At 28.0% G+C, this 42,063-nt stretch carries 44 protein-coding genes; 42 read left to right on the plus strand and 2 right to left on the minus strand.

Features of this window, described 5'->3' with window-relative positions; all coding sequences use genetic code 11:
* Positions 1 to 145: 145 nt before the first annotated feature.
* The 7 genes from EJJ37_RS15545 (at position 146) to EJJ37_RS15575 (ending at position 6,105) form a co-directional block, all read left to right on the plus strand.
* The gene (locus EJJ37_RS15545; protein WP_042398912.1) at positions 146 to 1,033 is read left to right on the plus strand and encodes a DNA methyltransferase; all 888 of its coding nucleotides are present in this window, start codon (positions 146 to 148) and stop codon (positions 1,031 to 1,033) included.
* Between the two features lie 239 nt (positions 1,034 to 1,272).
* The gene (locus EJJ37_RS15550) at positions 1,273 to 1,602 is read left to right on the plus strand and encodes a MobC family plasmid mobilization relaxosome protein (protein WP_042398908.1); all 330 of its coding nucleotides are present in this window, start codon (positions 1,273 to 1,275) and stop codon (positions 1,600 to 1,602) included.
* On the plus strand, positions 1,563 to 3,134 hold the full coding sequence (locus EJJ37_RS15555) for a relaxase/mobilization nuclease domain-containing protein (RefSeq protein ID WP_052330683.1): 1,572 nt from the start codon (positions 1,563 to 1,565) through the stop codon (positions 3,132 to 3,134). Before EJJ37_RS15550 ends, EJJ37_RS15555 begins: the two co-directional genes overlap by 40 nt.
* 313 nt (positions 3,135 to 3,447) lie before the next feature.
* Positions 3,448 to 4,017 carry a type III toxin-antitoxin system ToxN/AbiQ family toxin gene (locus EJJ37_RS15560; protein ID WP_052330682.1) on the plus strand — a complete coding sequence of 190 codons (570 nt, stop codon included), beginning with the start codon at positions 3,448 to 3,450 and terminating at the stop codon, positions 4,015 to 4,017.
* Positions 4,018 to 4,149: 132 nt separating this feature from the next.
* A complete protein-coding gene (locus EJJ37_RS15565) occupies positions 4,150 to 4,647 on the plus strand; it encodes a hypothetical protein (protein ID WP_042398903.1) in 498 nt (165 codons plus the stop codon).
* A 195-nt stretch (positions 4,648 to 4,842) separates the two neighbouring features.
* Positions 4,843 to 5,778, plus strand: coding sequence for a ParM/StbA family protein (locus tag EJJ37_RS15570; RefSeq protein ID WP_042398900.1), 936 nt, complete (start codon positions 4,843 to 4,845; stop codon positions 5,776 to 5,778).
* Positions 5,779 to 5,790: 12 nt separating this feature from the next.
* The gene (locus tag EJJ37_RS15575; protein ID WP_042398897.1) at positions 5,791 to 6,105 is read left to right on the plus strand and encodes a hypothetical protein; all 315 of its coding nucleotides are present in this window, start codon (positions 5,791 to 5,793) and stop codon (positions 6,103 to 6,105) included.
* A gap of 32 nt (positions 6,106 to 6,137) precedes the next feature.
* Here EJJ37_RS15575 and EJJ37_RS15580 read toward each other — a convergent pair whose 3' ends face one another.
* Together EJJ37_RS15580 and EJJ37_RS15585 are read right to left on the minus strand one after the other, a co-directional pair.
* Entirely contained in the window at positions 6,138 to 7,034 is an 897-nt protein-coding gene (locus tag EJJ37_RS15580) for a helix-turn-helix domain-containing protein (RefSeq protein WP_166484796.1), read from the minus strand.
* 345 nt (positions 7,035 to 7,379) lie between these two features.
* Positions 7,380 to 7,841 carry a helix-turn-helix transcriptional regulator gene (locus EJJ37_RS15585; protein ID WP_052330680.1) on the minus strand — a complete coding sequence of 154 codons (462 nt, stop codon included), beginning with the start codon at positions 7,839 to 7,841 and terminating at the stop codon, positions 7,380 to 7,382.
* A gap of 218 nt (positions 7,842 to 8,059) precedes the next feature.
* Here EJJ37_RS15585 and EJJ37_RS15590 point away from each other — a divergent pair, with 218 nt between their 5' ends.
* From EJJ37_RS15590 to EJJ37_RS15760, 35 genes are all read left to right on the plus strand, one after another.
* Positions 8,060 to 8,401, plus strand: coding sequence for a DNA-binding response regulator (locus EJJ37_RS15590; protein WP_133016440.1), 342 nt, complete (start codon positions 8,060 to 8,062; stop codon positions 8,399 to 8,401).
* Between the two features lie 126 nt (positions 8,402 to 8,527).
* The gene (locus tag EJJ37_RS15595; RefSeq protein ID WP_133016441.1) at positions 8,528 to 9,346 is read left to right on the plus strand and encodes a hypothetical protein; all 819 of its coding nucleotides are present in this window, start codon (positions 8,528 to 8,530) and stop codon (positions 9,344 to 9,346) included.
* An 88-nt stretch (positions 9,347 to 9,434) separates the two neighbouring features.
* Positions 9,435 to 9,617 carry a hypothetical protein gene (locus tag EJJ37_RS15600; RefSeq protein ID WP_074846604.1) on the plus strand — a complete coding sequence of 61 codons (183 nt, stop codon included), beginning with the start codon at positions 9,435 to 9,437 and terminating at the stop codon, positions 9,615 to 9,617.
* Positions 9,618 to 9,787: 170 nt separating this feature from the next.
* Positions 9,788 to 12,544 carry a SpaA isopeptide-forming pilin-related protein gene (locus EJJ37_RS15605; RefSeq protein WP_074846606.1) on the plus strand — a complete coding sequence of 919 codons (2,757 nt, stop codon included), beginning with the start codon at positions 9,788 to 9,790 and terminating at the stop codon, positions 12,542 to 12,544.
* A 19-nt stretch (positions 12,545 to 12,563) separates the two neighbouring features.
* Positions 12,564 to 14,414: an isopeptide-forming domain-containing fimbrial protein gene (locus EJJ37_RS15610; protein ID WP_074846609.1), complete on the plus strand. Its 1,851-nt coding sequence runs from the start codon at positions 12,564 to 12,566 to the stop codon at positions 14,412 to 14,414.
* Between the two features lie 42 nt (positions 14,415 to 14,456).
* Positions 14,457 to 15,299, plus strand: a complete 843-nt coding sequence (locus tag EJJ37_RS15615; RefSeq protein WP_042398885.1) for a class C sortase — start codon at positions 14,457 to 14,459, stop codon at positions 15,297 to 15,299.
* On the plus strand, positions 15,280 to 16,029 hold the full coding sequence (locus tag EJJ37_RS15620; protein ID WP_052330678.1) for an LPXTG cell wall anchor domain-containing protein: 750 nt from the start codon (positions 15,280 to 15,282) through the stop codon (positions 16,027 to 16,029). The genes EJJ37_RS15615 and EJJ37_RS15620 overlap by 20 nt, the downstream gene beginning before the upstream one ends.
* Entirely contained in the window at positions 16,017 to 16,751 is a 735-nt protein-coding gene (locus EJJ37_RS15625) for a class B sortase (protein WP_052330677.1), read from the plus strand. The genes EJJ37_RS15620 and EJJ37_RS15625 overlap by 13 nt, the downstream gene beginning before the upstream one ends.
* Before the next feature lie 375 nt (positions 16,752 to 17,126).
* Positions 17,127 to 17,501: a hypothetical protein gene (locus tag EJJ37_RS15630; RefSeq protein WP_042398880.1), complete on the plus strand. Its 375-nt coding sequence runs from the start codon at positions 17,127 to 17,129 to the stop codon at positions 17,499 to 17,501.
* A gap of 160 nt (positions 17,502 to 17,661) precedes the next feature.
* On the plus strand, positions 17,662 to 18,144 hold the full coding sequence (locus EJJ37_RS15635) for a PcfB family protein (RefSeq protein ID WP_042398877.1): 483 nt from the start codon (positions 17,662 to 17,664) through the stop codon (positions 18,142 to 18,144).
* Entirely contained in the window at positions 18,144 to 19,898 is a 1,755-nt protein-coding gene (locus EJJ37_RS15640) for a VirD4-like conjugal transfer protein, CD1115 family (RefSeq protein ID WP_042398874.1), read from the plus strand. The genes EJJ37_RS15635 and EJJ37_RS15640 overlap by 1 nt, the downstream gene beginning before the upstream one ends.
* Before the next feature lie 16 nt (positions 19,899 to 19,914).
* Positions 19,915 to 20,118: a hypothetical protein gene (locus EJJ37_RS15645; RefSeq protein WP_042398870.1), complete on the plus strand. Its 204-nt coding sequence runs from the start codon at positions 19,915 to 19,917 to the stop codon at positions 20,116 to 20,118.
* Positions 20,119 to 20,149: 31 nt separating this feature from the next.
* Positions 20,150 to 20,983, plus strand: a complete 834-nt coding sequence (locus EJJ37_RS15650) for a VirB6/TrbL-like conjugal transfer protein, CD1112 family (RefSeq protein ID WP_042398866.1) — start codon at positions 20,150 to 20,152, stop codon at positions 20,981 to 20,983.
* 12 nt (positions 20,984 to 20,995) lie between these two features.
* Positions 20,996 to 21,499 (plus strand): PrgI family protein, encoded by a 504-nt coding sequence (locus EJJ37_RS20715; RefSeq protein WP_052330676.1) that lies wholly within the window; start codon positions 20,996 to 20,998, stop codon positions 21,497 to 21,499.
* Complete coding sequence (locus EJJ37_RS15660) at positions 21,399 to 23,849, plus strand: VirB4-like conjugal transfer ATPase, CD1110 family (protein ID WP_083405221.1); 2,451 nt, start codon at positions 21,399 to 21,401, stop codon at positions 23,847 to 23,849. The genes EJJ37_RS20715 and EJJ37_RS15660 overlap by 101 nt, the downstream gene beginning before the upstream one ends.
* Positions 23,849 to 26,206 (plus strand): glucosaminidase domain-containing protein, encoded by a 2,358-nt coding sequence (locus EJJ37_RS20925; protein WP_242948634.1) that lies wholly within the window; start codon positions 23,849 to 23,851, stop codon positions 26,204 to 26,206. Before EJJ37_RS15660 ends, EJJ37_RS20925 begins: the two co-directional genes overlap by 1 nt.
* Before the next feature lie 47 nt (positions 26,207 to 26,253).
* Positions 26,254 to 26,454 carry a hypothetical protein gene (locus tag EJJ37_RS20365; RefSeq protein WP_042398862.1) on the plus strand — a complete coding sequence of 67 codons (201 nt, stop codon included), beginning with the start codon at positions 26,254 to 26,256 and terminating at the stop codon, positions 26,452 to 26,454.
* Between the two features lie 76 nt (positions 26,455 to 26,530).
* Positions 26,531 to 27,127: a hypothetical protein gene (locus EJJ37_RS15670; protein ID WP_074846612.1), complete on the plus strand. Its 597-nt coding sequence runs from the start codon at positions 26,531 to 26,533 to the stop codon at positions 27,125 to 27,127.
* Between the two features lie 14 nt (positions 27,128 to 27,141).
* Positions 27,142 to 27,525 (plus strand): hypothetical protein, encoded by a 384-nt coding sequence (locus EJJ37_RS15675; protein ID WP_074846615.1) that lies wholly within the window; start codon positions 27,142 to 27,144, stop codon positions 27,523 to 27,525.
* Positions 27,526 to 27,542: 17 nt separating this feature from the next.
* On the plus strand, positions 27,543 to 29,621 hold the full coding sequence (locus tag EJJ37_RS15680; protein WP_074846618.1) for a type IA DNA topoisomerase: 2,079 nt from the start codon (positions 27,543 to 27,545) through the stop codon (positions 29,619 to 29,621).
* 34 nt (positions 29,622 to 29,655) lie between these two features.
* Entirely contained in the window at positions 29,656 to 29,952 is a 297-nt protein-coding gene (locus EJJ37_RS15685) for a hypothetical protein (RefSeq protein WP_074846621.1), read from the plus strand.
* A gap of 59 nt (positions 29,953 to 30,011) precedes the next feature.
* Positions 30,012 to 31,991 (plus strand): ArdC-like ssDNA-binding domain-containing protein, encoded by a 1,980-nt coding sequence (locus EJJ37_RS15690; RefSeq protein WP_083405222.1) that lies wholly within the window; start codon positions 30,012 to 30,014, stop codon positions 31,989 to 31,991.
* A complete protein-coding gene (locus EJJ37_RS15695) occupies positions 31,981 to 32,958 on the plus strand; it encodes a hypothetical protein (protein ID WP_074846623.1) in 978 nt (325 codons plus the stop codon). The genes EJJ37_RS15690 and EJJ37_RS15695 overlap by 11 nt, the downstream gene beginning before the upstream one ends.
* Positions 32,942 to 33,166 carry a transposon-transfer assisting family protein gene (locus tag EJJ37_RS15700; protein WP_074846624.1) on the plus strand — a complete coding sequence of 75 codons (225 nt, stop codon included), beginning with the start codon at positions 32,942 to 32,944 and terminating at the stop codon, positions 33,164 to 33,166. The genes EJJ37_RS15695 and EJJ37_RS15700 overlap by 17 nt, the downstream gene beginning before the upstream one ends.
* 487 nt (positions 33,167 to 33,653) lie before the next feature.
* Complete coding sequence (locus EJJ37_RS15705; RefSeq protein WP_042398847.1) at positions 33,654 to 35,486, plus strand: hypothetical protein; 1,833 nt, start codon at positions 33,654 to 33,656, stop codon at positions 35,484 to 35,486.
* 478 nt (positions 35,487 to 35,964) lie between these two features.
* A complete protein-coding gene (locus EJJ37_RS15710) occupies positions 35,965 to 36,297 on the plus strand; it encodes a cyclic nucleotide-binding domain-containing protein (protein ID WP_074846625.1) in 333 nt (110 codons plus the stop codon).
* Positions 36,298 to 36,332: 35 nt separating this feature from the next.
* The gene (locus EJJ37_RS15715; RefSeq protein WP_074846626.1) at positions 36,333 to 36,785 is read left to right on the plus strand and encodes a hypothetical protein; all 453 of its coding nucleotides are present in this window, start codon (positions 36,333 to 36,335) and stop codon (positions 36,783 to 36,785) included.
* A 71-nt stretch (positions 36,786 to 36,856) separates the two neighbouring features.
* Positions 36,857 to 37,147 carry a hypothetical protein gene (locus EJJ37_RS15720; RefSeq protein WP_074846627.1) on the plus strand — a complete coding sequence of 97 codons (291 nt, stop codon included), beginning with the start codon at positions 36,857 to 36,859 and terminating at the stop codon, positions 37,145 to 37,147.
* Between the two features lie 9 nt (positions 37,148 to 37,156).
* Positions 37,157 to 37,324 (plus strand): hypothetical protein, encoded by a 168-nt coding sequence (locus tag EJJ37_RS20370; protein ID WP_166484798.1) that lies wholly within the window; start codon positions 37,157 to 37,159, stop codon positions 37,322 to 37,324.
* Between the two features lie 14 nt (positions 37,325 to 37,338).
* Entirely contained in the window at positions 37,339 to 37,602 is a 264-nt protein-coding gene (locus EJJ37_RS15725; protein WP_074846628.1) for a hypothetical protein, read from the plus strand.
* Between the two features lie 387 nt (positions 37,603 to 37,989).
* On the plus strand, positions 37,990 to 38,304 hold the full coding sequence (locus tag EJJ37_RS15735) for a YdcP family protein (RefSeq protein WP_000420682.1): 315 nt from the start codon (positions 37,990 to 37,992) through the stop codon (positions 38,302 to 38,304).
* 18 nt (positions 38,305 to 38,322) lie between these two features.
* Positions 38,323 to 38,706 carry a YdcP family protein gene (locus EJJ37_RS15740; RefSeq protein ID WP_001234286.1) on the plus strand — a complete coding sequence of 128 codons (384 nt, stop codon included), beginning with the start codon at positions 38,323 to 38,325 and terminating at the stop codon, positions 38,704 to 38,706.
* Between the two features lie 28 nt (positions 38,707 to 38,734).
* Positions 38,735 to 40,120 (plus strand): FtsK/SpoIIIE domain-containing protein, encoded by a 1,386-nt coding sequence (locus EJJ37_RS15745; RefSeq protein ID WP_000813488.1) that lies wholly within the window; start codon positions 38,735 to 38,737, stop codon positions 40,118 to 40,120.
* A gap of 192 nt (positions 40,121 to 40,312) precedes the next feature.
* A complete protein-coding gene (gene mobT, locus EJJ37_RS15755) occupies positions 40,313 to 41,503 on the plus strand; it encodes a MobT family relaxase (RefSeq protein WP_191619837.1) in 1,191 nt (396 codons plus the stop codon).
* A gap of 42 nt (positions 41,504 to 41,545) precedes the next feature.
* Complete coding sequence (locus EJJ37_RS15760) at positions 41,546 to 41,767, plus strand: hypothetical protein (protein WP_001009056.1); 222 nt, start codon at positions 41,546 to 41,548, stop codon at positions 41,765 to 41,767.
* Positions 41,768 to 42,063 lie beyond the last annotated feature (296 nt).

The following is a 42,063-nucleotide window of genomic DNA, read 5'->3' on the forward strand; positions in this document are numbered from 1 at the left end:
AGCTCAAAGAACAATTAGAAGTTCTTAGAGGTAAATTGTATGAAAAAATGTAGACTACATTGTTTATATGTAGTCTACGTATAAAATAAGTAAATTACGTCTGTGTACAAGCATGTACACGAGATATATAAAGGAGATTTTAAAAATGAATAGTATAGTTTCTTATCCAACTAGAGGGGAATATGGAGATAATAAATATAGGGGAAATGCAACAGGAAAATTATTAATTGACCTACATAAAATTTATAAATTTGATGAAATAAGTGATTATATGAGTGGAAGTTTTACAACTGCTGATGTAGGAAAAAAACTAGGAATAATAACTAATTGTTATGATTTAAATGGATTGAAAGGAGAAGAAACAAAATTTGATTTAATAGAAAATGATATTAAAGAAAGAAATAATTTTATATATTGGCATCCACCTTATTGGGATATTATTAAGTATAGTGGTCATATGTATGGAGATACACCTTTGAAAAATGATTTATCTCATATTAAAGATTATCAAGAGTTTATAAAAGCTATTAATTATTGCCTATCAAAACAATATGCGAGTTTGAAAGTTGGAGGAAGAATGGCAATATTGATGGCTGATGTAAAAAAGAATCATAAATTATATTCAATGCTTTTGGATATGAATAAATTAGGAACTGTAGAGCAAATAGTAATTAAAGAACAACATAATTGTATGAGCAATCATAGAAAATATTTTAATGAAAATTTTATAAAAATATCACATGAATATTGTTTAATACTTAGAAAAGATGAGCCTTTAATTTTAGATTACATGATTACAAAAAGGGGAAAAATGGATTTAAGAGATAGTTTAAAGGTTACTTGGAAAGACCTTGTTGCTTCAACAATTGAAAGTTTAGGGGGAAGGGTAAATTTAGAGAAGTTATATAAGAGTTTAGAAGGATATAAGAAGACATATAATAATCCAAATTGGAAAGCTAAGATAAGACAAACATTGCAGATATATCCTAATATTTTCGTAAATATAGAACGAGGAGTATGGCAATTAGTATAAATATAAAGATAAAGACTGGTAAAAAAATTACTAGTCTTTTTTGTTGAAATGCTTTTTCCTAAAAAGTATAATAAGAGATATAGAGAAGGGTAGCAAGCATAGTGAGTGGATAGCCACATCACTTTAATTTTAAAATATAAGGAAACCTTAATTTTAAAATTACTTGTTGAGGGATACCCCCAAACCCCCGAATAGAATAAATCATATATGATTTATTTTTTAGAAAGGAATTATAAATTATGGTTAATAGAAAAAGAGATATACAGAAATTTTTTCGAGTGAACGAAGAAGAAGATAAAATGATAAAAGAAAAAATGAAACAGTTAGGAACAGATAACTTTGGGGCATATGCAAGAAAGATGTTAATAGATGGTTATGTAGTTAAAACGGATTATACTACAATAAAAAATTTAATTAAAGAGATTAATAAAATTGGGGTTAATATAAATCAAATTGCTAAAAGAACAAATGAAACAAATAGAATTTATGAAGATGATATAAAAGAGTTAAAAGGAGAGCTTGAACAGGTATGGCAGTTACTAAAATCAAATCTATCAAGTCAACATTAAAAAAAGCATTAGATTATATAATGGATGAAAGCAAAACTGATGGAAAATTATTAGTAAGTGGGGGAAATTGTGCCCCTGAAACTGCATATTTAGAGTTTAAAATGACAGAAGAAACTTGTAAAGAAGTGATAGGAGATTATAGTAAAAAATCAAACAATTTAGCTTATCATATGATACAATCTTTTGATAGAAAAGATAAAATAACTCCTGAAGAAGCTCATAGAATTGGTGAAGAATTAGCAAAGAAATTAACAGATGAAAAATATGAGTATGTAGTTGCAACGCATATAGATAAAGGGCATATTCATAATCATATTATTTTTAATGCTTATAGTTATGCGACCTATAGAAAGTTTAATTGCAATAAAGATACTTTTAAAGAAATTAGAGAAATAAGTGATGAACTATGTAAAGAAAATGGATTAAGTATTGTAGAAAATCCTAAAGGAAAAGGTAAGCATTATAAAGAATGGTTGGAGAATAAAAAGGGTACAAGTTGGAAAGCTTACATTAAAGATACTCTTGATGAATTAATAGATAAAGTTAAGTCATTTGATGAATTAAAAACTGAAATGATTAATAGAGGTTTTGAAATAAAGGAAGGAAAATATATAGCATTTAAAGCACCTAATCAGCAAAGATTTTGCAGAGGAAAAACTATAGGTGAAGAATATACTAAAGAAGCTATAGAAAATAGAATTAATGAAAATCACAAGGCTAAAGAGATAATAATTAATAAAGATATTATTATTAATCAAAATGAAAATAATTATTTTGTTAGAGTGCCAGGAAGTGAAAACTATATATTTATAAATAAATCAGAATGTAATTGGATTAATGAGTTTGAATGTAAAGTAACATTATCAAAAAATGAATATAAATTTATAGATTCTTCAGGGGAAAAAGAAGAAATATTAACTGGTAAAGAAATAAATAATTACTTTACTAGTCAAGATAAAAAATCTAATGATATTAAAGTTGAAGATGTTAAAATTGATGAAAATGTATTTACTATCAGAAGAAATAAGATAAGAGATGTTAAAGAGCTTGCAAATGCAATAGTTCTATTAAGAAAAGAAAATATATCAAATAGAAATGAATTTGATGGTAAAGTACAAGAAGTATTAAATAAGAAAGATGAATTAATTAATATTATTAAAGAATTAGAAAATAAGAACGCTAAATTTAATCAAGTATCTAAATATTTGATAACATACAATAATTATAAAGAAATTTACGAGAAACATGGAAATAAGAAAACTATATTTGGGGGATATAAAAAACATGAAAATGAGATATTAATGTTCCTTCATGCTAAAGAAAAACTAGAAAACTTGGGTATAAATACAAACGTTAGTATAGATAAGTTAAAAGAAAAAATAATTGAACAAAAAGAAGAAATTTCATTATTAGGTAATGAATTTAAAAATATAGAAAAAAGATTAGAAAGTATAAGAAAGGCTAATAGTAAAATAGAAAATATAATACAAGAAAAAATCGACTTAACTAAAGAGAAAGAAAAAGAGAGATAAATTAATCTTATACAAAAATCATTAGTTATTAGGATCATTGGTTATCTTTATATAAAGGCATAAATAAAAGTACAATGTAGTTGAATATTTATATGCAGAATGGTATAATATATTATATAGAATATAATGATTATAAATCAGTATAAAGAGCGGTGAATCTCCACCAGTAAGTGAGAAACTAAAAGAGCGGTGAATCTCCACCAGTAAGCGAGAAACTAAAAGAGCGGTGAATCTCCACCAGTAAGCGAGAAACTAAAAGAGTGAAAAAAGTAATCAAAATTGATTACTTTTTTTTTATAAGGGGAGAATGGGAATGAGAATATATATAGTTAAAGAGGATTATATAAATTATCTAAAGAAATTTGATGATAATATTAGAGATAATAAAAATGAATCACGTCCATATATAGGGATATTATTAGAAGTTAATGGGATGAATTATATAGCTCCGTTGGCATCACCTAAAGAAAAACATAAATCTATGAAGAATAATATAGATTTTTTTAAATTGGAGAATGGAGATTTAGGTGTTATAAATTTAAATAATATGATACCAGTACATAAAGAAAATATAGTAGAGTATAATTTTGAAGAAAGACATAATCGTAAATATTCAATATTATTAACAAAGCAAATAAGATTTATAAATAAAAATGAAGATGTAATTAAAAATAAAGCTAATAAATTATATAATAAGGTTATAAGTGGAAGAAGCTTTATAGCTAAAAGATGTGTTAATTTTGAACTTATAGAAAAAAAAGCTTTAGAATATAATTCAGATATTAGAGAAGCAGCAGTAACAAAAACTGTAGGAATAAAAGATATTGTTAAAGATGCTTCAAAAAAAGCTGATGAACATAATAAAAAAAAAGAAAAGATTTAAAAGTTCATAAAGATATATATAGGTAAGCGATTTGTATATTAATTTAATATATAAATCGCTTATTTTTACAATTACATGTAAAATAATGGTACAATATTAGTGTAATATTACAAGTAAGTGTGAGGTGTAAAAATGGAATGGAACAGAAATAATTTAATAAAAATAGTTGAATTTATAAATAAAGAGTTGAATAATGGAAAACCAATGGTGAAAATCGAAAAAGAATCATTTGGAGAAAATGAACGAGTAATTCATAAAAGACTTATTAGATTAGGATATAAAAAGATAGATAATCAGTATGTATTACAAAATGATATTACAAGTAATATTACTAAAAAAGAAGCAAATACCCAAAGAGAAGATAGTAAGAATTTTAAAGATGAAGTAAATAATGAAAGACTATTATTATTATTAGATAATTTAGATGAAATTTTATCATTAATTAATAAAAAGAATTCAAACAATATTACAAGTAATATTACAGGAGTGAGAAGTAATATAAATGATGTAAGATCATTTAGGATAGATACTGGAATTTATGAAGAGATAAAAAAATTATCTTATAAAAGCAATGAAACTATTGGAGAAATAATAAATATTGCTTTAGAACAATATTTAAAAAATTTATAAAACAATGGTATATCAATTTTTGAAATATATTAAATTGATATAACGTTGATATAACAATTAATATTTGAATTTGAATTTATATACCAATGCTATATCAATTATTTTTAGTTGAAAATTGATATAGCATTGACATAACAATTTTTATGTGTTACTATATAAATATAGTAATTAGGAAATAAAAAAAGAGGTGTAAAAATGGAGAAAAATATTATTAATCAAGAATCTCAAATAATAGGAGCAGATATTGGGCGTGGATATACAAAAGGTTATACAGTTTACAATGGAGAAGCTAGTGAATGTTGCTTTAAATCAATAGTTAGTCTAGGAAGAGAAATAGATTTTGATGACTATAAAGATCCGATATATTTAGAAGTTGAAGGAGAAGAATATTTTGCTGGTATATTAGCTGAAGTAGAAGGTTATTCTCCAACTTCTAATAATATGGAATCTAAGATTACGTTAACTGCTGAAAAATTATTATATGCATTATTAGATAAGTTAGCAGTAGCTAATAGTGTTAAACTTGTATTAGGAGTTCCAAATAAATCTTATAATAAAAGAACTTTAACAGAAGTGATAGAAGCTTATAAGGGTAAAACAGTAAAGATAATGAATAATATAACTAAATGTTATAAGAAAGTTTTCATAGAAGATATATCAATATTTAGAGAGTCAGATGCAGCATTATTTTGGGAATTAAGAGATAGAACAACTACTAATAAACCTATTGGAATGGTAACTGTAGGTTTTAGAACTACAGAATTTACATACTTTGATAAGGGAATGAAGTTTAATGATAAAAAATCTAAATCGCTTGAATTAGGAAATAAGACAGCTCTTGAATATGTGCAAAGAGAATTAAATGATAAATATAATTTATCTAAAGAGTTATTTGAAATAGATAGTAATACTGGTGATTATGATAAATTAAAGGAAAAAGGATACAGAATACTTTCAGAAAAAGTAGCTCAAGAAGTTGATAGTTATTGGGTTAATACTGAAGAAATGGATATTTATTTTGGTGGAGGAACTACTCAAAGAATGAAAATATATAATGGTACTTTAGTAGAAGCACCACAAATGGCAACTGCTAAAGGTCTTTACATTGTGGGTACAAAAGTCTTTAAATAAGGAGATACTAAAATGGCGAAGATAAGTAAGACCTATACAATAGAAGAAGAAACTTTAAACATTGTTAGGGAAAATAAAGAGGATAGAAACCTTTCAAGTGATTCAGCTAGTTTAGAAAGAATAGTATTAGAATGGGCAGTTCTAAAAGGGAATAATAATGGAACAAGTAACGTACATTCCAATATAGATATTAATAAAATAGTAGAAAAAGTACTAGATAGGTTACAAGAAGATAATAAAAAAAAATGTGAAGAAATATCTGTAGATAAGGAAAATACTGATTATGAGAACTCTATTAATGAGTTATTAAATGATATACCTGATTAGTTAAAATATAAAAAGATGAGTAATATATACTATTACTCATCTTTTCTTATATAATCAGAAAGTTTACCAAGAACTTTACCTAATATATGAACATTAATATCTTTATATATTTGAACTTGGTGTATTGGGTTAGTGCTTTGAGGGGTTAAAATAATTTCATTAGGAGAGAAATTGATTTTTTTGCAAGTAGCTTCATCATCAATTACAGCAATAACAATATCATCATTATTAACTAAATTTGTACTTTCAATTAATATTAAATCACCAGGGGGATAGATTTTATTCATACTATCTCCTTTAACTTCAAGAATAAAATAATTTTTAGAAGGACATAGGATATTGGAAGGGATTTTATAAGTGTTTATTATTTCTTCGTAAGCATAACAAGGATTCCCAGCAGATACTTTTCCAATTAGGTTTATAGATCTATAGTCAATACTTTTTTCATTAGTTTTAAGTTCACTAGTATTAGGTGAGATTTCATCACTAATCTCTACATCTTGATCGGTATAAAGATTTATATACTTAATTAGATTATCAATTTCTTTAATTTTTTTTGGAATTTCATAATTAATTAGGGATAAACATTTTCTTTTTTTATTCTCCAATTCAAATAAGATATTTTTACGCATATCTAAATTAATATCCTTAATTTTTTCATCATAATTAATATCATTTGAAATTTTGTTTTGAATATCCTTCAAAAATTTATCATTGTTGCTAAGGTTTTCAGTCAAGAGTTTATCTATTTCAACGTTAAGGAAATCGGAAATTTTTATTAAAACATCTATACCAGGCTCTCGGCGACCATTTTCATAGTTAGAATATGAGCTAGGATTTAATTTTAAGTGATTTGCTATTTCTTTTTGGCTGATATTTAAAGAACTCCTTATATATTTTAGATTTTCACAAAAGTAATTCTTTTTCAAAAAAAAATCACTCCTTTCTATCAATAGAATAATAGCAAAATAGAACAAAAAACAGAAAAAGTTTCGATATGAATAAAATAACAAAAAGATAAACATTTCATATTGACATAAAATGTTGAAATTGATATTATATTGTTGTAATAAGACAAAAATATAAGTAGATAATTAAATTTGTCCAACTAAATGGGTTGGGGCAACTATGTAAAAGTTTAGAGGTGTTTTGAGAAAATTTAAAAGGAAAGACTTGAAGAAATGTTAAAAGAAAAGTGTTCCCAGGGGACATGAATTAATAATGGATAGATTTAATATAAGAAAATATAAAAAAGATGAGTGATATGAAAATTATTACTCATCTTTTTTGTTGTGTGAAATTTCATTTGTTAAATCTTCATTATAAATATTGTTTATAAAATTTAAAAGAGAATCTATTTCAGATATTTTAACATCAATTTCACTTAATATAGTTTTTTTCTTTTCTTCATAAAATCTTTTATTTTTTAAAAGTTTTTCTTTTAAGTCAGAATAGTTAAATTCATTTAAATTTACACTAATTCTTGGTTCTTCAGATATAATAGTATCTATTTTACTTTTGACAACAGTATTAATTCTACTTTTTAAAAGATCATCAATTGAACAATTAAAAAAACTAGATATTTTTATTAAAATTTCAATATTTGGCTCGCTTATTCCATTTTCGTAATTTGAATAGCGAGATCTTGTTATACCTAGGGCTTTTGATAGATCATTTTGGCTATAATCATTATCTATTCTTAGGCTTTTTATATTGTTAGCAAAAGTAGATTTCATATAATCACCTCATTCATAATAGTGTATACATTTATTTAGACATAAAAATAAAGCATATTCATAGCACGACAAGAAAATAATCTTGTCGTCAAAACTTCTGTTGACAAAATACTTGTCAAATGATAATATATATTTAAATTAGTTAAATATGGTAATTGAAAATAAAAATGTCCAACTAAATGGGTTGGGGCAACTATATATATTTGGAGGTATTAATTATGGTATTGGATTTGAGAGATAAAATTATGATTGAAAAATTATATTTAGCTGGAGTAGATGCTAAAGAAATATCTCGTAGAATTGGCAAGAGTGTTGATGCTATTAGAAAATATATACAGAGAAATTTAAAAGATTTAAAAGAAAAACATGAAGCTGAAAAGGAAAGAACAAGAGAGGTTTTAAGAAAAACTAAGTGGGAGTGTTCGCAAGAAATTTCAAATAGTAATTTTGCAAAATTTAATAGATCTATTTATAAACAAGCAAGGAATGGAGATTTAATACTAGATAGAAAAGTAGCACCAGTAGTTACATTTGATACGTCTACAAGAATTACAAAATAAAAATAAATTTGGTATAATATTGCTAAAACAGAGGATAAATTAAAGATATTGAGGAATTAAAGATATTGAGGAATTAAAGGTAAAAAAGTGTTCCCGAGGAACACAAATTTATAAGGAGGTAAATTGATGAATTTAGAAAAAATAAAAAAAATATTAAAGAGTAAAAAAGGAATTGTGGCAAGTGGAGTAATAGTAGGAACTATAGTTATTGGAATTATTGGTGGAGTGTTAGTTAATGGAGCAAGTAAATCAAATGATATAGCAGAAAATAATAAACCAGTTATCAATAATAAAAAAGAAGATAATAAAAAAGATAAAGATGAATCAGTAGTATCAAAAGAAAATAATAATGCTGAAGATAAAAAAGAGGAAGTGAAAGAAACTGAATCTAATATCAATATGCCTGAAAATAGTACAAGCAGTAATGATATAAATATCAATAATACTAATAAAAATAATAGCCAATCTAGTAGTAGCAATGCTAATAGTAATACTAGCAATAACAATAGTAGTAATACTAGCAGTAACACTAATAGTAATACTAGCAGTAACACTAATAGTAACACTTCAAATGGAAGTACTCATACTCATAGTTGGAACCCTATAACTGAACAAGTTCACCATGAGGAGGTAGGTCATTGGGAAGATGTAGTTGTTAAACCAGCTTGGACAGAAAGTATTCCAGTATATGAAGATCAAGCTAGAGATATTTGTAACACTTGTAATGCCGATTTGACTGGAACAGATATAGCTGCTCATGTTAAAAAGCATATGATGGCAGGTGAAGATAAAGGTGGTCATAGAACAGAATGGGTTCAAGTTCAAGTAGGAACAAATAGTGTTAACCACCCAGCAGTAACAGAAAAGAAATGGGTAGTAGATAAAGCAGCTTGGACAGAAACAGTTACAGTTGGACATAGTTGTAGTTGTGGAGCGACTAAGTAATATAAAAAATATTATAGTATGTATTATTAAAGTGCCTAGAAACTAGGCACTTTTTAATTGTTATTTTTCAGTAAAGGAGCAATTGTTAATGAAAAATGATAGGGGGAATATAATTTTATCTAAAAGTGATATACAACAATTGAGAATGGCTTATAATAATAAAAATATTTCTGATTATTACTTAAATTTTGATGTAGCCAATATTATGAAATGTGAGAACCTTAGTAAAGAAAAGGCTATAAATAAAATATTAAGACTATTAAATGATTAAATAAAGAAAGTGTTCCCGAGGAACACTTTTAAATCTAATTATGTAACATAAAGAACTTCAACTATTAAATAGTTGGAGTTTTTTAATTGCATAATTTAAAAAGTTGATGGGGGGGAGAAAAATTAATTACAGTTTTTTATCTGAAATAAAAAGTTAAGGAGGGAAACTTAGTGAGGAAACTCAAAAGAATTTTAAGCTTGTTTTTAGTGAGTATTTTAGTTGTAGGAAATGTTCAAGCCATACCAGCAGAAGCATCTAATATAACGAAGCTAGAAATAAAAGTTAAAGGGGAAGGTGAAGTTATTATTGATGATGGAAGTTCTAAATATTCTTTAGGAAATAAAGATGTTTTTAGAGCAGATTGTACAGTAGATACTAATTTAAGAATAACTGCTACACCGAATGAAGGATATTTTATATCATCTATTGATGGTATAGAGAATGATGGAGTAATAAATGGAAATAGTAAAATTTATGATGTTAATCTAAAAGAAAATGCTAATTCTATAATTATTAATTTCACAGAAAATCCAAAAGAAGAAATTAAAGATGAAATAGTTCAATCAGATGTGATTCAAGAAGAAATACAAGATACATCAAATGAAATAGATACTAATGAGAAAAAGCCACAAGAAGAGAATAAAGTAGATAAGATACTTAATGAGTATCTTGAAGGTATATATGATTCTGAAGAAGCTTTGAATTTTAGAAAAGAACTTGTTTCTAAGCATAAGTTAGAAGATAAGGTAGATGAAAACTTCTTTTTTAAAGATGAATATATAAACAAGCTTATTGATTTAGAAACTATAGGTGATTGTATTGTTTTAGTAGATATATCAAAGAAAGATTTAGCTTTAGATTATCTTCAAGATGAAAATGTAGATCCAATTTTAGAAAGTCTGAATAATTTAAATCCTATTAGAACTAGATTGAGAAGATCATTATCTTTTATGGCAGCTAGAACTGGAATGACTGTTACTAATCATGGTAACTTAACTTACTATGAGGGTGGGATTCTTATGGGTAGGTCAGATATGTTTAGTATAAATGGACGTACAGCTTTTTGTGCTGATCACTCTAAGGTATCACCAGGAACTGGGGTAAGAATACTTAGCACTTCGGTTGAAGGTAATTCTGATATAAGAAAGATATTGTATTATGGTTTTGAAGGACCAGGACAAATAGGTGGTTGGGCATCTAATGGTTTAAGAATTGCGACTGCAATGGCTATTTCTGAAGTAAGACATGGTGATGGTAAAAACTTAGGTAGAAGATTACTTAATCAAGTAAGAGGTTTACCTGAACCACCATCTTCATTTACTGCATATATTGCTGATACAGAAGGAAGCTCTTATCAAGATTTAGCATTTTGGATGTATAATCCCAAAGGTTCATTACAAATATCTAAATCATCTGCCGATCCATCAATAACGAATGGAAATAATTATTATAATATAACTGGTGCAGAATATGGGGTATTTACAGGATCTAATGCTACAGGTCAAGTAGCAACTCTTGTTATAGGTTCTAATGGTTGGTCACAAGAAATTCAATTAGATTCAGGAACTTATTATATTAAAGAAACCAAGGCACCTAAGGGATATGCATTAGATAGAAATATATATCCGATAACAGTTAATTCGGGTAGTAAGTCAACTAAAGCATTTACAGATAGACCTCAAGCTGACCCAATTGGTATCTTAATTAGAAAAGTAGATGCCGATACTGGTGCTAATAAACCTCAAGGTAGTGGTTCTTTAGCAGATGCTCACTTTACTATTAAGTATTATGCAGGGGAGTACGCAGATAATGTAAACCCTTCAGATTTAGGAGTATCTCCAACAAGAACTTGGGTGTTAAAAACTGATAGTGATGGTTTTACGTATTTAAGTGATAGTTATAAAGTATCAGGAGATCCTTTCTACTATAATAGTACTTCTGCACCTACCATACCTTTAGGGACTATAACAATTCAGGAAACTAAAGCCCCTATTGGTTATAAGGTAAACCAAGAAGTATTTGTTAGAAGAATAACTCCTAACAGTTCTGCTGAAAATGTTAATACTTATGTTGAGCCTACAATAAAAGAAGATTCCTTAGATTTTACTATAAGAAAAGTACAAGAAGGAACACATATATTACTACCTAATGTAAAGTTTAGACATACAAAACCTAACGGAACAACTGAAGAATTAACAACTAATCCAAATGGAGAAATAGTAATTAAGGGGTTAGAGCAAGGAACACATAAAATAATAGAAATATCAACTACTGAAGGATTTGAAGTAAATCCAAATGAGTTTGTTTTTGAAGTTACATCAAGTAATACAATAAGAGTAATATCTAATACTACTAATATGGGAATGAGCTATGTAGAATCAGAAGGCAATGGGGTATTGACAGTAGAAAATAGTTTAAGACCTTTTCAATTAAAAGTAGTTAAGGTTAATGATAAGAATACACCATTAAAAGGTGCTGAATTTACTTTATATTCTGATAGAGAATGTAGAAATGAAATAAGTAAGGCAGTTTCTAACGAAAAAGGAGAATTATTCTTTGATGGGTTAAAAGTTGGAACTCAATATTATTTTAAAGAAACAAAAGCACCTGAAGGTTATAGAATACCTGTAGATTCAAATGGAAATGTTCATGTATATGAAGTAGTTACTGAATCTCAACCATCAAATGGTATTTTTAACTTTACAATAGATGGAGTTAAGTATAATGCTAATTCTACAAATGGTGATATTCATATAGAAGGAAATAAAAATGATAGAGTAATCAGCGTTAAAGTAGTTAATTACATAACTATGAAACTACCAAGTACAGGATCAGGAATGATGATACCTATATTAGTAGTTGGTATGTCTTTAATGGGGGTTGCAATTATAATGAGTAGAAAATCTAAGAAAGAAAATAAGAGATAGGTTATAGGGGGATAGTCAAATGGCAAGACATAAAATATTAAAATCTGTATTATCATATGCATTAGTTGCGGGAGTTTTAGCAACGAGTACATTACCAAGTGTAATGGCTCATGCAGAAACTAGAAATGAAAGTGCTGCTACAACTTATGCTTTTGTAAATAAAAATACACCAGGGGGTGTAGCAAATTTTGGTCGTGGAAGTGCTTCAATTACTATTGAAGGTAATAACACAAGTCAAACTTTAGTTGGTAAAAAGTTCAATGTGTACAAGCTATTCAATGCTCAAAATTCTACTGGTTTAGAATCTATAAACTATACAATGAATCCAGATTATGCACCAGCATTAAAAAATGTTGTTGGTAAGAAATTAAACAAAGAAGCTAGTAAAGTAACAGAATATGAAATTATAGATTATATTCAATCTTTAAACAACAATAAAGTTGAAGGTGCTAATGCTGAACAAACTTTAGAAGGAAGATATAGTGAGTTTAGATATTTTGTTGAAGAGTTAAGAAACGAGATAGTGAAATTAAAAATTAAATCTGATGTTGTAACAGTTACAGAAGTTAAGTCAAATAACAGTATAGAATTAACAGGGTTAGATTATGGATATTATATAGTAGATGAAGTATCTAATGTTTCAGGTTCTCATTCAGCGGGATCTTTATGTATGGTAAATACGGCTAATCCTAATGCATCAGTTCAAGTAAAATCTGATTATCCATCAGTTATCAAGAAGATAAAAGAAGATGATAATGTAGATTCAGTTGGAAATGATGGTTGGAACGATATAGGGGATTATGAAATAGGACAAACTGTACCTTTCAAATTTGAGTCAAATGTACCAAATATGAATGGTTATCATACTTATTATTATGCTTGGCATGATAAAATGGACGAAGCTTTAACATTTAATAATAATTCAGTAGGTATTAAAATAAGTGATTCTACAGGAAAATCATATACATTACAAAATAGTGAGTTTAATGTAGTTGAAAATCCAGGAAAAGATGAAACTTTCAAGGTAGAAATTGTTGATTTAAAGGCAATAGTTGATAGAGAGTTTAATAATAAGAATGATTTAAATGAAAATGTTTATGGGCAAAAAGTAGAATTAACATTCAATGCTACTTTAAATGATAAAGCAGCTAATGATACTGGTAGACCAGGATTTGAAAATGATGTTAAATTAGAGTTTTCAAATAATCCTGATGGTGATGGAGAAACTGATAGAGGGGAAACTCCTTGGGATACTGTAGTTTGCTTCACTTATAAAATCAATGGTTTAAAGATAAATGACCATGATTTAAAACTAGAAAATGCTAAATTTAGATTATACTCTGATAAAGAGTGCAAAAATGAAGTATATGTAAAGAAAGCTGAAAGTGGATATATAGTAATCAATAGAGATAGTGTTCAAGGTGGTGTACCAAGTGATGCAGTAGAAATGGTTTCTGATGCAGAAGGGGTATTCACAATTATTGGATTAGACCAAGGTACTTATTGGTTAAAGGAAACTGGTGCTCCTGATGGATATAGACCAATATTAGATCCAATAGAAATAAATATAATTCCTACTTTCACAGAAAACAGAAATGTTTATGTAAAAGGTGATGGAGCAACTGATAAAACTCTTAAAACTTTAGAAGCAACTGCCAATATAAAAACTTTTTGGGATGGAATATTTAATGAGAATAATCAACCATTAGATACTAATGTTGATGATGGATCTCTTAACATAACTGTAATAAATAAGGTTGGTAGCAAACTACCTGTAACTGGTTCGGGTGCAACTATAGCATTAATTGGTTTAGGCTCAACATTAATGACAGGAGCATTAGCAGTATCAAGAAAAAAGAGTAAAAAGTAAAAAAGCTTATATAAATAAAGACAATGGAAAGTGAGTGTTGATATGGATGGGAGAAATGTTATTCGTAAGATAATATTTATAATTGGATTTCTAATATGTATATATCCTTTAGGTAGTAGTATTATAGAAAGTTTTTATCAGAGAGAAGCTATAGCAACTTACGAAAATGCAGTTAATAATATAGATAGAGCAGAATTAGAACTAGAGTACAATAAAGCTGAAGAATATAATTCAGCTTTATTTAATTACAAAAATAATATATTAAATACTAATTCAATTAGTGTTTTAGGTGAAGAAAGCTATAATAATATTCTTGATATGGGAAATGGAATAATGGGAAGCATTGAAATTCCTAAAATAAATGTTAATCTTCCTATATATCATGGGACATCTGATGAAGTGCTTTCAGTAGGCGTAGGACATGTTTACAACAGTAGTTTACCTATAGGGGGAATTAATACTAGAAGCGTTCTAACAGGGCATAGAGGACTTCCTAATGCGAAATTATTCACTCGTTTAGATGAAATAGTTGAAGGCGATTTATTCTTCGTTAGAATACAAGATAAAACATTAGCTTATAAAGTGAATAATATTGAAGTTATTGAGCCTGAAGATATAGATGCAGTAAATATTATTGAAGGTAAAGATTTAGTATCTTTAATAACGTGTACTCCTTATGGAATTAACACTCACAGATTAGTTGTTACGGGTGAAAGAGTTCCTTATGAACCATCTGAATATGAGAGTATTGAATCAAATAGAATGTCTAATAGAGAAATACTATTTGCTAGTATTCCTTTTATATTTTTAACTTTAGCAGTAGTTTTAAAACTAAGTGATAAAAGAAGAAAGGAGAGAGAAGGGCATGAAGTTAAGGAAGATTAATTATATATTAGCTATGGCTTTATTAGTATCTTCTATATCAGCATCAGCAGTTAATGTTTATGCTGATACTATTAATAATATCAATAGTAGAGCTATAATAACTGATTCTGTTGTAATAGATAAAGAAGATAGTGGAAGTACATTAGTGCCAGGAGATATACTTGAAGAAGTAAAAAGTGGAACTGGTAGTATTACAATAACTTTATCTGATACTGAAGATAATAGAGATAAAGGTAATGTGAAATTTGGATTATCTAAAGTAGCTGATGTTATAAATGGAGAATATAAAGTATTAACTCAATATGAAGCAGTAAATATAGATTTAAATAATATAAAAACTGCTACAGATTTGGAATTAGCAGCTAACTTATTTAAGAAGGTAGTAAGTACAGATAATATATTAACAACTGATAAAAATGGAAAATGTACTATAGATGATTTAGATGTAGGAGTATATTTGCTATATGCAACAGATATTTCAAACTATGAAAACATAACACCATTTTTAGTATCAATTCCATCTTGGAATGAAGCTGATAAAACTATGTCTTATGACATAAATGTTATTCCCAAACATACTAAGATTATAGAAGAAGAAAAACCTAAAGTACCAGCAACAGGATATGATAATAAAGCTTATTTATATCTAGGGGTAGGGACTTGTTTATTAATAGGTAGCAGTATTTTATTTTTTGGAGTAGGGAAGAAAAAGAAAAAATGCGAAAAGTAATAGCAAGTATATTATTAATAGTATCAATAGTGTTTCTATATAAGGGGTTTGTTGAATTTAGATATATGATATCAAATAAAGCTAAAAATCAAAGTCTTAGAGAAGTAGCAACAAGTGAAGTTGTTAATGATCCATTAGATAGAATTATAGACTTTGAGAAATTAAACAGTATAAATAAAGATATAAAGGCATGGATTTATGTTCCTGGAACAAAAATTGATTATCCTATATTGGTTGGAGAGTCTGATGAAGAATATCTATATAATGATATGAATAAAGAATATACTCCTTTAGGTTCAATATTTTCTTATAGTGGAACAAACTTTACAAAAGGGAATACATTTATTTTTGGGCATAATATGGCTAGTAGTCAAATGTTCGGTGAACTTAGAAAATATATAGATAAAGATTTTTTGAAAGAGCATAGATATTTATATATTTATACGGAAAGAAAAGCTATGAAGTGTGATATATTTTCAATTTTTATAACAAATGAAAATGATGATATATTTAATGGAGAATATGAACTTGGAACGGTAGAGTATGTATCGTTAATTGAAGAGTTAAATAAAAGAAATAAGTATAGTGAATATAGTTTAGAGGAATCAAGTATTAATTATTCAACAAGCCAAATATTTAACTTAATAACTTGTTATGGAGCTGAAGGTACAACTGAAAGATTAGTTGTAAATGGAATAGTAGAAGAAGAAAAAATAAGATAAATAATAATATAAGGGTGTTCCCTGGGAACACCTTTTTATTATTCAGTAAATTAAATAAAGCAAGTATTTTAATGCTTATTTTATTTAATTTACTCAATCAAAGTAATATAAAAAAGGAGGATTTGTATGTTTTTAATGTTGGTAGTTTTATTTTTATTAGGGTTTTCAGCATTTGCTTGTGCAATTGTTGGAACGAGAGCTGGTAAAAGGCGATACGATTAATTAATATTTTTTTAGAAAGGATATACGATAGGGGTCAAATAAGTAAAATAAATTTATTTTATTTATTATTATAAGATGTATGGAAGTTAAAAAATATTATAGATAATTTTAAAAGTGTTCCCGAGGAACACTTTTGTTATGGAGGTTTTTGAAGTGGATAGAACAGAAATTTCAATAGGAGTAAGATTAATGAGGGAAACATTAATTGACTTAGAGAGATATATAGTAAGTGAAGGATTGCATAGATATAGGATAAAACCTTCACAAGTAGCAACAATGATTGTAAAGGATTGGTTAAATAAACCTATTTTAGATAAATCTAAATTGATATATGGAAGAATTAACAATGAGCCTAAGATAAGTAGATTAACAGTAAAACTTTTAGAGGAAGAAAATATTAAACTTTACGAAATATATGTTAAAGAATATATAAGAGAGTGTTCATCTGTTAACGTGCTAATATACAATATAATTTTACAATTTTTAGAGAATAAAGGAACACTAAGTATATTAGATGAATTAAAATAGGTTTGTAATATTACAAGTAATTTATCAAAGGTATAGTAATATTAGAAAAATTTTTCAAAGTGTAAAGGGTGTTCCCGAAGGACATCTTTTTATAAATATTTTACAAAAGAACTTCTGACAGGCAATAGCCGAGAGTTTTTTTGCGAGAGGAGGTGAGTGTATGCTAGGAGATGAAGTAGGAAATAAAGCAATAGGGGTTACTGTAAAAGCATCACAGATTACAGCTAAATTAGTATTAGAGGTGATTAGATCTATAGCAAATGATAAATATAAGGTTGTTAATGGAAAGCAGAGTTTAAAAGAGTTGAACAAAAAGGGAAAAGCTTTAGAAAATGTAAATATAGATAAAGCTGATTTAAAAGCAATTCAAAGGCAGCTAAAAAAAGATGGAATTGATTTTGCAATAAAAAAGGATTCTTATAATGAAGTTTTCAACCTATATTTTAAGGGGCAAGACATCAGCCAAATTGAAAAAATATTTAAGGATTATGCAAGTAAAAATTTTAAGGATTTTAAGAGAGATGAAAGAAAGGAAGTTAAGGAGGTTGTAAAAGAAGCTAAAGTAAAAGCTGAAGAGCATAATAAGGAAGTAGAGCTTAATAAAAATGAAAAACAATTTGTTAAAGATAGAGGGGATAGATAATGAAAAAAGAAAAATTAATATTCACTTCTATAGCATCAATAATAGTATTTTATATATTTAATAGAATAGCTTTTTTGTATCAAAGTTTAGAAGGGGATATACTTACCAAAATTAATTTTATTATGGATAATTTGAGTAAATCTATCCTGGAAAACATATTTTTTATAGATAAAACACCAGAATCCATATTGATAGGTCTAGTTGGATTGATAGGTGTTTTTTTAGTGGTTTTATATAATTCTTTTACAAGAAATAATAGATTAGAAGGTAAGGAGCATGGTTCAGCAGAATGGGGAAGTGCGACTGATATAAAACCTTTTATAGATAAGAATTATGAAAAAAATATGTTACTAACTGAAAGTGAAAGAATATCAATAGATACAAGAAAAACATTGCGAAATAATAATATTCTTGTTGTAGGTGGTTCAGGTTCGGGGAAAACAAGATTTTTTGTTAAACCTAATTTAATGCAGTTACACACATCTTATGTAATAACTGATCCTAAAGGGACTTTATTACCTGAATGTGGAAAGATGTTATTGGATGCAGATTATAATTTAAAGTATTTCAATACAATAGATTTCTCTAAATCTATGCACTATAACCCGTTTGAATATATAAGAAAAGAAAAAGATATTTTAAAATTAGTAAACACAATAATATTAAATACTAGTGGAGAAGGTGAAAAATGCAAAGAGGACTTTTGGATAAAAGCTGAAAGATTGTTATATCAAGCTTTAGTAGGATATATATATTATGAATTACCCAAAGAAGATAGAAATTTTAGCACTTTACTGTATTTATTAAATCAAATGGAAGCTAAAGAGGATAATGAAGAATTTAAAAATCCTATAGATATAATATTTGAAGATTTAGAAAGTAAAGATGAAGGTCATTTTGCAGTAAGACAATATAAAAAATATAAACAAGCTGCTGGTAAAACAGCTAAATCAATATTAATTAGTTGTGGTGCTAGGTTATCACCTTTTGATATTAAAGAGCTTAGAGAAATAACAGAGTATGATGAACTAGAACTAGATACTTTGGGAGATAACAAACAAGCTTTATTTATTATTATAGATGATACAGATAGTACATTTAATTTTTTAGTTGCTATTTTATATACTCAAATGTTTAATGTCCTATGTAATAAAGCAGATAACGAGTATAAAGGAAGATTACCAGTTCATGTTAGATGTCTTTTAGATGAGTTTGCTAATATAGGTCAAATTCCTTCATTTGAAAAATTAATAGCAACTGTAAGAAGTAGAGAGATATCAGTAGTTCCTATAGTTCAAAATATGGCTCAAATAAAAGGATTGTATAAAGAACAAGCGGGAACTATTGTAGGTAACTGTGATACTACCCTATTCTTAGGAAGTGGGGAGGAAGAAACACAAAAATCTATATCAGCTAGAGTAGGTAAAACAACTATTGACCATACTGCAATAAATATAAGTAAAGGGCAATCAGGAAGTTTATCATTAAATAATCAAATTATAGCAAGGGATTTAATAACGCCAGCAGAAGTTGGGTTGCTAAAGACAGATGAATGTTTACTTTTTATAAGAGGAGTAAAGCCTTTTAAATCAAAGAAATTTAAAATAGAAAAGCATAAAAGATATAAGGAATTAGCTGATTATAGTGAAGATAATAGATATGATGTTTTAAAAGAAAAAAATAAAGATATTTTAGATGAAAAAACTGAAATTAAAGAAATTGAATTAACTGAAGAAATAAATAATTTAGTATAAAAAAGGAGAGATAAAAATGGACGTAATGAATCAAGTTTTACAAATAATAATTAAGTTCTGTACTATAGGTGGAGGACTTTGGTGTGTTTGGGGAGTAATTGTTTTAGCAGGAGCATTAAAGGATAAAAATGGACCAGCTTTACAAGGTGGGATATGGCAAATAGTAGGTGGAGGAATGATAGTTGTAGCTGCACAATTATTTTCATCTGTTGTTGGCTAAAAAAATTAAAAGTATTTAATAGGAGGATATTATGGAAGAATGGATTGTAAATACGATAATAAACATGATTACGAATGTTACATCTGTTGGGAGTGATCTAATAAAAACTCCTGAAGAATTCAATGCCACAATCTATACAGGGATTTTAAACATTCAAAAAAATATAATAACTCCAATAGCATTAGTAATTCTAGCAATATTTTTATTGCTAGAATTGCAAAGTATAACCACAAGAACAGACACTATGGGTGAAAGGGGATTTGAAATCCCCTTTAAAATAATGATTAAGTTTATAATATGTAAAACTGCGTTAGATATGACACCTTTAATTTTATCAGCAATATTCAATGTATCGCAAGAAATTATTGTAGGTATAAACGGAATATTTTCAGGGAGTGGAGGACTTGATATTGGAAGTGCTAGAGAAACAATAGAGCAGTTGGTTAGTAATGCAGATTTTTTAGAGAAAGTTTTAATTATGATAAATGTAGTTATAATAAATACTATTTCGTTTATTAGCAATATATTAATAACTGCAATAATATATGGAAGAATGATAGAAATGTATGTCTTTATAGGAATAGCACCATTACCTATGGCTACTATACCTAATGCAGAGCAGAGTTCAATTGCAAAAAACTTTTTAAAATCTTTTACTGCGGTATCTATACAAGGAGTTTTGATGTGTATTTCAATTGCAATAATGGGAATTTTATTTAGTGGAATAGTAACAATAGATCCTTCAAATATAGATTCAACAAATTTATTGAGTTTGTTATGGGAATGTACTGGATATTCAATTATAACAGTATTTGCATTATTAAGTAGTGGTAAATGGGCTAAGTCAATTTGCAATGCTATGTAAGGGGGAACTAGAATGTCAGTAGAAGTAAGAATACCTAAAGAGATAACAGAATATCAAGAAAAAATAATGTTTGGTTTAAGTGTTAGACAGTTGGTATGTTCACTTATTGCAATTGTTATAAGTGTACCAAGTTATATTTTTTTAATGAATAAAATAGGACAAGAATTAACTGGATATATAGTAATAATAGAAGTTGTGCCATTAATAGCAATAGGTTACTTGAAACCAAAAGGATTAAAATTTGAAAAAGTTTTGATAATGTTTTTGAAACATCAATTTGGAAAATCAAAAAGGAATTACAAGACAGTAGTTCAAGTTGATTTATTGGAAGGAGGATATGAAAGTGATATTAAGAAAAAAACAACCCAAAAGTCAATTAGAAGAAAGGTTAAAGAAGAAAGAGAATATAAAGGCTTTGAACCAAGCAAAAAAGATAGAGAAAGAAAATTCAAAGAAATTAAGAAACAAATTAAAGGGGCAAAACGAGATTTCAGACAGAGAAAGAAAGGTAGATAAAAACTTTCTTAAATCTTTAAAAGTTCCAGCAACAGTTCAAAACACTATAAGATATAATAGAATGTTTGAAGATGGAGTTTGTGATGTTGAGGGTGGAATATATTCAAAAACTATAAAATTTTCAGATATAAATTATCAAATTGCTAAAAGAGATGATCAAATAGATATATTCTCTAGGTACTGTGAGTTCTTAAATTATTTTGATCCAAGTATTAATGTTCAAATTACTATAAATAATAGAAGAATAGACCAGGAGGATTTTAAAAAGAGAATTTTATTATATACGCCTAAAAAGGATGATGGATTGAATAAATATAGGTATGAGTATAATCAGATGCTTATAGATAAGGCTTTAAAAGGGCAAAATGGTATAATAAGAGAGAAATATCTTACTTTCTCTTGCGAAGCAAGTAACTATGAACAGGGAGTACAAATTTTATCAAGAATAGAGGCTGATGTACAAGCAAACATGAAAAGATTAGGGTGTATAAACTCGGTTCTTTCAGGAAGTGAAAGATGTGAATTTATACACTCTATTTTTAATCCTGATGAACCATATAAATTTGAATATGAATACTTACTTGAAAATAGTTTAAGTACAAAAGATTTTATAGCACCCGATAGTTTTGACTTTAAAGATAAGAGAAGTTTTGAATTTGGCAATAGATATGGACAAGTTGTATATTTAAAAGATTTACCTTCTGATTTATCTGATAAGCTATTAAGTGAACTTTCAGACTTAAATTGCGATTTAACAATTAATCTACATATAAATAGAGTTTCACAAGATAAAGCTTTGGATTTAGTTAAGAGTAAAATTGCATTTATGGAACAACAAAAAATAGATGAACAGAAAAAAGCTATAAAAGCTGGATATGATCCCGAGATGATACCGCATGAACTTAAATTTAGTTTACTTGAAGCTAATGAATTATTAGATGATTTATTAAATAAAAATCAAGGTATGTTTAAAAATACAATTTTAATATTTACTTCAGGAAAAACAAAGGAAGAGTTAGAAGAAAATATTTATCAAATATCATCAATTTGCAGAAAGAACAATTGTAAAATAGGATATTTAGATTATCTTCAGGAGGAAGGGATTAATTCAACTTTAATTCTAGGGAAAAATTATGTTGATATAAAGAGAACATTAACTACTGCTTCTACAGGTATATTTGTTCCTTTTACCACTCAAGAATTGTTCCATAATAATGGGACTTATTATGGGTGTAATTCATTAAGTAAGAATTTGATTTTAGTAAATAGAAAAAATCTTAAAACTGCAAATGGATTTATTTTAGGTTCTTCAGGTTCGGGAAAATCTTTAGCAGCTAAAAGAGAAATTGCAAATGTACTTTTAAGTACAAATGATGATGTAATAGTAATAGATCCTGAAAGAGAATATACTCCATTAGCTAAGGGAATTGATAATGATGTTAAAACTAATGGTTTTTATGGAGAAGTAATAAAAATATCTGCTGGAAGTAATAATTTTATTAATCCATTTGATATAAATTTAGATTATGCAGACGATGATAACCCAATATCATTAAAATCAGAGTTTATATTATCTTTATGTGAAATACTTATAGGGGGAAGATATGGATTATCTTCAGCTCATAAAACTATAATAGACAGAACTGTTTTATTAACTTATGAAAAATATTTTAATAACCCTAAGAAGGAAGATGTACCAACATTAAAAACATTTTATAGTAATTTAGTAGAACAACCAGAGCCTGAAGCAAATGATTTAGCACTTGCTTTAGAGATTTATATAAATGGTAGTTTAAGTGTATTTTCACATCATACCAATATAGATATTAATAATAGATTTGTAGTATTCGATACTAAAGATTTAGGTAAGCAGTTAAATACTATAGGAATGTTAGTGGTGTTAGACCAAATATGGAATAGGATAACTCAAAATAGAAAAATAGGTAGAAGAACTTGGATATATATAGATGAAATATACTTACTTTTCAAAAATGAATATTCAGATAACTATTTATTTGAATTATGGAAAAGAGCAAGAAAGTGGGGAGCCATTCCAACTGGAATAACTCAAAATGTTGAAGATTTATTACGAAGTGATAATGCAAGAAGTATGTTATCCAATAGTGAGTTTATATATATGTTAAATCAGGCTTCTTCTGATAGAGATGAACTGGCACATTTATTAAATATATCAGACCAACAATTAAACTATGTTACTAATTCAGATCCAGGACATGGATTGATATTTGCAGGAAATGCAATAATACCATTTGAAGATGATTTCCCTAAGAAAACAGAACTTTACAAAATGCTTACTACTAAGATTGAAGAAGTAACAGCGGGTGTTTAATGAGTATAATAAAAAATGGTTCAAGGGACTTAGTTAAGAATAAAGAAAGCACTTCTATATATGGAAGTGCTTCTTTTAAATTAGAAGGAAAAAGTATTATTAAAGATAGTGAGTATAATACGGAAATAAATAAGTCTTTTGTTAATAGATCTACTAGTGAGCAATCTTTAGATAAAGTTATAAATAATGAAAGAATTTATAAAGGGAATAATGAATCTTTAAATAAACCTCAATATTTTAAAAATGGATATGGAGATACTGGTAGTAGAAGAGAACTAATAAGTAGGATTGAATACCCATATAAAAGTAGTCAATATACAAGAGCAACAATAAAAAGAGAAGAAAGAATTAATGATAGAACTTACTCTTTGTTGAATGGAAAAGAAAATAATTATAAAGCAAGAAAAAATAGTCTTATAGATGATAAAAGAATAGATTCTATAATAAAAATAAAGGAAGTTGATACAAGAGGTAATAGTTTAAGAAAAAATAATATTACAAGTAATATTACTAAAAGAAGTGAATCAGTAATAAGAGAAAATGGATTTAAAAATAGTGCTAACTATGTAAATTCTAAGCTTGATGGGATAATAAGAGTAAGAGAAGAAAGAGTATCTGAAACAATAATAAAAAGAGATATATCTGAAACAATAATAAAAAACAATATACCTAATATAAAGAATTATGATATACAAGGAAATAGAAGAAAGAGTTTAAATATAGTAAGAAATGATAAATTAAAAGCAAAAGGAAGATATACTAATTTAATAGAGGATTTAAAATATACTAGAAGTGTAAATTTTTCAAGAGTAAAAAAGGAGTTCTTTAAAGCTAGGTATATAAGGACAATAGTAGACAATGGAATTGATAATTTAAATAGTTCAGATAATGATTATGGAAATACTTTAGCAAAAGAAAAAATGTATAGAATTGTATCAGCTCCAAGAGATGTAATAAGAGCTGGAAGAAGTTTAAAGAGAGCTTATAATGGAGCAAGGTATGTAAAAGATGTATCAAAGAATTTAAAAAACATTTCTGACATAAAGTCAATTAAACTAAAAAGAATTGTTGGAAAAGGAATAACAACTAGCTTAATAAATGAGGTTAATTCATTAAAAGGAAATGAAAATATAGGAATACAAAGCATTGTAAAAACTAAAGATACATTAGTTACTACTAAAAATACTTTAAGGTATAGTGCGAAAGCTACTAAGAAAGCAACTAAATTAACTAAAAATACTTTTGATTATGGAGCAAGAGGAATAAAACAGGTAAAGAAATTCACAAAGTTTGGTTATGATGCTGGAAAAAAACTAACTATTATGGCTACAAAACTTTTCTCTAATCCAGTAGTATTGAAGGTATTAGCTGTATTAGGAGCAGTAGTAGTGGCATTAAGTTTAATAGGAAGTATATTTATAGGGTTTATAAGTATTTTTATTGGAGAAAATTCAAATATAGATTTTGCAGTTCCTAATGAAGAACAAAGAGCATTTATATTAAAATTAGTTCCAATAGCTCAAGATAATTACAATGATTACGGGATTTTTCCATCAGTAACAATAGCACAAGCTATACATGAATCAGCGTGGGGAAAATCTGACCTTTCAGTAAAAGCTAATAATTTATTTGGAGTAAAAGCTGATAGTAGTTGGAAGGGACAAACTATTGATATGCCAACACAAGAACATATAAATGGAAGTAATATTACTGTAATGGCAAAGTGGAGGAAATATGATAGTTTTGAGGATTCAGTAAAGGATCATGGAAAGTTCTTAAAGGAAAATCCAAGATATGAGCAATCAGGGGTTTTTAAAGCCAAAGATTATAAGGAACAAGCTTATGCAATTAGAATGGCTGGATATGCAACAGATCCACAATATGCAAGTTTAATTTGTAATATTATAGAGTCATATTCATTAAATATTTATGATTTTAAAGTAGGCGATGGAAATAAAGTAGTTGAAAGAGCTATCACAACGGGTATGAGTATTGTAGGAAAATCACCTTATGTTTTTGGAGGAGGAAGAAATCCTGAAGATATTGCAGCTTTACGGTTTGATTGCAGTTCTTTTGTACATTGGTGTTATGCAAATGCTGGTCTTAATTTAGGAGATTATAGAAGCGTAGTAACTTGGACATTAGTTACTATGGGAAGAGAAGTTAAACCTGAAGAGATGCAAAGGGGAGATTTAATTTTCTTCAATACAGAAGGAGTTGTTAATAATCATGTTGGTATTTATTTAGGAGATAATAAATTTTTACATGATGCATCCACTAATGGAGTATGGGTGAATAATTTAGAAGGATATTGGAAAAATGCCTTTAATGGTACTGTTAGAAGGGTTGTTGAATAGCAAATTAGAAGTTTAGCTATTAAAACTACAAATAAGGAGCGTTTAATATGAGTATTCAAGAAAAGATAAAAGCTAAAGAAGAACAAATATTAAAGAAAAGAGAAAAAATAAAAAAAGAGGAAGAAGGTATAAAAAAATTAGAAAAAGAAATAGAAAACTTAAAAACACTAGAAATAAAAGGATTAATAAATGAAGTAGATATTCCATATGAAGAGTTGGTAAAAATGATAAAGGAATTAAAAAATTAGTATATAATATCAGAAAAATTATTCCTGGATAAATTTTAATTTATCCAGGATATAGAGAGGGAAAAGGGGAGCTGAAATGTCATATTATAGAGATGTAATTAAAAATGAAATTCAGTTATCAGAAGATGAATGTTGTATAGTATTTGATTTAGGTTGTTATTTTCCATATTCAAACTATAGTGATTTGACTTTTAAATTTAATTTAGGTATGGAAGAATTTAATGATTATAAAATAAATAGTCGCTATCCTAATAAATATTATAAAACAATATCAAGGAAATATGGGCGTAAGGTTAGTAAGATAGGTTACCCATATGTTATGAAATTAAACGAACAAAATCCGATATTATTATGTTTAAACATAGGTATTAAAGACAAGTATATAACATTAATATTTCCAATTCACACAAAAATGACAAAAGATAAACCAACTTGTGCTTTAAAGTTTCATTATATATTTGATGAAAATAAGTTTTACTTTATATCACATGAAAAATCAAAAGAACTGTCTTATCATCAACATATTTGGAAAAATTATAAATCAGAAAATGAAATAAATAATGATAATGAAATACTGTTAAATGTTTTAAGTATTGATAAGGATAGTAATACGATAGTTTATGAGGATATTGTAGAACCATATTCATTATCATTACAGGATTTATTAGTGTAAAGGAGTAAATAGATATGAGAAAAAAATATTATGTTTATAAAAATGGAAATGGATTTGGAGCTGTTTCAGAAATAGAACAAGAAGGCTTAGAAGATGATTTAATAGATGTAGTTGATTCAGAAGAAAAAGCTAAAAAGGTATTATTAGAATATATAATTAACGCTAATATTTATAGCGAGGCAAAAATAACTTTAAATAGTAATTGCACTACAGATGATGAGCCGATACATTCCATTGAATTTGATGGGGTTGTAGCTGATATAATAGGTGCTGAACCAACTAAAAGAGAAATAGAAATTTTCAAAATAGGAATATTGTATGAAAGAGAGCGTTTATGGGACGAATCAGTAAATTTAGTTGATGATAAAACAATGAGAAAATTACTTAGATATAAATAAGAAAGGAGAATTTAAGAATGAAATTAGTAATAGCTGAAAAGCCGAGTGTAGCCTTAGAGATAAGCAAAGTCATTGGAGCAAGTGAAAAAAAGAATGGCTATTATGAAGGTAATAATTATTTAGTAACATGGTGTGTAGGGCATTTAGTTGAAAATGCAATGCCTGAAGATTATAGTGTTGAGTATAAAAAGTGGAATTTAGAAACATTGCCTATAATTCCTGAAGAATGGAAGACAAAAGTATCAAGCAAAACCAAAGATCAATTTAGAGTTGTAAAAGATTTAGCTAATAGAGATGATGTAGAAGAGTTAATTTGTGGGACAGATGCTGGAAGGGAAGGAGAATTGATATTTAGGCTAGTCTATAATCAAATAGGAAGTAATAAGCCTATTAAAAGGTTATGGATAAGTTCTATGACTAAAGAATCTATAGAAAAAGGTTTCTGTAAATTAAAAGATGGTCGAGAATTTGAAAGGCTTTATAAGTCAGCTTTTTGTAGAAGTAAGGCAGATTGGTTAGTAGGTTTAAATGCGACAAGATTATATACAGGCTTATATAATAAAATGCTTAATGTAGGTAGAGTTCAAACACCAACTATAAATTTAATTGTAAAAAGAGATGAAGAAATTAAAAATTTTGAACCTAAACAATATTTTGTTGTAAAGGCTGATACTGGATTATTTATAGCTGCTAAAAAATTTGATGGGATAACTGAAGCATATAGCATAATAAATAAATGCAATGGTAAAGATGCAATAATAAAAAATGTTATTAAAGAAGAAAAAAATATAAAACCTAGCGGTTTATTAGATTTAACATCTCTGCAAAGAGAAGCTAATAAATTGCTAGGTTTTTCAGCACAACAAACATTAGATTTAGCTCAATGTTTATATGAAAAGAAAATTATAACATATCCAAGAACAGATAGTAAATTTTTGACGGAAGATATGAAAAATGAAACAAAAGATTTAATAATTAATTTAGTAAATTCAAATCTTTTAGGAGAAAATTTAAGGGAAAAGTATGAAATTGAAGCAGTTAAATTAGAAAGCATTATAAATGACAAAAAGGTTAGTGATCACCATGCAATAATACCTACTAACGAAGTTTTAAAGCACGATTTAAGCCTTACAGATAGTGAAGAGAAGATATTATACCTAGTTGCGTACAAGCTCTTAGAAAGCGTTTATAAGCCTATAAAACAGACTAATATAAAAATAGATTTGGGAATAGAAGATGAAATATTTGAGTTTTCAGGAAAACAAATATTAGATAATGGTTTTAAGTTGATAGAAAAATTAATGAAAGAAAAATTAGGTATAGAAATAGAAGAAGATAAAAATAGTTTTGAAGGTGAGGTGAATGTAGGACAGAGATTTGAAAATGTTGAATTATCTTCAGAAGCTAAGAAAACTCAACCACCTAAATATTATACTGAAGATACGTTATTATCGGCTATGGAGAATGTGGGAAGATTGGTAGATGATAAAGAACTTAAAGAATCTTTAAGCAAAGGTTTAGGAACGCCAGCAACTAGGGCGGGAATAATTGAGCAGATAATAAAGAAAGGTTTTGTAAAAAGGGATGGCAAAAAGCTTATATCAACAATAGAAGGAAAAGAATTGATGAAGATTTTACCTGAAGATATAAAATCACCTGAATTAACTGCTAAGTGGGAATATGAGCTAGAGAGAATAAATAATGGTGAATTATCAGAAGGTGAGTTTTTAGAAGAAATAAAAGTATATATAAATAGCCTAATAAATAATGCTAAAGGAAATTTAAATAAGGAATTTGTTAAAAGTAAAGAAAGAGAAATTATAGGTAAATGTCCTAGATGCAATAAGAATGTTTATGAAGGGAAATTAAATTTTTATTGCGAAGGTGGAAAAGAATGTGGATTTACACTTTGGAAGCAAGATAAATTTTTTACTAATGCAAAGAAAGAAATAAATAAAAGTATTGCAAAAAAATTGCTTAAAGATGGTAAAGCAGAAGTTAAAGGATTATATTCAGTAAAAAAAGATAAGAAATATGATGCAACTGTAGTTTTAGAAGATACAGGGAAATTTATTAATTTCAAGTTAGAGTTTTGATGATATAATAAAATAAAAAACTATGGAGGAAGAAATGAGAGGTATATTATTAAAAACTATTTTAAGCATACCATTAATAGTTTTAAAAATAATAATAATAGTATTTGAAGGTATGAAATCAATAATAGAACGTATTGGAGGATTTTTTCTTTTATTATTTATTATACCTACTATTTGGACTTTATTAAAAAAAGATTATTATACTTTTTCAGCATATATATTTGGAATTCTATTTGTAATTTTGATACAAATAGGAGCAGAACTTATATTGAATACTCTAACTTGGCTATATGAGAAAATATATATATACAAAATCGAATTAGAAGATTAATTAACACCAGGAATATACCTGGTGTTTTATTATTGTTTTTTTAGGAGGGAGAAGGAGGAATGTATTATAAGATTGATGAAATTAAAGCAATACCGATACAAGATGTATGTTCTCATTATGGAATAACGTTAAAAGCAAAGGGTGAGAACTGGTGGGGGCGACTTAGAGAGAATGATAAGACACCATCTTTTTCAATAAATCCAAGTAAAAACATATGGAGAGATTGGGGAATTTCAAAAGGGGGAGATGTAATTTCCTTGGTAAGTGAAATAGAAGGAGTAGATCAAGGGAAAGCAATATTGATTTTAGGAGAAAGGTTTGGCATAGAGCAAGAATATACTACAGAAAAAGTATCTGTATTTCCTACATTTAATCAATTTAAAAGTATAGGGATTTTTTCTAAAAGAGCTATACAGAATTTAGATATTAATTTAGAAAAACAATCAATAGAGGAAATTGAAAAGCTTGAAGAAAAATTTGAAATATCTATGCAAGAATTAGCTAATGTGGATATAGAGTCTTATCATAGAATATTAGATTATAAAGCGTTACCTATTTTATATGAATACAGAAAAAATACAATAGATGCTTTTATAAAATATATTAATTGTGATAATTATAAAGATCTACTTGTTTATGAGTTAATTTTTAATGAGTTTCAATATGAATTAAATGAAAAGGTTGATATTTATAATAAAGCTAGATTAGATGGAATAAATTTAGATGAATTGAAATTTGATATAAGTAATATAAATGATATAAATTTTTCTGATGAAGATATCAGTAAACTAAAGCAAGATATCAAGAAGTTAGAAAGGATATCTGATAAATTGAATTTGAATGAGGAAATAAATTATCTTATAAATGTGAAAGAAAATGTAGTAAAAGTTTATGAGGGATTAAAAAAAAACGGTAATTACTTTTTAAATAGTGTTAAGTATGAAGTGATGGAGAATTGTCAGCAGTTAAGGGAAGATAAAGTTTTTTATAAAACTAAAAAAAAACTAGTAGGTGATGAAAATATGGTATATGAAAAAAATATAAAATCTTCTAATGAAGATAAAGTAAAAGAATTAAGTGAAAAACTTGAAGATGGAATAAAGGATTTGTTTGAGAGTGATAAATATAAAAACTTTTTAAAAGTAATGTCTAAGTTCCATAATTATTCGTTTAGAAATTCTATATTAATAATGATGCAGAAACCTGAAGCAACTTATGTAGCTGGATTTAATAAGTGGAATACATTTAAAAGAAAAGTCAATAAAGGTGAAAAAGGAATAAAAATTTTTGCACCATCTCCAATTAAGAAAAAAGTTCAACAATATAAAAAAGATGAAAAAGGTAATTTCATATACGTAGATGGTAAAAAAGTTATAGAAGAAGTAGAGCAAATAATTCCTAAATATAAAATAACCTATGTTTTTGATATAAGTCAGACTAGTGGAGAGCCATTACCAAGCTTAACTGAAGAGTTAAAAGGGAGCGTAAATGATTATAGGAATTTTAAGAAAGCATTAGAAAATAGTACAAGTTTTAATGTTGCATATGGAAGTATAAAAGGGGAAGCAAAAGGATATTGTACACCTGCTTTAAAAAGAATTATGGTTAAGGAAAATATGTCAGAAGTTCAAACAATAAAGACACTTCTTCATGAAATGGCTCATGCAGAGCTACATACAACAAAAGATGGAAAGAGTAGAGAAACTAAAGAAGTTGAAGCTGAAAGTATTGCATTTATAGTTAGTAATTATTATGGAATAGATACATCTGAGTATAGTTTTGGATACTTAGCTGGATGGAGTAGTGATAAAGAGTTAGGGGAACTTAAGAAATCTTTAGATACAATTCAAAAAACTGCTGCTTCTTTAATAGATAAAATTGATATTAATTATAAAGAGCTATTTAAAGATAAAGAGATTAAAATAGAACATGATAATAAAGATATTAAAGAGATAATTTCAGAAGCTAGTAAAAAAGCTGAAGATCATAACAATAAATTGGAGAATAAAGAGAGTAAGGAGCGTAGTAATGAAATTTAATATATTGGAGAAATTAAAGGAAATATTCTTAAAAAAATCAGAATATAAAACTGAAAAAACTGATTTTAATATAAGTGAAGAAAGTAAGTTAGAAAAACTAAACATAGGAACTTGTATAATGGATAATGAAGAAAAAGAGAAATTTTTAAGTATTAATACTCCAAAATTAGTTGAATTATATGAAAAAAAAATATCAGAAGAAGATAAAATGTTGATGGAGAAGCAAGGATTAAAGTTAGATACTTTTGTAGAAAGATTTAAAGATGAATTAAATGATCATGATTTTATAGAAGGAAATTGTGCAGTATTTTCATTTGATGATTTCTTAAAAATAGAATTATCAGGTTATTCAGAGTTAGATTTAAAAAGAGATCAAAATTTTATAGATTTACAAAAAGAGAAGGGATATATTGAAGGGAGAATTATTGACTTAAAAGAAGATATAAAATATTATTCAGAAGAAAGTCAACATCAATCTATTGAAGAGTTAAAAAATGAGTTAAAATTATATGGAGAGTTAAATGATTTTCTTAGTAAAGAGATAAATAAAGTTGTTGGTAGTGAAATAGAGCAGCTAGAATATAATGCTAAAGAATATACAATGAAAGATGACTTGAAATTAGAGGATGGTTCTTTTATAAAGGGAGGAACATCTTTTTTTGTTGAAGGATTTAAAAAAGGAGAGTTTGAAGTTCACTTTGAAGCTAGAGAAGATAATACATATATTCCTAATGATGGAGAAGGAAGTGGGTATTATTTTAGTGGAGAAGAAATAGCAAGATATTCTGATTTAAATAAGACAGTAGATTTAGTAAGAGGAAAAGAATTAATAAATGATAATATGAAATTAGATAAAAATAATAGTAAAGATATAAAAGATATAGTTGAAGATGCGAGTAAAAAAGCTGATGATTATAATAATAAATTAGAAAAGAAAGAGGGAAAAGTAAATGAAAAAGAGCTTTAATAAAGAAGAATTAACTATTATGAGTTTTTATAATTGTGATGATAGAATTAAATTAATTAATCAATTGGAATCTGTAGTAGAAAATGTAGATGAAGTTGAGATTGAATCTGAAATAAATGAAATTGTAATAAAGCTTAAAGGTATGACGGATGATGAATTTAAAGAAATTGACTTTAAAAATATTATAGAAATTGAAGAAGATATATAAAATTTAAAAGTAGCAGTAAATAAAATTTACTGCTACTTTTTGCCTAAATTATATTGTTTTAATTCTAAAAATGTAATATAATTTAGAAAAAAGAAGAATTTCTTCTTCATATTTCAAGTCCGAACGATAAATTAAAATGTCGCTAAACATCTTAATTTATATAACTGAAACTGGTAGTACAAGTACCGAGAAACAGAGTGTTGGAACTTTAAATTCATTTTATGCTTATATTCTAGCATAAGGTGAAAATTTGTGCAATATAAAAAATAACAAATTGACAGGAGGAAACCAAAAGAAATTTTGGAATAATTTTCAATTTGATTTTAAAGAGCATAACATAAGTTTTGATATATAACTCTTAGGTATTTCTACCTAAGAGTTTTTTTATTGTCGGAAAATATTACGGAGCAATTTAAATAGATAGATTGTGGGGAGGGGGAAACTATACCCAAAATCATAATTTATCAGATGAAAGGAGGGAAAAACTTTGAAGGATAAAGGTAATTTTATAGAGCAAATGTTTATATATAATTTGATAAATAAATATGGCGAAGTTCAAAATTATTTTGGGATTAATGAAGTAGTTTCAGGAGAATTTTCTCAAAATAGAGCTGAAAAAAAATATGAAACACATATAGAAAAAGTATTAGAATATCCAATAAAAAATAGATGGAATAAAGAACTTAGTCATATGAGCCTTCAAAGTTTTTGTACCTTCTTAAATAAACAAAATAGAAATTTAAGAACTGAAGAATTAGATGATAGATATTATCCATTTACACTTGAATTTGAATCATCAAAAAAGAAGGAAAATTTTGATGTATTATTTGAAGTAGCTCAATACCTTCAGTATTTAATGAAGGAATTAAATGTAAATGAAGAAGATTTTACTATTATAATAAATAATTCAAAGTCAGTTTATATAATGGTTAATCCAAAAGTATTTGGATTAAAGCCAAGTAAAAATGTACATAGAATTTATACAGAAATGTATAAAAGAATAAAAGAAGAACTGGGCTTAAAATTCGTAGATGAAAGCGTAGTTAATTCAAGCTACAGATTAATAAAAACTCCAGGATCTTATTATAAGGGTGGATATGTTAATTATGTTTCAGTAGATGAATTTATGCACTTAATGACAGGTCATTTAACAAGAGTAAAATTAACTAAGAAACAAAGGGACATAAGAAAATTAATGTTACCTGGTATTCAATCAATTGCAATGACTAGGCTTTATGAAAAGGCAAAAAAGAAAGTTGAAAAATCTATAAAAGAATATAAAAATAAAAGCACTAAAGTTTTAAATTTACCAGGAATGGAATGTACTAGAGAGTGTGTGAAAGCACTAATAAATATGCCAATAATGGATAAAGGGAACAGAAATAATTTCTTAGTAAGCATAGCATTAGGACTAAGTGAAGCTAATTATAGTGAAAATGAAATTAAGGAAGTCCTAAGAACAAAAGCTATAGAATGGAAACATGATGAAAGTTTAAGAGCAGTTGAAAATAAGTATAAATCATTGAAAAGAAATGGGACTAATTTTTCTTGTGATAAAGTAAAAATGCTTTTTGAAGAAGAAGGATTAAGCCTTGGTTGTAATGTCTGTAAAAAGGCAATAAATAGCATCTATATTGCAAGAAATATAGTTGAATCTATTTATAACAACAAGGGATCAGTACGCCATTATAGAGCTTATTTAGAACTAGAAAAACAAAATCTTTTTGGTAGATACTTTAATATAGCTGAAGTTGGAATAAAAGTAGCAACTTTAAAAGAACTAGCAAAGAAAGTGAATGGAACATTAGAAAAGAAAGAGGGATTATTTAAGTTAACTGTAAAGAGAGGAAAGGCAATATATAGATTACCACTTAATTATATAGAAAATGCAGTTGATATATTAGATCAAAAAATAGGAAAGGTACTAATGTTAATAGTTAAAGCATATTCAAGCAACTCATATGGAGCATTTATAAGTTTAGGCGTTGTAAAAATTGCTGAATATTTAGCTTTTAAAAATGAAAGAAGTGTATATAATTTTTTAAAAGAATTAGAGAAGTTAGGATTTTTAACTAAAAATAAAAATGGAATAACATTATATTATAAGAGTAGAAAAGTAGTAAATTTAGAAGAAGAAAGAACAAATAGAAAAGAAAATGCAAGAGTTATAGAAGGAACTAAAGTAGTAAATGGATTACAATTAAAATTTGAATTTGAAAAAATAGAAGCTGGTACAAATCTGCAACAAATAAATTTTGAAAATTATAAATTCAACAGAATTGAAAATAATAAGGAGATTAATAGAGGTTCACCACCATGATAAAAAATTAATGTTCGTGTTTTATGGCTAGAAGTTTCATGGCCATAAAACTTTTAAAGAAATATTCCAGGATAATTTTAATAGAAATACGAATAAAAATATAATTGATATTAATAATGTACAAGCTGTCTATAAGCCTATATAAGAAGAGTAAATTTAACAGGTATTAGAATATTAAAGTGCTATAAAAAATGCTAAAAATAAGATTTAAAAGAAAATAAGTAAAGGAGGTAAAAAACTAATGAAGGTAATTTCCAAAATAAGTAATTTTCTCATATTCATGAATAATTTCATAAATATAAAACATCTTAAACCATTGAAATTACTAGCTTTGATATATATTTTATTTTTAGACATTTAAATATAATATCTTTATATAGGGAACCTATCATTTGTTATTGGTTATTCTTATATATATTTTATTTACTATTAAGGAACTATGTTATAAAAGTATTCTAGGATTTAGGAGGTTTAGGTTATGCCAAAAAAAGATAATTTAAATAAATGTTTATTAGAAGATGTATCTAAAATTAAATTTAAAGGGATCTATGTTCCTAATTTATATGTTTTTGATAAAGATTTGAATAGTAATATGAAGCTTATATTATCTTTGTTGTTGTATATAAATAAGTATTATGAAAATAGGATAATTAAAGTTAAATATTTAAGTAGTTTGCTGGCTATAACTGAAACAACAGTATCAAGGGAATTAAAGAAACTTGAAGAGTTAGGATACATAAAATCAGAACTAGCAGCTCATAAAAATATAACTTTAGGCAAAAGGTATTATGTACAAGTTAAACCTATATAGATTTATTTTAAAATAATATTAATTGGAGGAAAAAAATGATAGATGAAAATTTAAGTTGTAAAGAAATTAGAATATTTGCTATGAGTAAAGATGAACCAAGATTTGAAAATAAAACTTACTCATATATTCAAAGAGAATTTTTTTTAAAAGATTTAGTTAATGAAAAAGGTAAATTTTTATATTATAGAAATGGAATGAATATATCAGGAGATACGCTTGTTTTATTTAAGTTTGATAGGCAAATAATTGCAAGTGCAATAGTAAAAAAATCTGAAAAAGAACTTGAAGTTAAGCATGGAGTTGAGCATAAGGGAGCATTATATATTGATATTTCAACTATAGAAGTATTTAAACCTATTAGTATAAGTAAGTTATTAAAAGAAATACCTAATTTAAGATATTCAACTAGAGTAACTAATATACCAATTGAGAATTTAGATATAATTATACAATTAATTAATAAAAATATTGACAATAAGAATTATTAATTAATAATGACTAGAATATATGATAAAATAAATATTATTTAATAGTATTAATATAGTTTAGGAGGATATATATGGATAATAATGAGTTTTATGAAAAGAATTATATTAGAGTATTTTTTGCAGATGAAAGAGGAAATTCAATCTTTATGAATGAATTCTGTAAAGTAAATAAAAATGAAGAAGATTTAAAGAAAGAACTATTTATTCAGGAAGATCTTAATTATAAAGAAGACATAGCAAAAATTAATCTTTATAATACGTGTGAATATATAAGTCTTTCGGATAAAGATTTTAAAGTTACAAAAAGAGTTTTTTCGCCTGGTAGACCAAGTATGTTAACATTGTACTTAGAAGAAGCATAGTGAGTAGATATGTATAATTGTAAAATAAAAGAATTAAGCAATCCTTTCAAAATGAGAAAGGGTGAAACAATTGTAGACATAGAAAAATACGTAGAAATGTTAAAGCGATATAATATTGTTTTTACAGATGAACAATATAAAAATGCAATAAAGGAAATAGAAAATAAATTGAAATAGAAGGTGATTTTATAATGCAAGTAAGATTTATTCCAAGTCAAAGAATGTCAGTTCAAGGGAAACAAAGAGAAATCTATCAAAAATATGGCAATGAATGGAATATTAAGGAACTAGGTGGAGGTAATGGAAATTGGTTGTTGACTAAAAAAAGCGATATACTTGTAGATGGAAAAAGTTATCGTAGTTTTGTACTTGAACATTATGGTAAATCTAAATTAACAGAAAACCTGGCAAATAAATTTCGTGATGATTTAATAAATGGTGTAATACAATTATAAGAATCATAATTGTAAATTAAGTAGGAGTATCACTCCTACTTTTTTTATATCAAAAATAGCATAAAAATCTAGTTATCCGCATAAAAACTGGACTTATCACACTTTATCAAGGTCAAAACCACTCAATTTACTACTAATTTACTACTTATGAATGAGCTTTGATACGACGATTTATCCTTGAAAAGTGAAGATATAAAGATACTTCCAATAAAATTTGAATATTTAATAGGTAGACACTTCAAAAAATGAGGTGTCTATTTTTTTACCCGATTTTGAAAGGAAGTGAACTTATGAAAACAAAAAATCAAGAATCAAAAGGTCGTTCCCCACTCTTTAAGACCATCAAACATTCATTCAGCCAATAAAAAAGAAAGGATAGGTAAAAATATGGAACTTAAATTTGTGATTCCCAACATGGAAAAAACATTCGGCAATTTAGAATTTGCTGGCGAGGATAAAGTCGTTCAGCGAAGAATCAACGGACGGCTAACTGTCTTATCAAGAAGCTATAATCTCTATTCTGATGTTCAAAGAGCAGATGATATTGTGGTGGTGCTTCCTGCTGAAGCTGGCGAAAAACATTTCGGCTTTGAGGAACGTGTGAAGTTAGTCAATCCACGTATTACCGCAGAGGGCTACAAAATCGGCACTCGTGGTTTTACAAATTACCTTTTACATGCTGACGACATGATAAAAGAATAAAGAAAGAGAGGAAAAATGATGAGATTAGCAAATGGCATTGTATTAGATAAAGACACGACTTTTGGAGAATTGAAATTCTCTGCTCTACGTCGTGAAGTGAGAATCCAAAATGAAGACGGGTCGGTTTCAGATGAAATCAAGGAACGTACCTATGACTTAAAATCCAAAGGACAAGGACGCATGATTCAAGTAAGTATTCCTGCCAGCGTGCCTTTGAAAGAGTTTGATTATAACGCACGGGTGGAACTTATCAATCCCATTGCGGACACCGTTGCTACTGCCACCTATCAAGGAGCAGATGTTGACTGGTATATCAAGGCAGACGATATTGTGCTGACAAAGGATTCTAGTTCATTCAAAGCTCAACCACAAGCAAAGAAAGAACCGACACAAGACAAATAGTCGCTAGGTAGAAAGGAGACTTTTTCGCATGAAACAGCGTGGTAAAAGGATTCGCCCATCTGGTAAAGATTTAGTCTTTCATTTTACGATAGCGTCACTCCTGCCTGTTTTCCTGCTGGTTGTCGGACTGTTTCATGTGAAGACAATCCAGCAGATCAACTGGCAGGATTTTAACCTATCACAAGCAGATAAGATTGACATTCCCTATTTAATTATCAGTTTCAGTGTCGCAATTCTTATCTGCTTGCTGGTAGCGTTTGTATTCAAACGGGTTCGCTATGATACGGTTAAACAACTTTACCACCGTCAAAAACTGGCAAAGATGATACTTGAAAACAAGTGGTATGAATCTGAACAGGTCAAAACAGAGGGTTTCTTTAAAGATAGTGCTGGTCGTACAAAGGAAAAGATAACCTACTTCCCTAAAATGTATTATCGACTTAAAAATGGCTTGATACAGATACGGGTGGAAATCACGCTGGGAAAATATCAAGACCAACTCTTACACTTGGAAAAGAAATTAGAGAGTGGCTTGTACTGTGAGCTGACGGATAAAGAGTTAAAGGATTCCTATGTGGAATATACTTTGCTCTATGACACCATAGCCAGTCGTATTTCTATTGATGAAGTAGAAGCTAAAGATGGTAAACTTCGCTTAATGAAAAACGTATGGTGGGAATATGATAAGCTCCCTCATATGTTGATTGCTGGTGGTACAGGTGGCGGTAAAACTTACTTTATACTGACACTGATTGAAGCCTTGCTTCATACAGATTCAAAACTGTATATTCTTGACCCGAAAAATGCTGACCTTGCGGACTTAGGTTCTGTGATGGCAAATGTCTACTATAGAAAAGAAGACTTGCTTTCTTGCATTGAAACATTCTATGAAGAAATGATGAAACGTAGTGAGGAAATGAAGCAGATGAAGAACTATAAGACTGGCAAAAATTATGCTTACTTAGGTCTCCCGGCACACTTCTTAATCTTTGATGAATACGTCGCTTTCATGGAAATGCTGGGAACAAAAGAAAACACCGCAGTTATGAATAAGCTGAAACAGATTGTCATGTTAGGTCGTCAAGCTGGCTTCTTTCTAATACTGGCTTGTCAACGTCCAGACGCAAAATATTTAGGCGACGGAATCCGTGATCAGTTTAATTTCAGAGTGGCTTTAGGTCGTATGTCTGAAATGGGCTATGGCATGATGTTTGGCAGTGACGTACAAAAGGATTTCTTCTTAAAGCGAATCAAAGGTCGTGGCTATGTTGATGTAGGAACAAGTGTCATATCAGAGTTTTATACTCCCCTTGTACCAAAAGGATATGATTTCTTGGAGGAAATTAAAAAGTTATCCAACAGCAGACAGTCCACGCAGGCGACGTGCGAAGCGGAAGTCGCAGGTGTGGACTGATCTTGCTGGCTGGTGTGGCAATAGCCACGCCAGCACTTAACCCCCCGTATCTAACAGGGGGGTACAAATCGACAGGAAACAGTCAAAAAAACATTAGAAAATCCTTTGGTTACAAGGGATTTACAAAATTTCAGCGTATGTCAAATGGGCTTTAAAAGTTGACATACGCCTTTTTGATTGGAGGGATTTTTACTGAATGAACAAACTTGGTTACAGCATTTAAAAGAAAAACGCTTGGCTTATGGACTATCTCAAAACCGTTTAGCTGTTGCGACTGGTATTACAAGGCAGTATCTAAGCGATATTGAAACAGGAAAAGTCAAGCCATCAGAGGATTTACAGCAGTCCCTTTGGGAAGCTCTGGAACGCTTCAATCCCGACGCTCCCCTTGAAATGCTGTTTGATTATGTAAGGATTCGCTTTCCGACAACAGACGTACAGCAGGTGGTCGAAAACATCTTACAACTGAAACTGTCCTATTTTCTTCATGAGGACTATGGTTTCTATTCTTATTCAGAGCATTATGCTTTAGGCGACATATTCGTCCTTTGCTCCCATGAACTGGACAAAGGAGTTCTGGTGGAATTGAAAGGTCGTGGGTGCAGACAATTTGAAAGCTATCTTCTGGCACAACAAAGAAGCTGGTATGAGTTCTTTATGGACGTTTTGGTGGCTGGCGGTGTGATGAAACGCCTTGACCTTGCCATTAACGATAAGACAGGGATTTTGAATATCCCTGTACTCACTGAAAAGTGCCAACAGGAAGAATGTATCTCCGTCTTCCGCAGTTTTAAAAGCTATCGCAGTGGCGAACTGGTACGCAAAGAGGAAAAGGAATGTATGGGAAACACCCTCTATATCGGTTCATTACAAAGTGAAGTTTATTTCTGTATCTATGAAAAGGACTACGAGCAGTACAAGAAAAATGATATTCCCATTGAAGACGCAGAAGTAAAAAACCGTTTTGAGATTCGATTGAAAAATGAGCGTGCCTATTATGCAGTCCGTGATTTACTCGTCTATGACAATCCAGAGCATACCGCCTTTAAAATTATCAATCGGTATATCCGTTTTGTAGATAAAGACGATTCCAAACCTCGTTCTGATTGGAAACTGAATGAAGAATGGGCTTGGTTTATTGGGAACAATCGTGAACGATTAAAACTAACCACAAAACCAGAGCCTTACTCCTTCCAAAGGACGCTGAACTGGCTATCTCATCAAGTTGCCCCGACCTTAAAGGTTGCGATTAAACTTGATGAAATCAACCAGACGCAGGTTGTAAAAGACATTCTCGACCATGCGAAACTGACAGACCGACACAAGCAGATTTTGAAGCAACAGTCAGTAAAAGAACAGGACGTGATAACAACAAAAAAATAACTCAAATACAAATTCATTGAATATAGAGAGGAGAACATTTTTATGAATTTTGGACAAAACCTTTATAACTGGTTTCTATCAAACGCTCAATCACTGGTGCTTTTAGCAATCGTTGTGATTGGCTTGTATCTTGGCTTCAAGCGTGAGTTTAGCAAACTGATTGGCTTTTTAATTATTGCGATTATTGCGGTTGGCTTAGTCTTCAACGCTGCTGGAGTAAAAGACATTTTACTAGAGCTATTCAATCGCATTATTGGTGCTTAAATAAAACCGTTCTTTTGTGGAATATAAGTGGTTTTCTTATGTTCCGCAAAGGAATGGTACACCAAACGAAGTGCGGTAGGGATTTTTGAATCTCTACAAAGAAAGGACGTGAATATATGGACGATATGCAAGTCTATATTGCGAATTTAGGCAAATACAATGAGGGCGATGGTGTTAGTATAAAATAGTGGACACATTTTATCGAACTAGATAAAATAATATTTAGTTAGAGAAAGGAAGTGTTTCTACTATGGGTAGAGGTAAAAAATATACAGAAGATTATAAAGAAATGATAT

The organism is Clostridium cuniculi (genome assembly GCF_004353185.1).
GTDB classification, from domain to species: domain Bacteria; phylum Bacillota; class Clostridia; order Clostridiales; family Clostridiaceae; genus Clostridium; species Clostridium cuniculi.

Excerpts from the sequence above, each read along its gene's own strand:
- EJJ37_RS15560 (WP_052330682.1), top strand. The coding sequence starts at position 3,448 with ATGAGAATATATATAGTTAAAGAGGATTATATAAATTATCTAAAGAAA.
- EJJ37_RS15690 (WP_083405222.1), top strand. The coding sequence starts at position 30,012 with ATGTATTATAAGATTGATGAAATTAAAGCAATACCGATACAAGATGTA.
- EJJ37_RS15575 (WP_042398897.1), top strand. The coding sequence starts at position 5,791 with ATGGCGAAGATAAGTAAGACCTATACAATAGAAGAAGAAACTTTAAAC.
- EJJ37_RS15710 (WP_074846625.1), top strand. The coding sequence starts at position 35,965 with ATGCCAAAAAAAGATAATTTAAATAAATGTTTATTAGAAGATGTATCT.
- EJJ37_RS15635 (WP_042398877.1), top strand. The coding sequence starts at position 17,662 with ATGCTAGGAGATGAAGTAGGAAATAAAGCAATAGGGGTTACTGTAAAA.
- EJJ37_RS15725 (WP_074846628.1), top strand. The coding sequence starts at position 37,339 with ATGCAAGTAAGATTTATTCCAAGTCAAAGAATGTCAGTTCAAGGGAAA.
- EJJ37_RS15640 (WP_042398874.1), top strand. The coding sequence starts at position 18,144 with ATGAAAAAAGAAAAATTAATATTCACTTCTATAGCATCAATAATAGTA.
- EJJ37_RS15745 (WP_000813488.1), top strand. The coding sequence starts at position 38,735 with ATGAAACAGCGTGGTAAAAGGATTCGCCCATCTGGTAAAGATTTAGTC.
- EJJ37_RS15545 (WP_042398912.1), top strand. The coding sequence starts at position 146 with ATGAATAGTATAGTTTCTTATCCAACTAGAGGGGAATATGGAGATAAT.
- EJJ37_RS15715 (WP_074846626.1), top strand. The coding sequence starts at position 36,333 with ATGATAGATGAAAATTTAAGTTGTAAAGAAATTAGAATATTTGCTATG.
- EJJ37_RS15595 (WP_133016441.1), top strand. The coding sequence starts at position 8,528 with ATGAATTTAGAAAAAATAAAAAAAATATTAAAGAGTAAAAAAGGAATT.
- EJJ37_RS15645 (WP_042398870.1), top strand. The coding sequence starts at position 19,915 with ATGGACGTAATGAATCAAGTTTTACAAATAATAATTAAGTTCTGTACT.
- EJJ37_RS15625 (WP_052330677.1), top strand. The coding sequence starts at position 16,017 with ATGCGAAAAGTAATAGCAAGTATATTATTAATAGTATCAATAGTGTTT.
- EJJ37_RS20370 (WP_166484798.1), top strand. The coding sequence starts at position 37,157 with ATGTATAATTGTAAAATAAAAGAATTAAGCAATCCTTTCAAAATGAGA.
- EJJ37_RS15615 (WP_042398885.1), top strand. The coding sequence starts at position 14,457 with ATGGATGGGAGAAATGTTATTCGTAAGATAATATTTATAATTGGATTT.
- EJJ37_RS15695 (WP_074846623.1), top strand. The coding sequence starts at position 31,981 with ATGAAATTTAATATATTGGAGAAATTAAAGGAAATATTCTTAAAAAAA.
- EJJ37_RS20715 (WP_052330676.1), top strand. The coding sequence starts at position 20,996 with ATGTCAGTAGAAGTAAGAATACCTAAAGAGATAACAGAATATCAAGAA.
- EJJ37_RS15555 (WP_052330683.1), top strand. The coding sequence starts at position 1,563 with ATGGCAGTTACTAAAATCAAATCTATCAAGTCAACATTAAAAAAAGCA.
- EJJ37_RS20365 (WP_042398862.1), top strand. The coding sequence starts at position 26,254 with ATGAGTATTCAAGAAAAGATAAAAGCTAAAGAAGAACAAATATTAAAG.
- EJJ37_RS20925 (WP_242948634.1), top strand. The coding sequence starts at position 23,849 with ATGAGTATAATAAAAAATGGTTCAAGGGACTTAGTTAAGAATAAAGAA.
- EJJ37_RS15590 (WP_133016440.1), top strand. The coding sequence starts at position 8,060 with ATGGTATTGGATTTGAGAGATAAAATTATGATTGAAAAATTATATTTA.
- EJJ37_RS15565 (WP_042398903.1), top strand. The coding sequence starts at position 4,150 with ATGGAATGGAACAGAAATAATTTAATAAAAATAGTTGAATTTATAAAT.
- EJJ37_RS15600 (WP_074846604.1), top strand. The coding sequence starts at position 9,435 with ATGAAAAATGATAGGGGGAATATAATTTTATCTAAAAGTGATATACAA.
- EJJ37_RS15680 (WP_074846618.1), top strand. The coding sequence starts at position 27,543 with ATGAAATTAGTAATAGCTGAAAAGCCGAGTGTAGCCTTAGAGATAAGC.
- EJJ37_RS15735 (WP_000420682.1), top strand. The coding sequence starts at position 37,990 with ATGGAACTTAAATTTGTGATTCCCAACATGGAAAAAACATTCGGCAAT.
- EJJ37_RS15675 (WP_074846615.1), top strand. The coding sequence starts at position 27,142 with ATGAGAAAAAAATATTATGTTTATAAAAATGGAAATGGATTTGGAGCT.
- EJJ37_RS15720 (WP_074846627.1), top strand. The coding sequence starts at position 36,857 with ATGGATAATAATGAGTTTTATGAAAAGAATTATATTAGAGTATTTTTT.
- EJJ37_RS15585 (WP_052330680.1), bottom strand. The coding sequence starts at position 7,841 with ATGAAATCTACTTTTGCTAACAATATAAAAAGCCTAAGAATAGATAAT.
- EJJ37_RS15610 (WP_074846609.1), top strand. The coding sequence starts at position 12,564 with ATGGCAAGACATAAAATATTAAAATCTGTATTATCATATGCATTAGTT.
- EJJ37_RS15700 (WP_074846624.1), top strand. The coding sequence starts at position 32,942 with ATGAAAAAGAGCTTTAATAAAGAAGAATTAACTATTATGAGTTTTTAT.
- EJJ37_RS15550 (WP_042398908.1), top strand. The coding sequence starts at position 1,273 with ATGGTTAATAGAAAAAGAGATATACAGAAATTTTTTCGAGTGAACGAA.
- EJJ37_RS15740 (WP_001234286.1), top strand. The coding sequence starts at position 38,323 with ATGAGATTAGCAAATGGCATTGTATTAGATAAAGACACGACTTTTGGA.
- EJJ37_RS15685 (WP_074846621.1), top strand. The coding sequence starts at position 29,656 with ATGAGAGGTATATTATTAAAAACTATTTTAAGCATACCATTAATAGTT.
- EJJ37_RS15670 (WP_074846612.1), top strand. The coding sequence starts at position 26,531 with ATGTCATATTATAGAGATGTAATTAAAAATGAAATTCAGTTATCAGAA.
- EJJ37_RS15570 (WP_042398900.1), top strand. The coding sequence starts at position 4,843 with ATGGAGAAAAATATTATTAATCAAGAATCTCAAATAATAGGAGCAGAT.
- EJJ37_RS15760 (WP_001009056.1), top strand. The coding sequence starts at position 41,546 with ATGAATTTTGGACAAAACCTTTATAACTGGTTTCTATCAAACGCTCAA.
- EJJ37_RS15620 (WP_052330678.1), top strand. The coding sequence starts at position 15,280 with ATGAAGTTAAGGAAGATTAATTATATATTAGCTATGGCTTTATTAGTA.
- EJJ37_RS15650 (WP_042398866.1), top strand. The coding sequence starts at position 20,150 with ATGGAAGAATGGATTGTAAATACGATAATAAACATGATTACGAATGTT.